General features: G+C 44.2%; 50 protein-coding genes and 1 pseudogene. 30 read left to right on the top strand and 21 right to left on the bottom strand.

What is annotated here, in order from left to right; all coding sequences use genetic code 11:
- Positions 1–85 precede the first annotated feature (85 nt).
- A complete protein-coding gene (locus LN893_RS14700; protein WP_229971340.1) occupies positions 86–583 on the top strand; it encodes an REP-associated tyrosine transposase in 498 nt (165 codons plus the stop codon).
- A gap of 173 nt (positions 584–756) precedes the next feature.
- Here the strand turns inward: LN893_RS14700 and LN893_RS14695 are convergent, their stop codons facing one another.
- From LN893_RS14695 to LN893_RS14685, 3 genes are all read right to left on the bottom strand, one after another.
- The gene (locus LN893_RS14695; RefSeq protein ID WP_229971339.1) at positions 757–1,308 is read right to left on the bottom strand and encodes a YceI family protein; all 552 of its coding nucleotides are present in this window, start codon (positions 1,306–1,308) and stop codon (positions 757–759) included.
- A 640-nt stretch (positions 1,309–1,948) separates the two neighbouring features.
- Positions 1,949–4,399 (bottom strand): ATP-dependent helicase HrpB, encoded by a 2,451-nt coding sequence (gene hrpB, locus LN893_RS14690; protein WP_229971337.1) that lies wholly within the window; start codon positions 4,397–4,399, stop codon positions 1,949–1,951.
- A 369-nt stretch (positions 4,400–4,768) separates the two neighbouring features.
- Positions 4,769–6,226: a hypothetical protein gene (locus tag LN893_RS14685; RefSeq protein ID WP_229971335.1), complete on the bottom strand. Its 1,458-nt coding sequence runs from the start codon at positions 6,224–6,226 to the stop codon at positions 4,769–4,771.
- Between the two features lie 452 nt (positions 6,227–6,678).
- On the opposite strand from LN893_RS14685, the gene LN893_RS20570 reads away from it, so the two are divergent.
- The 3 genes and pseudogenes from LN893_RS20570 (at position 6,679) to LN893_RS14675 (ending at position 7,248) form a co-directional block, all read left to right on the top strand.
- Positions 6,679–6,804 carry a hypothetical protein gene (locus tag LN893_RS20570; protein WP_255710071.1) on the top strand — a complete coding sequence of 42 codons (126 nt, stop codon included), beginning with the start codon at positions 6,679–6,681 and terminating at the stop codon, positions 6,802–6,804.
- 17 nt (positions 6,805–6,821) lie between these two features.
- A pseudogene (locus LN893_RS14680) lies at positions 6,822–6,914 on the top strand (transposase); the annotation flags it as partial.
- 106 nt (positions 6,915–7,020) lie between these two features.
- A complete protein-coding gene (locus tag LN893_RS14675) occupies positions 7,021–7,248 on the top strand; it encodes a hypothetical protein (protein WP_229971344.1) in 228 nt (75 codons plus the stop codon).
- 146 nt (positions 7,249–7,394) lie between these two features.
- Here the strand turns inward: LN893_RS14675 and LN893_RS14670 are convergent, their stop codons facing one another.
- From LN893_RS14670 to LN893_RS14655, 4 genes are all read right to left on the bottom strand, one after another.
- The gene (locus LN893_RS14670) at positions 7,395–8,000 is read right to left on the bottom strand and encodes a YceI family protein (protein ID WP_229971332.1); all 606 of its coding nucleotides are present in this window, start codon (positions 7,998–8,000) and stop codon (positions 7,395–7,397) included.
- A 178-nt stretch (positions 8,001–8,178) separates the two neighbouring features.
- On the bottom strand, positions 8,179–8,793 hold the full coding sequence (locus tag LN893_RS14665; RefSeq protein ID WP_229971330.1) for a DinB family protein: 615 nt from the start codon (positions 8,791–8,793) through the stop codon (positions 8,179–8,181).
- On the bottom strand, positions 8,794–9,213 hold the full coding sequence (locus tag LN893_RS14660; protein WP_229971328.1) for a DUF4345 domain-containing protein: 420 nt from the start codon (positions 9,211–9,213) through the stop codon (positions 8,794–8,796). It abuts the gene before it with no gap.
- Between the two features lie 144 nt (positions 9,214–9,357).
- Positions 9,358–9,873 (bottom strand): Crp/Fnr family transcriptional regulator, encoded by a 516-nt coding sequence (locus tag LN893_RS14655; protein ID WP_369427682.1) that lies wholly within the window; start codon positions 9,871–9,873, stop codon positions 9,358–9,360.
- A 386-nt stretch (positions 9,874–10,259) separates the two neighbouring features.
- Between LN893_RS14655 and LN893_RS14650 the strand changes: the two genes are divergently transcribed.
- Positions 10,260–10,436, top strand: a complete 177-nt coding sequence (locus tag LN893_RS14650) for a hypothetical protein (RefSeq protein ID WP_229971326.1) — start codon at positions 10,260–10,262, stop codon at positions 10,434–10,436.
- 61 nt (positions 10,437–10,497) lie between these two features.
- Here the strand turns inward: LN893_RS14650 and LN893_RS14645 are convergent, their stop codons facing one another.
- Together LN893_RS14645 and LN893_RS14640 are read right to left on the bottom strand one after the other, a co-directional pair.
- Positions 10,498–10,869, bottom strand: coding sequence for a hypothetical protein (locus LN893_RS14645; protein WP_229971324.1), 372 nt, complete (start codon positions 10,867–10,869; stop codon positions 10,498–10,500).
- Between the two features lie 175 nt (positions 10,870–11,044).
- A complete protein-coding gene (locus LN893_RS14640; RefSeq protein ID WP_229971322.1) occupies positions 11,045–11,461 on the bottom strand; it encodes a hypothetical protein in 417 nt (138 codons plus the stop codon).
- A gap of 357 nt (positions 11,462–11,818) precedes the next feature.
- Here LN893_RS14640 and LN893_RS14635 point away from each other — a divergent pair, with 357 nt between their 5' ends.
- From LN893_RS14635 to LN893_RS14620, 4 genes are all read left to right on the top strand, one after another.
- Positions 11,819–12,229, top strand: a complete 411-nt coding sequence (locus LN893_RS14635; RefSeq protein WP_229971319.1) for a spore germination protein GerW family protein — start codon at positions 11,819–11,821, stop codon at positions 12,227–12,229.
- Between the two features lie 237 nt (positions 12,230–12,466).
- Complete coding sequence (locus LN893_RS14630) at positions 12,467–12,643, top strand: hypothetical protein (RefSeq protein ID WP_229971317.1); 177 nt, start codon at positions 12,467–12,469, stop codon at positions 12,641–12,643.
- A gap of 543 nt (positions 12,644–13,186) precedes the next feature.
- Entirely contained in the window at positions 13,187–14,023 is an 837-nt protein-coding gene (locus LN893_RS14625) for an alpha/beta fold hydrolase (protein ID WP_229971314.1), read from the top strand.
- A 389-nt stretch (positions 14,024–14,412) separates the two neighbouring features.
- Positions 14,413–14,892, top strand: a complete 480-nt coding sequence (locus LN893_RS14620; RefSeq protein WP_229971312.1) for a hypothetical protein — start codon at positions 14,413–14,415, stop codon at positions 14,890–14,892.
- 123 nt (positions 14,893–15,015) lie between these two features.
- On the opposite strand, the gene LN893_RS14615 is transcribed toward LN893_RS14620, so the two are convergent.
- Entirely contained in the window at positions 15,016–15,213 is a 198-nt protein-coding gene (locus tag LN893_RS14615) for a hypothetical protein (RefSeq protein WP_229971310.1), read from the bottom strand.
- A 158-nt stretch (positions 15,214–15,371) separates the two neighbouring features.
- A complete protein-coding gene (locus tag LN893_RS14610) occupies positions 15,372–17,120 on the bottom strand; it encodes an ABC transporter ATP-binding protein (RefSeq protein WP_229971308.1) in 1,749 nt (582 codons plus the stop codon).
- A gap of 725 nt (positions 17,121–17,845) precedes the next feature.
- Between LN893_RS14610 and LN893_RS14605 the strand changes: the two genes are divergently transcribed.
- From LN893_RS14605 to LN893_RS14595, 3 genes are all read left to right on the top strand, one after another.
- Positions 17,846–18,376, top strand: a complete 531-nt coding sequence (locus LN893_RS14605; protein WP_229971305.1) for a tRNA pseudouridine synthase A — start codon at positions 17,846–17,848, stop codon at positions 18,374–18,376.
- Positions 18,261–18,650, top strand: coding sequence for a tRNA pseudouridine synthase A (locus LN893_RS14600; protein ID WP_369427683.1), 390 nt, complete (start codon positions 18,261–18,263; stop codon positions 18,648–18,650). The genes LN893_RS14605 and LN893_RS14600 overlap by 116 nt, the downstream gene beginning before the upstream one ends.
- A 251-nt stretch (positions 18,651–18,901) precedes the next feature.
- Entirely contained in the window at positions 18,902–19,960 is a 1,059-nt protein-coding gene (locus LN893_RS14595) for a proline iminopeptidase-family hydrolase (RefSeq protein WP_229971303.1), read from the top strand.
- A 156-nt stretch (positions 19,961–20,116) separates the two neighbouring features.
- Here LN893_RS14595 and LN893_RS14590 read toward each other — a convergent pair whose 3' ends face one another.
- The 3 genes from LN893_RS14590 to LN893_RS20565 form a co-directional block, all read right to left on the bottom strand.
- Positions 20,117–20,641 (bottom strand): hypothetical protein, encoded by a 525-nt coding sequence (locus tag LN893_RS14590; RefSeq protein ID WP_229971301.1) that lies wholly within the window; start codon positions 20,639–20,641, stop codon positions 20,117–20,119.
- 269 nt (positions 20,642–20,910) lie between these two features.
- Entirely contained in the window at positions 20,911–22,113 is a 1,203-nt protein-coding gene (locus LN893_RS14585) for a family 8 glycosyl hydrolase (protein WP_229971299.1), read from the bottom strand.
- A gap of 137 nt (positions 22,114–22,250) precedes the next feature.
- Complete coding sequence (locus tag LN893_RS20565; protein WP_255710070.1) at positions 22,251–22,379, bottom strand: hypothetical protein; 129 nt, start codon at positions 22,377–22,379, stop codon at positions 22,251–22,253.
- Between the two features lie 333 nt (positions 22,380–22,712).
- Between LN893_RS20565 and LN893_RS14580 the strand changes: the two genes are divergently transcribed.
- Positions 22,713–23,090 (top strand): hypothetical protein, encoded by a 378-nt coding sequence (locus LN893_RS14580; RefSeq protein WP_229971297.1) that lies wholly within the window; start codon positions 22,713–22,715, stop codon positions 23,088–23,090.
- A gap of 187 nt (positions 23,091–23,277) precedes the next feature.
- Positions 23,278–23,709, top strand: a complete 432-nt coding sequence (locus tag LN893_RS14575; RefSeq protein ID WP_229971295.1) for a hypothetical protein — start codon at positions 23,278–23,280, stop codon at positions 23,707–23,709.
- 95 nt (positions 23,710–23,804) lie between these two features.
- On the opposite strand, the gene LN893_RS14570 is transcribed toward LN893_RS14575, so the two are convergent.
- Positions 23,805–24,299 (bottom strand): hypothetical protein, encoded by a 495-nt coding sequence (locus tag LN893_RS14570; protein ID WP_229971293.1) that lies wholly within the window; start codon positions 24,297–24,299, stop codon positions 23,805–23,807.
- A gap of 12 nt (positions 24,300–24,311) precedes the next feature.
- On the bottom strand, positions 24,312–25,469 hold the full coding sequence (locus tag LN893_RS14565) for a zinc-dependent alcohol dehydrogenase (RefSeq protein ID WP_229971291.1): 1,158 nt from the start codon (positions 25,467–25,469) through the stop codon (positions 24,312–24,314).
- Between the two features lie 816 nt (positions 25,470–26,285).
- Here LN893_RS14565 and LN893_RS14560 point away from each other — a divergent pair.
- The 7 genes from LN893_RS14560 (at position 26,286) to LN893_RS14530 (ending at position 37,335) form a co-directional block, all read left to right on the top strand.
- Positions 26,286–27,428 (top strand): efflux RND transporter periplasmic adaptor subunit, encoded by a 1,143-nt coding sequence (locus LN893_RS14560; protein ID WP_229971289.1) that lies wholly within the window; start codon positions 26,286–26,288, stop codon positions 27,426–27,428.
- Between the two features lie 48 nt (positions 27,429–27,476).
- The gene (locus LN893_RS14555) at positions 27,477–30,650 is read left to right on the top strand and encodes an efflux RND transporter permease subunit (RefSeq protein ID WP_229971286.1); all 3,174 of its coding nucleotides are present in this window, start codon (positions 27,477–27,479) and stop codon (positions 30,648–30,650) included.
- A gap of 14 nt (positions 30,651–30,664) precedes the next feature.
- On the top strand, positions 30,665–32,101 hold the full coding sequence (locus LN893_RS14550) for a TolC family protein (RefSeq protein ID WP_229971285.1): 1,437 nt from the start codon (positions 30,665–30,667) through the stop codon (positions 32,099–32,101).
- 90 nt (positions 32,102–32,191) lie between these two features.
- Positions 32,192–32,875, top strand: coding sequence for an alpha/beta fold hydrolase (locus LN893_RS14545; RefSeq protein WP_229971282.1), 684 nt, complete (start codon positions 32,192–32,194; stop codon positions 32,873–32,875).
- Between the two features lie 125 nt (positions 32,876–33,000).
- Positions 33,001–34,386, top strand: a complete 1,386-nt coding sequence (locus LN893_RS14540; protein WP_229971281.1) for an erythromycin esterase family protein — start codon at positions 33,001–33,003, stop codon at positions 34,384–34,386.
- A gap of 141 nt (positions 34,387–34,527) precedes the next feature.
- Positions 34,528–35,643 carry an SGNH/GDSL hydrolase family protein gene (locus LN893_RS14535; RefSeq protein ID WP_229971279.1) on the top strand — a complete coding sequence of 372 codons (1,116 nt, stop codon included), beginning with the start codon at positions 34,528–34,530 and terminating at the stop codon, positions 35,641–35,643.
- A gap of 735 nt (positions 35,644–36,378) precedes the next feature.
- A complete protein-coding gene (locus LN893_RS14530; protein ID WP_229971277.1) occupies positions 36,379–37,335 on the top strand; it encodes a YihY/virulence factor BrkB family protein in 957 nt (318 codons plus the stop codon).
- Positions 37,336–37,383: 48 nt separating this feature from the next.
- Here the strand turns inward: LN893_RS14530 and LN893_RS14525 are convergent, their stop codons facing one another.
- Positions 37,384–39,147, bottom strand: a complete 1,764-nt coding sequence (locus LN893_RS14525) for an alpha-amylase family protein (protein WP_229971275.1) — start codon at positions 39,145–39,147, stop codon at positions 37,384–37,386.
- 147 nt (positions 39,148–39,294) lie between these two features.
- Between LN893_RS14525 and LN893_RS14520 the strand changes: the two genes are divergently transcribed.
- Positions 39,295–40,557 (top strand): FAD-binding protein, encoded by a 1,263-nt coding sequence (locus tag LN893_RS14520; RefSeq protein ID WP_229971273.1) that lies wholly within the window; start codon positions 39,295–39,297, stop codon positions 40,555–40,557.
- 169 nt (positions 40,558–40,726) lie between these two features.
- Here LN893_RS14520 and LN893_RS14515 read toward each other — a convergent pair whose 3' ends face one another.
- Positions 40,727–41,095, bottom strand: a complete 369-nt coding sequence (locus tag LN893_RS14515; protein ID WP_229971271.1) for a hypothetical protein — start codon at positions 41,093–41,095, stop codon at positions 40,727–40,729.
- Positions 41,096–41,352: 257 nt separating this feature from the next.
- Between LN893_RS14515 and LN893_RS14510 the strand changes: the two genes are divergently transcribed.
- Entirely contained in the window at positions 41,353–42,108 is a 756-nt protein-coding gene (locus tag LN893_RS14510) for an alpha/beta hydrolase (protein ID WP_229971269.1), read from the top strand.
- Between the two features lie 86 nt (positions 42,109–42,194).
- Positions 42,195–42,644, top strand: a complete 450-nt coding sequence (locus LN893_RS14505) for a tellurite resistance TerB family protein (RefSeq protein WP_229971267.1) — start codon at positions 42,195–42,197, stop codon at positions 42,642–42,644.
- Between the two features lie 142 nt (positions 42,645–42,786).
- Here the strand turns inward: LN893_RS14505 and tcmP are convergent, their stop codons facing one another.
- Entirely contained in the window at positions 42,787–43,911 is a 1,125-nt protein-coding gene (gene tcmP / locus LN893_RS14500; protein WP_229971265.1) for a three-Cys-motif partner protein TcmP, read from the bottom strand.
- Positions 43,912–44,392: 481 nt separating this feature from the next.
- Here tcmP and LN893_RS14495 point away from each other — a divergent pair, with 481 nt between their 5' ends.
- Together LN893_RS14495 and LN893_RS14490 are read left to right on the top strand one after the other, a co-directional pair.
- Positions 44,393–45,373 carry an IS110 family RNA-guided transposase gene (locus tag LN893_RS14495; RefSeq protein WP_229971263.1) on the top strand — a complete coding sequence of 327 codons (981 nt, stop codon included), beginning with the start codon at positions 44,393–44,395 and terminating at the stop codon, positions 45,371–45,373.
- A 258-nt stretch (positions 45,374–45,631) separates the two neighbouring features.
- Entirely contained in the window at positions 45,632–45,829 is a 198-nt protein-coding gene (locus LN893_RS14490; protein WP_229971261.1) for a hypothetical protein, read from the top strand.
- Between the two features lie 95 nt (positions 45,830–45,924).
- Here LN893_RS14490 and dacB read toward each other — a convergent pair whose 3' ends face one another.
- Positions 45,925–47,319: a D-alanyl-D-alanine carboxypeptidase/D-alanyl-D-alanine endopeptidase gene (dacB, locus tag LN893_RS14485; protein ID WP_229971259.1), complete on the bottom strand. Its 1,395-nt coding sequence runs from the start codon at positions 47,317–47,319 to the stop codon at positions 45,925–45,927.
- A gap of 204 nt (positions 47,320–47,523) precedes the next feature.
- Between dacB and LN893_RS14480 the strand changes: the two genes are divergently transcribed.
- Positions 47,524–49,083, top strand: a complete 1,560-nt coding sequence (locus tag LN893_RS14480) for a protein adenylyltransferase SelO (RefSeq protein ID WP_229971257.1) — start codon at positions 47,524–47,526, stop codon at positions 49,081–49,083.
- 541 nt (positions 49,084–49,624) lie between these two features.
- Positions 49,625–49,768: a hypothetical protein gene (locus LN893_RS14475; protein WP_229971255.1), complete on the top strand. Its 144-nt coding sequence runs from the start codon at positions 49,625–49,627 to the stop codon at positions 49,766–49,768.
- A gap of 210 nt (positions 49,769–49,978) precedes the next feature.
- Here LN893_RS14475 and LN893_RS14470 read toward each other — a convergent pair whose 3' ends face one another.
- Positions 49,979–50,338: a hypothetical protein gene (locus tag LN893_RS14470; RefSeq protein ID WP_229971253.1), complete on the bottom strand. Its 360-nt coding sequence runs from the start codon at positions 50,336–50,338 to the stop codon at positions 49,979–49,981.
- 391 nt (positions 50,339–50,729) lie between these two features.
- Here LN893_RS14470 and LN893_RS14465 point away from each other — a divergent pair, with 391 nt between their 5' ends.
- Both LN893_RS14465 and LN893_RS14460 read left to right on the top strand, forming a co-directional pair.
- Positions 50,730–50,960 (top strand): hypothetical protein, encoded by a 231-nt coding sequence (locus LN893_RS14465; protein WP_229971251.1) that lies wholly within the window; start codon positions 50,730–50,732, stop codon positions 50,958–50,960.
- A 172-nt stretch (positions 50,961–51,132) separates the two neighbouring features.
- Positions 51,133–51,462, top strand: coding sequence for a hypothetical protein (locus tag LN893_RS14460; protein ID WP_229971249.1), 330 nt, complete (start codon positions 51,133–51,135; stop codon positions 51,460–51,462).
- The last annotated feature ends 46 nt before the right edge of the window (positions 51,463–51,508 follow it).

Below are 51,508 nucleotides of genomic sequence, written 5' to 3'. Positions count from 1 at the left end.
CTTATAGCTATTTCTACGAAAGTTATGAAACAAGATAAGGCCTAGAGGCTCGCGCTATGTACAGACATAAAACAGTAAAACAAATATGTCAGAGAAGTATAAGATATACCAAGACGGATTGTTCTTTGTGACACTTACTGTAGTGGGATGGATTGACGTATTTACCAGACGAGAGTATGCAGAAGAAGTAACCAATAATCTTAATTATTGTAGTGAAAAGAAAGGCTTGAGAATATACAGCTTTTGCCTGATGCCAAGTCATCTGCACATGATTTACTCCACAGATGGAAACCTAAGCGATATCCTGCGTGACTTTAAAAGTTATACAGGAAAAAGAGTTATAAAACTGATAGAAAACAATCCGCAGGAGAGCAGAAAGGAATGGCTGCTACACCTTTTCAAGTACTTCGGCAGAAGGAACAGCCATAACAGCAATTTTCAGTTCTGGCAACAGCACAACCATCCTTTAGATCTTACAAATACAGATATGCTGCGGCAAAAGCAAGAATACATTCACATGAACCCTGTGAATGCTGGAATAGTAACGGAGCCTCAATATTACACCCTCAGTAGTGCCAACTAGGAGTGTGCCGTAAAACTAGAAGAACTTTAGAATACAAAAATTATTTTGTAGCGCTATAGCGCGAGCCTCCAGGCTCGTGCTGACTATCACAAGGCCTCTGGCCTTGAAAAACCTACAAAACAAAAAAACAGCAGACACAGGAAAACTCCCCACGACTGCTGTTCCATAAATCTCTACTGCTGTACAGGCTGTTCCTCTTCCTGCTTTAGCTGAATGTTAGCAGAAAGCTTTACCTCCTCGCCCAGCACTAAACCACCAGTTTTGTTTAGCGGATTGTAGGTTAAGCCAAACTCCCAACGGCTGAAGGTGCCGCTCACTTCAAACCCTGCCTTTCTGTTGCCGAATTCGTCTTCTGCAAAACCTCCAAACTCTGCAGTCAATTCCACAGGTTTGGTGATGTCTTTTATAGTAAGCATCCCTACCAGGGTGTACACGTTTTCATACTTTTTGGCAAAATAAGTAGACTGGAAATTAATATTCGGGTGGTTCTCCGCATCAAAAAACTCCGCTGAGCGCAGGTGATTGTCACGTGCCTCTACTTTTGTATAAATACTTTTCACATCGAGGGAAAAGTGAATCTCAGCGCCATCAAAATCATCTCCCTGCACCGTTGCGCCTCCCGTAAAATTGTTAAAAGAACCTGTTACCGTCGAAATAACCAGGTGCCGTACTTTAAACTGTACATCCGAATGATAAGGGTCTATTACCCATTTAGTTATTGCCATGTTTTTAATTTTAATGGTTGGTAAAAAGGGTGTCTTGCGGCTAAAAGTATACTTAAAGGTATATTATAATATACATGTTGAGACATCAATATGTTTGAATTTTAGCTATAAATCCAGTAAATCCTTCTTTGGCCAATATGTTAGAAATACTTAGTGTAAAGAAGCTACATTCCGTAAAAGGTTCTGTGCAACAGCTGTTGGCGCAGACACCCACAAGCCTGGAAGACGCTGCGAGGTCTTGCTGCTTTTGAGGAAGCATCCTGCTTTACGTGGTCTAACCACCCCCACCCCTCCTTGTCTAAGGCGGGGAGCTTTACTTACTGAAGCAACTGCTTATTTCTTGTAGTACGGCTTGTAGGCTGTTAAACATCTTTATACGAGAAGCGGTGACAATGAAAGAAAACGTTTATGAGTTGTAACCTCATTCTACATTCAGTTGCTGTGCCAAAAGAATTAATGCACTTACCAGCTAGTCTCATAGCTAGTTATTCAGAGGAACATTAAAAGTGGATTAAACGAAACAGAACAAGTAATAGCAGGCTCCCTGCCGTAGACAAGGAGGGGCAGGGGTGGTTAGACCAGGTACTGCCAAACCCCTTTCTAACTTTCTAACTCCCAAACCCTCTAACTCCTCAACTCTTCAACTCCCTTCCCCTTCCCACTTCACCTCCGGAAATACCACCTCCAGCTGCCGCTTAATCACTCTATAGTTTCCTTTCCAAAAAGAGGCCAGGTCGGATACGGTGGTGATCGGTTTCAGCTCCGGGGTAAGCAGGTGCAGTTCCACTTTCATTTCGCCTTCATCTACGGTCGGGCTTTCCTCCCAGGCCAGCACATCCTGCAAGCGTATTTCCAGCTTAGGCTGCTCACCGTTTGGCTCATACGCCAGTTCTATACCTGATCCATCTGGCAGGCTTATACTTGCAGGAGCCAATACCTTCAGCCTCGCGCGCTGCTCCTCATCCAGGTACTTCGCTTCCAGAATCGGCAGCAGTTCCAGTTCCATCAGCTCGTCGGGGTGCTCAATGTCGAAGAGGTAAGGCTTCAGCCAATCTGCATTTGTCATCAGTAGAGTAGCCGTGCTTACGTCTGGCCAACCTTCTGCTGGCCGCCATTTACGCAGGCTCTGTACACGGTTTTGCCATTGCGTTAGCTCCTCGTTAAAGTCTAGCAGGTGCTCCCCTTCCAGTTTTATAGCCTCGGAGATGGCGGGCACACGATGCTTGTCGTCGGGGGCAGGCAGTGGCTTGCTTTGCAGCACAATGCTGCCGATGCGGGTATCCATAGAGGCCGTAAGCTCACCGTCGTTCACATCCCAATGGTAGCTTTCCTGCTGTTTCACGAGCGGTGCCAGGTCGCGAGGATTAAGCGGTGAGGCCAGAAAAATGCGTCCTGGGTTATCTTCGTTGCCCGCATGCAGGTGCGCAATCGCCAGCCAGGGCTCGTCCGCCAGGTCGTCGCGGTGACCGGCAGAAGCATACTTGCCACTAGCCAGCTGAAACTGAGCGTTGTTGCCGGGGCGGGCGTAGGCGATACGCTCGGGGTAGCAATGCGCCAGCAGCACACCTGTTTCATAGTCGTCGAAGGTGCCGTTTTCAGGCTCCACGTTAAACAGCTGACGGTATGAGCGGGCAATCTTTCCTATTTTACTGAAACGCTTGCCCTGCTCTTTTCTGAAGCGGCGCAGCGCTTCTACTCTTAAATTAATGTCGATGCCGGCGTTGCGGTCCAGCGGGTCGCGCTCTTCCAGGATGGCGGCAATATCGCTTGCCAGCGGCACCTGGTCCGTTTCCTCGGCTTTGAGCAGCATGTGCGCGATGCGCGGATGGCAGGGCAGTGTGTGCATGCGCTTGCCATGCTCGGTGATGCGGCCATGCTCCAGCGCCTGCAACTGGTGCAGCGTTTCGGTGGCATATTGCAGGGCAGCACGCGGCGGCGGGTTCAGCCAGGTAAGGCCACGGATATCGCTAATGCCCCACTGCGCCATGTCCAGCACCAGCGACGACAGGTCTGCTTCCAGTATTTCGGGTGTGCGGTGCGGGGCCATGCGCTCCTGTGTGGTTTTGCTCCACATGCGGTAGGCAGTTCCTGGACCCAAACGTCCAGCGCGACCAGCACGTTGGTCGGCAGCGTCTTTGGAGATGCGCACCGTTTCGAGGCGCGATAAACCCGACTTCGCATCGAAGCGGGAGGTTTTGCTGAAACCCGTATCCACCACCACCGAAATACCTTCAATCGTTAAGCTTGTTTCGGCTATACTGGTGGCGAGCACCACTTTGCGCCTGCCCTGGCGGTCGGGTATAATGGCGGCGTACTGCTTACCGAAGGGCAGCATCCCAAACAGCGGGTGTATCTGGAAGTTGCGCAGCTGCCTACGCAGAATGGTTTCCACTTTGCGGATGTCGCCTTCGCCAGGTAGGAACACAAGAATATCCCCTTCCTGCTCCTGTGCAGCCTGCTGCACCACTTTAGCCGTCATTTCGGGCAGCATGCGGTCGTCAGCATCGCCGGTGTAAAAGGTTTCGATGGGGTATTGCCGCCCCATGCTTTGCGCTACTGGGGCTTTGAGCAAACTCGTGAGCTGCGGCATATCCAACGTGGCCGACATCACCATAATGCGCAGGTCCGGGCGCAGCGTACTTTGCGCCTCCCGGCTCAGGGCCATAGCTACATCGGCATGGATGCTGCGCTCATGAAACTCGTCGAAAATTACGATACCCACACCTGTCAGCGAGCGGTCGCTGTGGATCATGCGGGTAAGGATGCCTTCGGTCACTACCTCGATGCGGGTAGCAGCGGAAGTGCGGTTCTCGAAACGGATGCGGTAGCCGACGGTCTGGCCTACCTCTTCGCCCAGCAGCTGCGCCAGGCGTTCGGCAATGGTTTTGGCCGCCAAACGCCGTGGCTCCAGCATGATGATCTTCTGGCCCTCGAGCCAAGCCTCGTCCAGCAAAGCCAGCGGCAGCAAGGTGCTTTTACCCGCTCCAGGAGGGGCGTTTACGATCAGCGTGTTCTGCGCCGCCAGGTGCTCCCTAACAGCAGGTATGATTTCCCGAACGGGTAAGTCTATGGTAAATGGGTTGAATGGCAAGGGGGGAATGAATAAGTTATTATTAAAAGCTTATTTAAATTTAAATGTGGCAGCCTTTTCACTCGTTCTATAGCATCTTCTGCTTCAATTAGTCCTATGTCAATCTCAAGTATAGCAAAGTTATATTTATTTATTAGATGCTCCCTTGCTTGAAATGCAGTTCTTATGAATTGTTGCAGTTGTTTCTTTATTAATCCTATTTCATCAACTATATCTCACCTTTATGTTTCCTAGCGTAAAATAGAATGCTGCAATACCGAAAAGAATTATAATTGCTCCAAAAAGTTAAAGCCTCTTAACAATTTAAGAAAATTGTTTTATCGAAAAGCCTAAATATACGCCTAATTATTTATAACAAAGCTTCAGATATTATCTACTACTGTAATCCACGTTCAAAGAACTTATATCATTCATGTTACTATTTTCAAGTAGCATTTCCAGTTGGTATAAGTAGGTTTCATTATAAGGTATTCCTCTAGGCCCATAGGTATAAATTTTGCCATCTTTATTGATACTATGTTTTATTTCATTTTTTAGGATATCATCGATTGTTACTATATCTGAAATCAAAAAAGACTTTACTAACTTAGAGCAATAACCCGAACTCTGAGGTATAGAAGGGAAAACATAATTCTTATATAAGTTTAAATCTAAAACACTCTTCTTACTTAAATCTGGAATTCTTGAAGATAAATATGAAAGTCCATACAATGTTTTCTCTTGTTGATTCTTCTTAAATAGCCATTGCATTAAAAATTGACTTAAAATGTACTGTGGTTTGAAAGGATGGTCATAATTTTTAACTCTAAAGGAAACAGCCGATTTAAGGGGATGTAAAATTATATCATTCACCAATTTAGCTATCGCTGTTTGCAACATGCTCTTTGCTTTCTTCATACTTGCTAAGTATGCATCATTTTCACTAAAGTATGGATATATTTCTTCTTCAATATTGAAATAAAATAAATCTAAAAGCTTTTCATAGTTATAACCACCATTCTGGATAAGTATATCATTAATTATATAGGCATTTATTGGTGTTTCTTCTAGCTTATTGAACAAGTCCTCACGTGATTCTTTAAATGTAATTCCTGTATTTGTAGAAACACAATCAATGATACCCTTGATGTCCTCAGATGCATTTGTACCTTTTTCAGTTAAAAATTTACAGGCTTGAAAGACTACTACAAAAAAAAAGAATTCAAAATTGTGATAGTTAACGGAGGGAGGATCAGCGAGATTGATTATTTTATAATCAATCTCGCTGATCATGTACTTTGCAACTAGGAAATTTTCAAGCTGGGGACGATTTAACTCCTCCCAGCAAGCATGAATAGATTTACCCAAATATAAACAAGGCATTCCAGCTAAATTGAACCGTCCATGAGCAGCAACCTCTCTAAGTTGGAAAGGAATGTGAAATATAGCACCATAATCTTTTTTAGTAGTTTTAGAAGACACCCTACTTCTATAAAAACGTGGTTTTGCATTCACAATATTTGGAAATTCACTCAAATCTAAATTTTGTACATCATCCCAATAATACTTGTTTAACCACTCAGCAAGTGAATTAAATGTGCTTAGACTATCTATCAAATTGCCTGAATGATATAGTTTTAAAGTATTAAATATGCCTGTTTCTACAGTAGTGTAATCATGAGGTAACCTTTTTAAGATCTCAGCATACAATTTATTTTCAGGATTTAGTGTATGCAATTTAGATCTCACCTCAAAAAGGTACTCCTTTAAACTATCGGAATAATTTGTTCCTGAGTCTATGAAAGTGGTGTTTGCTATTTCTGTTTGAACAAAATCTATCAATTCCATTTCCTTTGATATTGTTAAATTGTATGAGCTAAATTTAATAAATAGAAAGCTCCCGCCGCTGGCGCGAGCTTCTAGCTCGTGCCTTTTATTTTCTACGCAGCTATACCTTCAGTTAAAGTAACAGTACGAGTTGCAAGTTCTCACTAGCGCAGAATTGCTTCTAGAACAGAACAACCACCAGCAAAACCTACTTCTAGCACAGAACTACTTCTTGTGTAGAGTAACTTCTAGCGCAATAAGTACTGTTAGTGGCTGATCAAACCCTGTAGCGTTAGTATTACATTACACCGCTGCTGGCGCGAGTTTGCAGCTCGTGCCTTTACCTTTCCACGCAGCTATACTTTTAGCTAAAGTAACAGTACGAGCTGCAAGCTCGCACTAGCGGAGAATTACTAGTAGCGAACTATATACAGCACTGAACCTGAACTAGTGACGTAGCAGTATAAGCTTTCATGAGCAGGAAGTACAAATTTCATAATCAGGAAGGGCTATACTTTGTCAGCTTTGCGGTGGTATACTGGATTGATGTGTTTACGCGGGAAGAGTACTTTGCTATTGTTACCGACAGCCTGGACTAAGCCGCAAGCACAAAGGCATGGAAATTTATGCCTGGTGCATCATGCCCAGCCACGTGCACCTTATCTTCCGGGCCAGAGACAACAACCCGAGCGTGCTGCTGAAGGAACTGAAAACCTATACTTCCAAACGGTTAACATCCCCCTACCCCCTTCAAAGGGGGACTAAGTATTGCCAAAAATCCGCAGGAGAGCCGGAAGGAATGGATGCTGTGGCTCATGGAGCGGGCGGGCCAGAAGAACAGCAACGTAAAGCACCGGCAATTCTGGCAACAGCACAACCAACCTATCGAATTGTGGAGCGCTGCGGTGATAGATCAGAAAATCGACTACATTCACAAGAACCCCGTAGAAGCTGGCTTTGTAGCGGAGGCACACCATTGGAAATACAGCAGCGCCAAAGACTACAGCGGCGGTAAAGGAGTATTAGAGATTAATACTGCCTGAATAGTGGAGGCACGAGCTGCAAGCTCGCGCCAGCACTACATTTATCCAACATAATACTTATTTTATACCTGATAAGCCTGAAGGGCATCTACAGAAAGTAGCCCCTTCAGGAAAATGGTGATGTGTACGTTGCCAAAACAGGCCTTCTACTTCTTCTGTGCTGTCAGGTCGAATTCTATGTCCACCTCGGGCAGGATGTGGTGTTCTTCCAGCGCAGGATCGGCTGCGTAGGTCATGCCCCACTTGGTTCTGTCCAGCTTAAAGCTTGCTTCCAGGTTCAGGTTACTTCCTTCTAGGTTAATCTTGGCCGGGAACGTGATCGGGTGCGTCTGCCCCAGCATGGTAAAGTCGCCGGTAACGGTGTAGTTAGTCCCTTCTGATGCGTTGGCCAACGGCTGCACCTTCGTGATCTTGAAGGAAGCCGTAGGGTGCAGTGCCAGGTTAAAGAAGTCCGGGCTCTTAAGATGCTCGAGCAACACTGGCTTCACCTCGTCAGGCAAATCGAAATTCTCAATAGTAGCAATCGGGATAGTAAAGGTGCCAGACACGACCACGCCATTTTCCACTTTAATGTCCTGGCTCTGCACGATAAACGAGCCATCGTGAAACAGAACTGGGCTGTAGCCTTTCCAGGTTACTTTGGAACTGCTCTTTTCCAGGGCATAGGTACTTTGGCTAACTTCTTCGTCTTCGCAGCTGGTAAAGCAAAGGGCACTAAAAAGAACACACGCGGATAAAAATACTTTTTTCATGGTTTTATTTTGTTTGGGTTATAAAATGATTTGATATTTTTTTGGATAAGCAACTACACTAGTGCTCGTCCAACTTCATTTTTAGAACTTCAAGTGGATGTATAAGCTATGAAAGTGACATTGAATACCACATTTCTAATTCTTAATTTCTAATCTTCAATTTGGCGCAGCACTAGCCTTATGCTTGAGCAACCGGAGATGTACAACTGGCTCTAAGGTGATTGCTGTTACAGACCTTTGTTTCAGAGAGATTTCTCCTGGCCTGTAGCAAATGCCTGTGGTTGTGGGCTATCAGAAACTGCAGGACGTCTCCCAGCTTCAGGTGCACCCAACTTAAAACAGAAGTCGGTATCTGGATGCTGTTTAGGTTAATGTCCTGGCAGCTCCGCAGGCATAAAAGAAGTTCCTCCTGCTGCCTAATAAACTCCCTGACTACGGCATAAGGGTTCAGGTCTGCAGGCGGCTGGTGCGCTGCAATGGCTTTATACTTTTTGGTTCCGGTGGCAGGGTCCATCATGCGTATGAATAACCGCCCAATCCAGCTGCTCCTGAATGTTGCCTCTACGGGCATCCCCTTCTGGCAGGCTACACCAGCCTTTATGCGTGGCAGGTAATAATCGCCGTAGCTGTTGAGGTGCGCCAGGCACGCGGCTATACTCCACCCTCCGTTGGCAGCAGGCTTTAAAAGGTCACTTTCCGGCAGGTTCTGGAAAACACGTATCGTTTCTCTAAGGTGCTGCTCCACCGTGTCTTCCAGGCGTTGCAGCAGTTGCACCTTGCTTACAGCTTTCATCTAAGCTGCCTTTTTGGTGGGTACCGTATTTCTGTTTGCAAGCGCCAGTGCCAAGGCAAGTACAAAAAACACCGACTCTGTCACCAGCCATTGATTCCCAAAGTCGCCCAGGGCTCCTTCATAGAAGATGGTGATGGTACGAGACAAGGCATAAAAACCCCAGAGCAGGCACAAAAACAGCAATCCGCTTTGAGTGTCGCGCAGCATCAGGTAAATCAGGCTTAGAAAGAGTGTCATCCCAACGCCACCATACACCCCTCTGATGGAACTGAGGGCATCTGTATTGTTTAGCTGCACATTTACCAGGTCCATCACGGACTGCGGGTTAGCGAAAGCCATTACGCTAACGGATAGCAGGCTTAGCGCCGAGAGGAGAATAAAGCCTTTGGAGGCCAGGGCAACAATTTTTTGCTTCTTCATAACATGCTTTGTTTAAGTTGATGTTACAAAGATGGCGTGCCCCAGAAAGACTATTCTTGGTAAATACCAAGATTTCAGATTTTCACTTTGTTGAGTAGTTTGCTGAAGTTTGTTGGGTCGATACCCAGGTAATTGGCAAGGTACTTATGCGGCACCAGTTGCAGAATGTGGGGGGCTGCGTTGCAGTAATTTTCTGAACCGCTCCTCCGACGAATAACACTGCAGCTCTACCAGGCGCTCCAGCAAACCCGACATGCTGTGAGACAGGCCTTTCCTTATCATGGATTCGATGGCGGATCTGCTCTGCATAAGCCGCTGCAGCTCCAGAAATGGCGCTCTTAAAAAAACGGATGGGGTTAAGGTTTCATAGAAGTAACGGGAAAGCTGCTGCAGCATAAAGGAATCCAGCACGCCGCCAAACGACGGCGGATAGGTAAAAACAAGCGTTGCTTCCCGGTCCTGTTCATCGAAGTAATAAACCCGCTGCACCCCCTCCGCTACAAAATACAGGTAATGCTCTACATCGCCAGCTAAAGTTATGGGTTCCTTTCTTTTAGCAGAATGGCTGCTCCAGACAGAAGTGAAAGCCTCCCAGTCTTCTTCGGACAAAGGATGGATACCCGTAACCACTTGCTTTAGCGTCTGAAGTTCTTCAACCATACTCAGGAATGTTTCTGTTGCAATTATCTGCAATTTAAGGCGAGTTGGGTGGTTTGCAAACTATGGTTTAATCATAACAGCCTTGTTTTTGAGCATTTGCAGCTTGTGACTTTCTTTTCCACCCGGCTGTACCTTCAGCTAAAGTAACAGGATGAGCTGTAAGCTCCCACTATCAGAGCACCTGATATCGCCCAGCGGCACCTTTTAATCAAGTATTGGGACACAAGTATCACGACACAAGACACAAGACTTTTTAAGTGTAATAATTTGATTATAAATCAACTGCAAGTGCTTTCGGATTCATATTTATATTAAACTAATTTTGTCTCTTTACTTATAATCTACTATAACCCGTTGCTATTCCCTTCAAAGCCGTACACTATAGTATGACAGAAAACAAATTTCCCATCGGGTCCGAAGTGTTTGCAAAAGTGAATCCAGATCTGATATTAACCATCCGCCAATACCTGAAACGTATCTATTACTGTACTGTAAAAGGTAATCCTTCGCAGAAGGACCTGGTATACTATGAGCGGGAATTAATACCTGTACCGATAAGTTAAACTATAAAGCCCCTGTTTTCGGCAGGGGCTTTTTTATGACAATCAAGCCATTACCAGGAGCTTAATCTTTGAAACCTTCGCGAAAGCCTTTCAAGTGGGCATAACATACGGGGCTGCTGTTTTCCTTCCGCGCTGCCTTTTCCTGCACCAGTTCCGCGTAGTTGTCGGGTGTAGCTATAATCCTGCATTTCGGGTAAAGGACTACGCCCCGCCTGACGATCTTGCTTTGCGCTTCTATCTCGTGTGCGTTTACCCCTTCCGCGCTATATACATGAATTGTGAAGAAATGGTAGTTCGTTTTCTTCGCATACCCTTCTGCTGTTATCCTGCCGGTTATCGTTCGCTCCCCGATAAAGTCTGATGTTTCTCCTTCTGTGTAAGGCGTATACACCGACTCTGTCCATGTTACTTTACATCCTACTGTCAGATTCATACTTCTGCTTTGTGCTTTAGCTGCTTTACGTTTACCGTGTATTCTACACATGCTGGTGCGAGCTTGCAGCTCGTGTACCTGTTTTGCCTACTAATATACCTCCAGCAAGAGTTCAAGGACTAACCAAGAGCAGGTTCACATTTGCAACTTACCAGCAGCTTTGTCCGCCTTTAGTTTACAGGCGGCCATTTTTCTTTGCTTTTAAATAGTCGCTTTTATCGAAGATTTTTATGCCATAGTAGTTTGGCTGCTTATACGTCATAAGTCGCATTATATATTGATCATCAGGGTAATCAGCATAAGCCGCCAGATACTGTACCCGCTCCAACTCTTGCCCTTCTTCCATGATGTTCACTTTACGTCGCTTTATTTTCTTCTGAATCTTTTGGATGGCATAACCGCCGTAGATGTTATAAAGAATACGAGAAGGGCTGGTTGTGTTGTAATAAAGAACACACCAGGCTGTGGCACCACCAACATTGGGTTCATAAGCCCAAACCGCTTGACCCATTATGTCGTCCGTTGGTTTGCTGTCCGACATAAATTTCCACCCCATCCTGGATAGCTGCTTATCTACTTTCGCATGCTCCATCTCTTTCAATTTGAGGAGTTTTCGCAACTAAATATTTTGGGCCAAGACAGGAACAGACAGAAGAAGCCAACTGAGGCAAAGGAACAGGAACTTCATGAGCGTATAAAGTTTGAAAGCTAAATATAAGCTTCTCTCAGAAGATTAAAAATGTATCTGACGAGTAAGCCTTGCTGGAGATAGCTTAAAGCTCGTGACTTCTTTACACGCAGCTATACCTTCAGCACGAGTAACAGTACAAGCTATTAGCATACCCTAGCTCAGTACCAGCAACAGTGGCTAAACAAGCTCTTACACCTAAACTTCAGCTAAAGGCAATCGTACTTAAATATTCCTTAAACTAAACTAAAGCGCCTGCATATGGAAAAAGATAACAAAACGGTTAGTGCTGCTGAACCTCACTTTGTAGAACGGCTGGCCGAAAAGCTGGGCGTAGCTGCTAACAGTTCTACTATTTATGGCGAGCCAGTAGAACGCGATGGAATAACAGTTATTCCTGTTTCTAAAGCTATGTATGGTTTTGGCGGCGGCGGCGGTGCCGGCACAAAAGTAGACGGAGAAGGTTCTGGCAGCGGCGGAGGCGGCGGTATGGTATTGGTACCTGTAGGCTTTATCGAAATGAAAGAAGGTAGTAGTCGATTCCGCACCATCCGGGATCCGCAGACGGTGGTAAAAATAGTAGCCATCGGAAGTCTGGCATTGTTGCTGACCACAAAAAGCATTGTAAGTATATTTAAGAACAAGCGTATCGTAAAGCTATTGAAAAAATAAGCTTTCTGCTGTTATGAATGCTAGGGCAGCAGGAACGCAAAGATCTGTTGGCAAGAGCTTGCAATTCAGGATTATTTCTATATTCTGGCAACTCCCTAAAGCCTCCCATTAGTAAATGCGCACCTGGCCCAGCAACCCATTTAAATTTTAAGGGACCTGATCTAGCTCAGTGGCACCTTTTTCAAAAAAAATTAGAATAACCCGTTGGTATTCAATCTAGATACGTACACATAAAGTATGACAGAAAATAAATTTCCTATAGGATCTGAAGTGTTTACGAAAGTGAATCCAGATATAACATTGATCATAAGCCAATACCTGAAAAGCGTCTATTACAACATTGTAAAAGATCATCCTTTATGGAGAGGACTGGTATACCATGAGCGCGAGTTAATACCAATACTGGCAAACTAAACCAAAAGGCCTCTGCTAACGCAGAGGCCTTTTTTATGGAAGCTGCTTTTCCTTTCCTCGCTAGCTCTAGCTTGCTGCTAGTGTCTCTTCTTTCCAGACAGCTACACATGTTCAGAGACGGGAGCACGATAGCATATTGGTTGACAACCTTGACTGTTGGTGCGAAGTAGTCCAACCACCCCCAATGCCGTCAACTAAAGGTTCTTAGTTCGTATAAACCTAGAAAAATCCTTAAGTTGACGGCATTGGGGGTTGGGGGTGGTTGGACCACACCAACTATAAAACACCATCCTCCAAAACAAATTCTAAGCAGGCTATACAAACCTTGAAAACCGCTAGGTCCATACCCGCCCTTTCTTTCCCAATAGTCTATCATGCTCTATCTGCTCAGCAGTATAGCTTTGTGCTAGCACTGGTATATGACTGTGGTAGTACTGCAGCACAAGCCTTTCTAAAAACATTTAGATTCATTAAGTAGTTAAAGTAATAGCCATTATTAGCTTTTATAACTATCACTATAAATCAACCAAAACAAACTTAATTATGCCATTTATCGAAACAGAAGACAGCCAGAGAGGCGAAAATGTTTACTTAAACTACCAGGACTATGGCCAAGGGCAGCCCGTAATCCTGATCCACGGTTGGCCTCTGAGCCATAAGATGTGGGAAAACCAGGTACAAGCCATTGTGGACGCGGGCTTCCGCTGCATTGCCTACGACCGCCGTGGTTTCGGCGACTCCGACCGACCTTACCTAAATTATGACTACAGCTCACTTGCACAGGACCTGCGTACCCTGATCGAACAGCTTAACCTATGGGATTGTGTGCTGGTAGGTTTCTCGATGGGTGGCGGTGAAGTGGTACGCTACCTGAGCATGTTCGGCGACGAGCGTGTCGCCAAAGCCGTACTGATCAGTTCGGTTATACCTATGGTGAAGAAGACTGACGATAACCCCGACGGAGTGCCAGAAGATAAGCTGAACGAGATAATGGAATCGCTCAAAACCAAGCGCGTTACGTTCCTGGCAGAATTCAGCAAGCAGTTCTACAACTATAGCGACAACAAAGATACTGTAAGCGAGCAGCAGTTGCATTACGATTGGAGTATCACTTCGGCTGCTTCGCCACGTGGTACTATCGAAACGGCTAAGGCCTGGGCAAACACCGACTTCCGTCCTGAGTTACGCAACGTTACGGTACCTACCCTTATCGTACACGGAGATGCCGACCAGATCGTACCTATTAAAACAAGCAGCGAACAGTCGACTAAAGAAATATGGAACAATAAGTACGTTAAAATAGAAGGTGCCCCGCATGGTTTGTTCCTCACACACAAGGAAAAACTGAACAGTGCGCTAATTGATTTCCTTCGCAAATAAGCAAGCGATACTTTTTTTATAACAGCAACAGCCGTGCGTTAACGTTACGGCTGTTGCTGTTATATCATGTTCTTATCCCGATCATGCTCAGATCAATAGTTGGCAATTAATTTATCCTTGCTTTCTCGAACTGCAAATTCTTCACGTCGTGTGCCAGTTGTCTCTAACAAACCATGCAGCACCTCAGCGATTTAAGACCACTATCACTTTTCTAACTTGATGTTCGAGTTTTGTTCATTTTCCTACTCCTGGTGCTATAAGAGCAGGTTCAAAAACCCCATCAAAAAAAGTGTCGTATTACGTAATCACATGTTTTTCAGGCTACGCATTTACCTTTAAAAAACAACATTTTTGATTTAAACACCTTTATTAACTTAAACCGAAGTTTTATGAAAAAGCTTATATTAATCCCACTGCTCGCAACTCTATTTTTAGCCTCTTGCAAAGAAGAAAACGAGGAGACTGTACCAATGCCAGTCTCAGCAATTGATGCTGACATGAGAGGCGACTGGACAAACACATCTGTTAAAAGAGTGTACTATGGTGATGGAGACAGAGTAATGTATTCCGACTCTTCGATACGTGAAGCTTACTTTAACTTTGATGGCCGACGTATGACTGTTACTTTACCAAACAGTTCGGAAAGAGATGTTTGGGAGTATAGTTTTCCTGATGCAAATGACTCTACCTACATACAATTAAAGCAAGGTAATGTTACCACCGACTATTTAATCAAGACGCTTTCTGACACCGTTATGGTTTGGGAGGACGAAGAGGCTTGGGCAGGCTTCCCTCATAATGTGCCAGACGACGAGAAAACCACATCCAGAGTAGGAGTATACACCTGGAAGTTCGTAAGAAGAAACTAAAGTTAGTCTATAAAAAACGTTGCTATCATTATCAGAAGTTGACAATGATAGCAACGTTTTTTTATTAATGTAAACAGCAAAACGACTTCGGCAGGCCAATTGGTCTGCCGAAGTCGTTTTAGATTAGTTTGCTTTGCTGCTGCCTAAGTAGATACCATATCCTACCAAACCTGCAGCAGCGGCGTACAGTAAATACTGCTTTTGCTTTACAGGAAGGTTCTGATAGAAGTTAATTCCTTTATTAGGGTCATTTACAATTTCTTTTACCTGAGAAGGCTCATCTACTAAATTCTTAAGTGTTGTTTTGCTATTGTCGTCCATAGTGTTATTTAGTTTAAAATTCTTTAAAAGTTCTATGTTAGATACGAACCTTAGCTCTAATAGATATGCCTTTTTGCGCCTTGGGTACGAAAAACGCGGGTTTTACTCCCACTACAAGGCACAAAACTAAGGGAACAGCCGTAGCTCCAGAACCTTATTTAAATCCTTGCCTGGTAAGTATATAATTGGTAGTATCTCCCTTGCTTTTCCAGTAGTTCTTCGTGCTTACCTTGCTCGGCAATGTTGCCCTGCTCTATCACCAATATCTGGTCGGCTTGGCGAATGGTGCTCAGGCGGTGGGCGATAACAAAAGTGGTGCGGCCCTGCATCAGGGTCTTCAGGCTAGCCTGAATCAGGCTCTCGCTTTCAGTGTCCAAATTAGAAGTCGCCTCATCCAGGATCAGGATGCGCGGATCGGCCAAAATAGCCCTGGCAATGGCAATGCGTTGTCTTTGCCCTCCCGAAAGTTTTACGCCCCGCTCTCCAATCAGCGTGTTCAGGCCATCAGGGAAGCGGTCGGTAAATTCCTGCACATGGGCTGCTTGCACGGCCTGCATCAGTTTTTCTTCGGAGGCACCAGGGCGTGGGAAAAGAATATTGTCCCTTATAGTGCCCTCAAACAAGAAATCATCTTGTAACACTACTCCCAGTTGACTTCTGTAGCTCTGCAGGCTAATGGCTTGCAGGTTGTGCCCGTCTACGGTAATAGTGCCGCTGTCGGGGTTTAAGAACGAAGCTGCCAACCCAGCAATGGTGGTTTTTCCTGAACCCGATGTCCCTACCAAAGCTGTAACAGACCCGGCAGGCGCTTTAAAACTGACAGCCTTTACCACGTCTTTTCCAGGTTCGTAGGCAAAAGATACATTTTCGAAAACAATGTCTCCTTCGATATGATCTAGCTGTAGAGTTCTCTGGCTGCCATCGTCCTCCAGAGGCATGTTCAGAATTTCTTCCGTACGGTCTAGCCCTGCAAAGGCCTCCGTAAACTGACTCCCGATGTTGCTCATCTGCAGGATGGGCGCGATCATAAAACCAAGGTATAGCGTAAAGGCCAGAAAATCACCGAAGGTTAATTCTCCGTTCATGATAAGGTAGCCGCCTATACCCATGATGCCAGCCGAAGCAAGGCCCAGCAATAGGGTAGCCGAGGAGGTAACCAAACTGGTCGTAATTAGGCTCTTTTTCACGTTTAGGAAAAGTCGCGTAACGCCATCTTCAAACGTTTTTATCTCCTGTTCCTCTGCATTGAAACCCTTTATCACGCGCACGCCTCCCAGCGTTTCGGTTAGCCTGCCTGTAACTTCGGCATTGATTACACCGCGTTCCCTAAAGATAGGCCTTATCTTACCGAAGGCTTTAAGTGAGATGACACCGAAAATAGCCACTGGAAATAAGACAAACAAAGTCATGAGCGGACTGATGACAATCAGCAACACCAGGCAGATCAGTGAGGTTAGCACCCCTCCAATCATTTGGGCAAAACCAGTTCCTACTAGGTTCCTGACGCCTTCCACATCAGTCATAATCCTAGACACCAGTTCGCCTGTTTTGGTATTGTCGAAGAAACGGATCGGCAGCTGAATAATATGCCGCTGCACCTTGGCCCGTAGCTGCGAAATAAGATGCTGGGCCTCTACGCTTAGTATTTGCGTCAGGGCAAAAGAAGTTATTGCCTGCACCACAATGGCTGCTACTACGGCCAATATCAACCACTTCAGCATGTCAAAGTCACTGTTCGGAATAACATCATCAATAAGATATTTGCTGGCACCAGGCAAAACTAAACCCGCCAAACGGCTGATCACGATCAGGACCAGCCCGATGGTAAGGTACTTCTTCCTGGGCCAGATAATGGTTTTGAAGACATGACCCAGCGTAACGTTATTTAACTTTTTTGATTTCGGCATCTGTATTTGTAGCTCTGATTATCTGATGAATGGTTTATGCTTTGTTTTTCCCTACAAGCTAAGCTCCGAAGAAAAAATATCATTCTGAACTTTTAAACTCACTGGCGCGAATCTCCAGATTATTGACTTTTTAAATGGTGGAATCTCTGACTCCACCATTTAAAAATCCCAACAAAGGCTGTTCCTTCTGCTAGGTCTCCTGCAAAAAAGATATCCCACCTTCTTGTTATCCTGGAGATCTACAAACACTCTGTAAGTAACGAGATAATTCTCGCATTAGCTGTAATCAGCCTTTTCAAGCCCGTCGAGTCACAGACTCAACCATGTTAGTAGGCAAGGGAATAATTCCCGCGCCAGGTCTAAAACAGTATGAAACAGTTCTTTAGTCCCATTTCATTATAGTAAATTCTCCCCTTGAGGGGAGCAAGAGGGGTGTTTACATGTACTGAGAAGCTTTAAACTGCCTGCCTCTAAAATGCTCAACCTTATTTAGCTTTACTTGCAACTCTAAAGCTTTCGCTTTAGGTTCTCCTCAAAGGGTTTAGAGACCAAAACCGCCAATACCCTAAAGGGCAAACATCTGCAGTTACTACCGTATTTTTATACATGCACAAAAGTATAACATTCATTTTCAGCAAAAGGAGTTTTATTTGATTCAGATTAGTACAAATGATTTATTTTGGATGCCTAACTTGTGATCAAATCTGACTCAGCGAAACAAACTATTGAGATACTTTTTCCATATCGGCTATAATGGCACCAACTATAGAGGTTGGCAGCGGCACCCATATGGGGTAAATGTGCAACAGGTAATTGAAGGTTATCTGCAAAAGATACTGAAAGCACCTGTCGGTATTGTGGGGTGTGGCAGAACCGATGCGCAGGTACATGCAAGCCAATTCTTTTTTCACCTGGATGTGGCGCAGCCATGGGAATTTGACATGCTTTACCGCCTGAATAAAGTTTTACCTCCCGACATTGCCGTGTTCGACATCATTCCGATGGAAGGAATGCCGCACGCCCGTTTCAATGCCTGCCAACGAAGCTACGACTATTTTATCCATACCTACAAAGATCCTTTTCTAAGCAGCATAAGCTCGCTGTACCTCCTACACAACCTGAACCTCTCTGCCATGCAGGCTGCTGCTGCCCCAATACCACGACTACAGGAACCTTTGCATTACGCCTGCCGAACACGAGAGTACCATCTGCCACATCTCCTCCGCCAGGTGGCTCACCGACAGCAACGGCGATAGACTACGCTTCCAGATTTCGGCGAATAGGTACCTGAGCAGGATGATTCGAATTATTGTAGGCAAGCTCCTGAAGGTTGGGACAGGTGCGCTGAGCGTAGATGAATTTGAAAGCTTTTTAGCAACCGAGAAAGCACCCAATGCTCTAACACCCGCTTACCCGCAAGGCCTCTATCTTTCAAAAGTTATTTATCCATTCCTGGACCTTCCACCCCGTAGTTCTTTTTCTGCTATTCTACAAAACCATTCTGACGCAGGCTGGCAACCTATTAAATAATAAGCTGCCATTCATTTCCTTTGTGTTTAGGTCCTTTTTATAGCGAATAAACGCGATGCAGCATCTTTGTTAAAGAATAGGTTTAAGCGCTCCTACCACACCATTAGACCTGCATGCGTTTTTGTGAATTACCAGATTTCACTGCTGTGCGATAACAAAGCGTACACCAGGCAAACTTCTGAAGATAGCATCAGAAAATTTTTTTACCTTAACAAGTCATTCATTCCTTAAACTGTAAAGACAACCTATAAATGAAACTGCTCTTTTCCTATTTGCTGGCTATCCTGCTTCTCTTACAAAGCTGTACCGTGCAATCAAATTCTGAAACAACCGAAATTAAAGAACTTACCTTACAAGAATATCATGATAGCGCTGGCAAAAAAGATCAGTTTAGCGGAGGCACCAGGTTAATTAAGATTACTACTCCCAAAGGTGACTTTAATGTTTGGACCAAACGCGTGGGTAATAATCCTACTATGAAAGTGCTGCTACTGCACGGTGGACCTGGCGGTACACACGAAGCCTTTGAAGCCTTCGACAGCTATCTGCCTAAGGAAGGCATAGAATACTATTACTACGACCAGTTGGGGTCTCATTATAGCGATCAGCCAAATGACACCAGCCTTTGGAACATACCTCGCTTTGTAGAGGAAGTGGAACAGGTTCGCCTGGCATTGGGCTTGAACCAGGATAACTTTTACCTGCTGGGGCACTCGTGGGGGGGCATATTGGCTTTAGAATATGCTATGAAGCACCAGACCAACCTGAAGGGCTTGATTATCTCGAACATGATGTCGAGCGTACCTGCCTATAACACCTATGCCGACGAAGTGCTGGGCCCGCAAATGGATCCACAGGTATTGGCTGAGGTAAAACAAATTGAGGCCAATAACGACTTCTCAAATCCACGATACATGGAGCTACTTTTGCCGCACTTTTACACCCAGCATGCCCTTCGCCTGCCCGTAGATCAGTGGCCAGACCCTGTAAATAGAATGTTTAACCACATGAACCAAACAGTATATGTGCAGATGCAAGGCCCTAGCGAATTTGGTATAAGAGGCAATGCTTCGCTCCTGCACTGGGACCGATCAGGGGATCTCCCTAAAATAAAAGTACCCACTTTAACCATAGGTGGTCAGCACGATACCATGGACCCCGAGCACATGAAGTGGATGGCCACGCAATTACCCAAAGGTCGCTACCTCCATTGCCCGACTGGTAGCCACATGGCTATGTACGACGACCAGAAAACCTACTTTAACGGCTTAACCAAATTTATTAAAGATGTAGATAAGGGTGAGTTGTAACAGTAAGCTTTGAAAACTTATTAAACGAGGCATGTTTCTAAAAAGCATGCCTTGTTCTTTATTTACAGTTTCAATAAGACTGATATGTTAAGTTTCAATTTAAATAAAATAAGATTAGCCTTACCGTAATACTGCCCTCCTACCTAAACCAGCTAATTACAGCAGGTCATTGTTCTCCTGTACTACGTAATAGTCTTTGTCAAATATCTGGATGGCGATATTGTTCGGCTCGTTTGGGTAAGTCAGCAGCCGAGAAATGTAATTAGAATCCGCATACGCTGTATACTTATACTTTACATCAATACCTTCTCTCCTCTCCCCCTCATCCAGCTTCTTCATTTTCCGCTGCTTTATCTTTTTTTGGAGTTTAGGCATTTTGCAACTGCAATTAGGATGATATTCTATGCCGTTCTGCCTATAATCTGTCATGCTGTAGTAAAGATATACCCAGGCATTATCGCTTTTACGTACTGATTCATAGCTCCACACTGCAACTCCCTGCTTGTCAAGTGTAGGTTCTGTCACTGACACTAATTTCCACCCCTTCCCTTCTAGCTTTTGGTGTATGTAGCTTGGCGTCCTCATTTGCCGCAACTTGATCAGTGTGTTCACAGAAAGGTTTTGAGCCAATACAGACACAGTCAAGAAAAAGGAGCGAAGGCAGAAGATAAACAGCTTCATGTGCGCTGCTATATAAATTAAAATTTTAAATATACCTAAAGCGCTGTTCAATAGCCTATTTAAGGGTAGCTACGACAATGACAGGTAAAATATACTTCGGATAGCTTCTTACTATTATAGTACGAGCTGCAGTAAAAAAGACTCTCAAATCTTACCCTTTATCAAAAGTTTAAAACAGAAGAGAGACCTGACAATATTGCCAGGCCTCTCTCTTAATGTAATTAACGTCAGTTTATTACGAAAAAGCTAACGCTTGCTGTTGTGGCAACCTATTTGTCGAGCGGGTTCCAGAAGTTACCTGTTAAGGTAAACAGGTATAGCACACGCGTATTTATGTTGAACCAATAGGTGTCACGAAGCTTGCTAAGTTCTGTTCCGAATCTGTCTACCTGCTCCTGGCTGTGGCTCATAGAAGCCACTGTAAAACCGCCGAGGAAAGCGCTGTTCAGGCCGTTGGTTCCTCTCGGAGTACCATCCAGGTTATAACCATCTACTATATTAGCAGGCCCGACCTGGTTAGCCCATCCAGAAACTTTCTTAGTCCATGCCTCTGCTTCAGTATTACCATTCCAAAGGAAGTCCAACGTAATTCTCCATGGAGCACGGCAGGCATCATAACCAAAGTAACCAGCTCTTCCACCAGGACCAGGCGTACCAGAAGCTGTTTGCCAGTCAGGTACGAGACCTGTGGTTGGGTGTGCACCAGCTTTTAAGAGGGTATAAGTGTCGTCAGCCAGCTCTTCCCAAATGTTGTCTCCTGTTACGCTTGCAAAAACTCTAAAGAACGTAGGGGTGTGGTACATCAAGTCTGTCATACCGCAGCCACCCCAAGCACCGTTCGAGTAACCAGGTGCCAGAATATAGATGCTCTCCCCGCCAACGTTACACTGCACAATCAGGCGTGTTTTTATTATCTGAAGAATGTCTTTGGCGGCGTCTAAGTAAGTGTTGCCCCAATGCTTGCTGGCTACAACAAGAGCAAAGGCAACATCAAGATCGCCGTCAGTGGCGCTGCCAGGATCTATTACGCCGCTGCAGGTAACAGACCAAGCCATCATGTTGGCCGCTCTAGCTGATCTTTTACTGTTATAAAACCTTAAAATACCATCAAATGTCGGTTTGTCTTTGGCATAGGCAGCCAACAAAAGTCCAAAGCCGATACCTTCTACTTTTGTTTCGCTGGCAGGGTCAGATATTACTCTCAAACCCTCATTACAAGCAACAACCTGAGTACGCTTCCAACGGTCATACTCACTCATAGCCAATGCGTGCGTAATGGTGGTTGGCATAAAACCGTGGTCGTAACTTGATACAGGTTCTGGTTCGCTGTTATCCTCCAGCACAAGATCTTTTGTGATTGTTTCCCCTTTCGTGTAATTAACCGCAAGCGTACCTAGCACCTCGTTTTGTGCACCTTCCAGCACAGTAAAATAAAGAGTACCTGTATTGGCAAGATCTGGAATGCCTTTCAAGTTAAACCTGGCAACTCCATTTGCATCTGTAGTAATATTCTTAAGTGCGTTTGCGGGAGTGCGTCCGCTTGCCTCGGTAGATGGGTTTTTAAATAAATATACTTTACTGTTGGCTTGTGCATTACCAGCAGCACTTTTTACAGTAACCCTATTCTAGTTTCTAATTCAACAGCTTCTTCTCCATCTTTACCACATCCCACCAGAATACATAATATCCACAAAAGGGATAAAGCGTAAAGCACCTCTTTTCTAATAAATTTCATCATTTTTATAATTTAGCATCTAAATATAACATCTGATGCCGAAGCTATAGTCATGAAATTGAAAAAAATCACTAAATTTTAGCATAGGCTACACAAATCTGTTACTTATGGCTTGCTGTATTAGACCAATACCATTTCTGGCATAGTAAAATTTGTAGAAGAACTAAAGTATCAGGAGAATCAATAGTTTCCTTTGACGATGAAATAGCTATGATTAACTGCTAACCCCAATAACGTAGATGAACTGAATTACAGCAAGTTTCATAGACAGTTCCAGAATAAATTTATCCTTAGCCCCTCTCTGCTTCGTATAGAATTAACAAATACTTATACTGTATGAAAACTCCCGTTCTGGCATTTATCGTCCTTACCTTTTTTGGCTTCGAAGTACATGCGCAACAAATTCAGGTTAATCCTGACGGTACACATACTATCATTCATAAACATGGAAACGTAGCAGTGCAAGTAAATCCTGATGGCACACACACCGTCATTCATCACCACAATAAAAAAACTTCTGTAAAGGTAAATCCAGACGGTAGCCACTCAACCCTCCACCAGCAAGACAATGTTACTGTGGATGTTAACCCTGATGGCACACATACAACATTACACCACCACGGAAATACTACCATTCAGGTTAACCCAAACGGTACGCATACAGTTATACTACAGCCAAATCAAAAGAAGAAGCGCAAGCAGAAAAAGGAATAGCGTTGCTTGCCATTTTGGGAAAGCAGTATCAGTCTACGTAATTAAGAGCATACCGCTGCAACACTAGACCTCAGTTGACGGTGCACAGCAGCAGGTGGGTTGTTGCCTAACAACGCTTTGTTTGCTACCGAACCGCTAATTGTTGTAAGTTTGCAGAAAGCGTTAGAAAAGCAAAATAGATTTGCACATGAAACTGATTGGAAACATCCTCGACATAAAGCAAAACCGCGAGAACGGGAATAAGGATATAGAAGTGCATATCAGCAGGGTGACCTACATCACAAACAAAAAAGACGGTCGCTTTTTCCAGCCCTTCGACTTTGAAGATGAACTAGAGACACCGCTCATACTTACGGGCGATCTATTAGCCCGTAAAAATTACAAACAGCAGGAAGAGGGGGAATTTGAATTTAAAGTATTTGACCTGGAGGATGGCGAATATGTACTGAATGAAAACAAAGAACTATCGCTTACGGTGGCATACGACCCTGACGCAGATCTGCGTATCGTGAACTCACTTTACTATGAGATTACCATCTCGAACGAGGAATTTGAGCAGCTAAAGAAAGAGCGGGCGCAGGCGCGCAAGGAGCAGAAGAAAAAGGGCAATAGGCGCTAAGCTGGATGTGGTTATTTCCTCGCTTTTCAGGAAATCAGTATAAAAAGTAAAGGCAGCTGTTGGTTCAGCTGCCTTTACTTTTGCTTTACAATTGTTTAATCTTCGTCGTCACTTTTGCCGCGTAGCAACATAACAGTAGCGGTGGTAATAGCAACTCCTACAGCTATTTTAAAAAACATGCCTTTTCGGTTGTACTTCCATTCTGCTTTGCCACCTCGCTCAGCAAAAATATTTGGTATATAACCGCGCTTCAAGTCATCTATAATACCTTCCACTACATCTACACGGTCTGCCATCAGCAGGGGCAGCCAATGGTTAAAACTTCCTTCGCCATAGGTAAAGGCAAAACGCCTCATCATGCCGCTCAAGCCGTGTGGTGGCTTAGAAGTACCGAAAACTGCTGTCACGTTCGGGCGCTCAATAGAATGAAGCACCTCTACATTGATTGGCTGCTGTGTTGGCCGCTCCCAATTATAACCTCCATGGTCATCGTTGCTTCGCTTTCTCATGGGGTAGGTAGGGTCATTTTTCGGATCTGCGTCTATGCCCCAACCTTTTATATGTGAGTAGTCTTTTTTTGTATCTTCCATAGTTGTATTTCTTTAAATTTTAGCTGATGGTGGAACAAGAACAGGTTTGATGCAATTATCCAGCTTATCTGAAAAAATTCGGTAGGCATCAGATACCTCTTCTAAAGGAAAGTGATGCGTAATAAGCGCCTTCGGATCAAGAACACCATTTTGTACGTGTTCAATCAATCTTGGCAGCAGACGCTTAACAGAAGCCTGGTTGCCACGTATTGTAACACCTTTGTTAAGTGCGTTACCAATAGGAATAAGGTTGCCTGTTGGCCCATACACTCCAACAACGGATACAATACCACCTTTTTTAACGGAGTTGATAGCCCACTGTAAAGCTGTGGCAGAACCTGCCTGTAGCAGCAGCTTTCTACCCGTAATGGTTTGCATCTTACTGCCTGCTGCCTCGGCACCAACCGCATCAATACAAACATCTGCACCCAACGAATCAGTCGTTTTCTTCATGAACACAACGGGGTCTTCTATCGAACGGAAATTGTAAGCTTCGCATTGCGCATATTTCCGCACAAAGTCAAGGCGATACTCTTCCTGATCAAAAACGATAACACGGCCTGCGCCAAACAACCAAGCACATTTTGCTGCCATAATGCCCACAGGTCCAGCACCAAAAACGACCACTGTATCTCCTTTTTGGATGCCTCCCATTTCAGCAGCCTGGTACCCTGTCGGCACTACGTCTGTTAGCATAACGGCATCATCTGGATGCATGCCGCTAGGTATTACCATCGGTCCCACGTTAGCGTAAGGCACACGCACATACTCTGCCTGTCCGCCGTTATAGCCACCTGCAATGTGTGAGTAACCGAAGATACCACCAACTGCCGTTGCCATTGGGTTAGCTTCGTGGCAGTTGCCGTACAGTTCCTGCTTACAGAAAGTACACTGTCCGCAGGCAATGTTAAACGGAACAATTACCTGGTCCCCTACTTTTAGTTTGTGAACTTCAGATCCAATTTCCTCAACTACTCCTATAAACTCGTGCCCGAAGGTTTCTCCTACACGGGTATCTGGTACGTTGCCATTATATAAGTGCAAATCTGAGCCACATATACAGGAGCGGGTAACCCGAACAATAGCATCCTGTGGATGCAGTATTTCAGGCATCGGTTTGTTGCGGTCGAGGCGGACCCGTTGAGGGCCTCGGTAGTTCATTGCCAGCATAAGATTTTGTTTTCAGTTAAGTTATTTTTTAGTTTCAGTAAGCGCTCTTCAGGAATACGCATCGTTTAGCTTTACCTGAAAAGTATTTTATCCACTTTTAGCAGATATAAATTTATACTCAAAGATTCCGCATGTGGTTTGATTATTATGACTAAAGTGTAGTTACACACACGTTTTTTGATTGCATCTGGCACATTACAGAAGACGTGTACCTAGCAAAACCTATTGCTACTACACTATAGCATAACCCTCTGGAACTGTGACTAAGACACTTGTCACCCTGTCTGATTAAACCACAGCTTTGAAATGACAAATTGTACTGTAACTATAACCTCAAATTCAACTTCACACAAACTTTAGCCTGCCATGCTAGCCGTACAACTGTACCACCTGCAACAGAAGAAGCTCCGTTCCCTTAGATTATTTATAACACTAAAACAAGAATACATTGCACGTATTCTTCATAAGCAGCTTCATCTTTCTTTGAAGAGTTTGTAACATGATGCTTCGTAAAGGCTTCTTAACATGATACAAAAAGCTTTTTTTAGTTCTTTTTGATAAACATTTCGGCCTTACTTGCCGTTTATTTTAATATCTCTTTAATATTTCTGGTATTTAGAGGTTGACTGTTCGTTGTAGTGATGTCAATCCAGACCTAAACAAAATTATATTCGGCCCGACAGGCCTTACCCTGTATAAATGGGTGCTTTTTTATAATTTTGCTTGTACCTCTCTGGTACTATTTGTCGCTTCTTGATTGACATCTTCTTGTGCTAACCAGCCTCTTGTTACCTTAAACAACAGCGTAGCATAACCATGAAGAACAAGATTAAGGCCCTACAAACACTATTTTTCACACTAGTTGGATTATCTATAGCAGGGTGTTCGGCCAATAATCAAGTGGTTAACGAAAACAAAGAAGTACAGCAACTACCTGTCACACAGATTATAGCAAAGGACACGGTGCTCCACCATGAATATGTAGCCAACATACAGGCCGTACAGAATGTGGAGTTGCGAGCCAGGGTACAAGGCTTTTTAGAAAAAGTTTATGTGGACGAGGGGCAGGAAGTAAAGAAAGGGCAACTACTCTTTAAGATTAACGATGAAGAGTATAAAGAGGAGTTAGCGAAAGCCCGTGCAAACCTGCAAAGTGCCTTGGCAGAAGCAAAGGGTATAAAACTAGAAATTGACAGGCTAAGACTGTTAGTAGAAAAAAATGTTATTTCTAAAACGGAAATTGATGTAGCCCAGGCCAAGCTCGATGCAGCAAACTCCCGAATTGGCGCCGCCCGATCCTCTGTCTCTAACGCAGGCATCAAACTTTCCTACACCAGCATCAGAGCCCCCTTCGATGGTATTATAGACCGCATTCCTTACAGAACTGGAAGCTTGATTGACCACGGCACTTTATTAACTACTGCTTCTAACATCAGCGCAATTTATGTTTACTTTAATGTGTCTGAGAACGAGTACCTGCAGTATATAAAGACAAAAAGGGACCACCCCGAAAAAAATAACAATAACGTTCGGTTAAGGCTTGCTGACGGAAGCTCCTACCCTTATGAGGGAAGTATAGAAACAGTAGAAAGTGAGTTCAAATCAGGAACAGGCTCTATTGCTTTCAGAGCTCGTTTCCCTAACCCAGACAAAACCTTAAAACACGGCGCTTCTGGTAATATCATTTTATCTAATGCGGTAGAAGATGCAATACTGGTGCCCCAACGGGCAGTTTTCGAAATACAGGACAAGAGCTATGTATTTTTGGTAGACGCCAATAATAAGGTAAAGATGAAAAGCTTTGTGCCCCGAACCCGCTTCTCCACTTTTTTCATAGTTGAATCGGGCTTAGCTCCTGGTGACAGAATTGTACTCGAGGGAATACAAAGTGTAGAGTCTGGCGCACAGATAGAGCCAAAACCTGTTAGTATGGATAGCCTTATTGCGGCAACGCTTTAAGAAGGAAGAGTGGAATTAAAGGATTGATTGATTTAAGATATACAGCTAATGTTTGATATTTTTATACGAAGACCAGTACTCTCCCTTGTAATCTCCTTATTTATAACACTACTAGGAGCGCTGGCTTTCTTTACCCTGCCAGTAGCCCTTTTCCCAGACATAGCTCCCCCATCTGTTTCCGTAAGAGCTAAATACCGCGGAGCCAACGCCATGGTAGTAGCCAACACCGTTACCACGCCCCTCGAAAAAGCCATCAACGGCGTACCTGGCATGACCTATATGTCGTCTGTTTCCAGCAACAGAGGTACTTCTAGCATAAAGGTTTATTTTGGTGCTGGCGTAGACCCAGACCAAGCGGCAGTGGAAGTGCAAAACCGTGTAACAACTGTTGTAAGCGACCTGCCAGAGGAAGTTATAAAAGCAGGAGTTACCACAGAGAAAGAGGTGGAAGGCCTGTTGCTCTACATTAACGTGATGAGCGAAGACACCGAACTTGGCGAAAAGTTTATCTACAACTTTGCCGACCTGAACATACTGCAGGAACTAAGAAGAGTAGACGGTGTGGGTTTTGCCGAGATAATGAGCACCAAAGACTACTCTATGCGCGTGTGGCTGAAACCAGACCGTATGACAGCCTATAAAGTATCTACAGATGAAATCATAAAAGCTATTAAGAACCAAAACATTGAGGCAGCTCCCGGACAAATAGGTATAAGTTCTGGTAAAACGCCTCAGATGTTGCAATACGTACTGCGCTACACAGGCAAGTTCTCCGAGCCAGACCAATATAACAAAATCGTTATCAGAGCAAACGATGATGGCTCTGTACTACGGCTGAGGGATGTGGCAGACGTGGAGTTGGGAAACCTGAACTACGGTCGAATTTCCAAAACAGATGGTCAACCTGCAGCTTCTATCATGATCATCCAGCGACCTGGTTCCAATGCCCGCGATGTGATTAAAAGAGTGAAGGAACGGATGGTAGAGCTGAAAGCAAATACCTTCCCCCCTGGCATGGACTACAAAATAACCTATGACGTCTCCCGCTTTCTCGATGCATCCATCAAAAACGTGTTAACCACACTCCTGGAAGCTTTCATACTGGTGTTTATTGTAGTGTTCATTTTCTTACAGGATTTCCGCTCTACTCTTATACCTGCCCTGGCTGTGCCTGTGGCCCTGATCGGTACACTGTTCTTTATGGAGCTACTAGGGTTCTCGCTTAACCTACTCACTTTATTTGCACTGGTGCTGGCCATTGGTATTGTAGTAGATAACGCCATTGTGGTGGTAGAGGCTGTCCACGCCAAAATGGAGGAAGAAGGTCTGTCGCCACGTGCTGCTACCTTTGCAGCTATGCACGAAATAAGCGGTGCCATTCTAGCCATAACATTAGTGATGTCAGCAGTGTTTGTCCCTGTTGCCTTTATGTCGGGGCCTGTAGGTATATTTTACCGCCAGTTCTCCCTTACGCTGGCTATTGCCATTGTTATTTCAGGTATAAACGCCCTAACCCTTACCCCTGCGTTATGTGCCATTATACTGCGAAACAACCACCACACAGAAAAGAAAAAGAACTTACTGCAGCGCTTCTTTGGCAAGTTTAACAACGGCTATAATGCCTTAGCCAACAAATACAGAGGCAGTGTTATGTTTTTGGCCAGCCGCCGATTGGTAACAGGTGCTTTGTTGCTTGTTTTCTGTGCCGCCACCTGGGGCATCAGCACTATACTCCCGACAGGTTTTATCCCGACAGAAGACCAAAGCGTGATTTACCTGAACGTAACCACACCAGCTGGCGCAACAGTGGAGCGAACCGAACGGGTATTGGATGAGATTAACCTGGCAACAAAAGGCCTGGCCGAAGTAGAATCTTTTACATCGCTGGCAGGCTACAGCCTCTCTACTGGTTTATCGGGTGCCTCTTTCGGTATGGGCATGGTTAACCTGAAATCGTGGGACGAACGTGACGAGCCTATTGGGGAGACCATTCGAAAACTGGAAGAAAGAACCAGGCATATCAAAGATGCCCAGCTTGATTTCTTCCTCCCTCCTACCGTACCTGGCTTTGGTAACTCCAGCGGTTTCCAGATGAAAGTGTTAGACCGTACGGGCAGCGGCAACCTTCAGAAAACAGATGAGATACTGGACGAGTTTGTTGCAAAACTGAAAGAAGCACCAGAAATCAGCACAGCCTTTTCAGAGTTCGATCCCAATTTCCCGCAGTACCTGATCCAGGTAGACCAGGATATGGCTGCCAAGAACGGTGTTACAATAAACCAAGCTATGAGCACATTGCAGACACTCATAGGCGGCTTGTATGTATCCGACTTTATCCGTTTTGAGCAAATGTATGATGTGATGGTGCAGGCAGACCCTAGTTACCGTGCAAGACCTGAAGACGTGCTTAAACTGCAGGTGAAGAACGATGACGGGGAAATGGTGCCTTATTCTACCTTTATCAGCATGGAAAGAGTATACGGGCCAGAGCAGCTTTCACGACACAACATGTATATTTCGGCCAAAGTAAAAGGAAGCCCAGCTCCTGGCTATAGTAGTGGTGATGCCATTGCGGCTATACAAAGAGTGGCTGCTGAGACATTACCTCGTGGCTATACCTACGACTGGTACGGCATGACGCGGCAGGAAATATCTTCAGGAAGCCAGGCGATTTATATCTTCATAATCTGCCTAATCTTCGTGTACCTGCTCCTAGCTGCACAGTACGAGAGCTTCCTGCTGCCGCTGCCCGTAATTCTGTCGCTGCCAGCTGGTGTGTTCGGAGCCTTCTTTGCCCTCCACCTGCTCGGCCTCCAGAACAACATATATGCGCAGGTAGCCCTGATCATGCTTATTGGTTTGCTAGGTAAAAATGCCATCCTTATTGTTGAGTTTGCGGTGCAAAGGCGCAACGAGGGGAAATCGGTACTGCAAGCTGCCATTGAAGGGTCTGTAGCAAGGCTGCGCCCAATCCTGATGACTTCCTTCGCCTTTATTGCTGGCTTGATACCACTATGTATGGCATCGGGTGCTGGTGCCCTGGGTAACCGATCTATAGGTACGGCTGCAGCAGGTGGTATGCTGATTGGTACCATTGTAGGCTTGTTTCTTATTCCTGGGCTTTATGTACTGTTTGCAAGCATGATCGGTAAAAAGAAAGCGAAGCAGCAGACAAAAGAACCTATAACAGAAGAGATAGAAGTATCTGTATCAAATAACTAAGATTAACCAGCTATATGTCGTTTCATAAACCTTTTACTAACTATTTATACTTCTCTTTCTTTTTGCTGCTGATAAGCAGTTGCAAGTTGTTATCGCCACCTGAAAAGCAACCCTTGCCTTCGCTGGCAAAAATGCCCGCCTCTTTTGACGGCAACACCGACAGCACCAGCCTGGGTGACATCGCCTGGAATAACTTTTTCAACGATGAGTACCTAGTTAACTTGATTGATATAGCCTTAAAAAACAACCTGGACCAGTTGGTAGCCATACAACGCATCGAAATGGCTCGGGCGAATTATGCTATTGCCCAGGGAGCTACACTTCCTTCGCTGGATGTCCGCTTCAGGGCCAGGTCAGGAAACATTTACAACAACCTGCTGAGCGGCACGATTTACGGCGACCGCAACACCGTTACGCAAACACAGAACCATTTTCTTGGCTTGCAAAGCACTTGGGAAATAGATTTATGGGGCAGGCTGAAGAACCGCAGAAAAGCAGCCTATGCCCGTTTTCTGGCTACCGAACGTGGGCAGCACCTGCTTACCACCACACTCGTAGCCGAAGTTGCACGGCTTTATTATGAGTTGCTGGGCCTAGACAACGAATTAGAAGCTATTGAAAAAAACATAGAACTGCAGGAAACGGCTCTGGAGATTATAAAGATACAGAAAATAGGCGGCAGAGCTACTGAATTGGCTGTACAGCAATTTCATGCGCAGCTACTGCGTACACAAAGCCTGGGGTATGAAAAGCGCCAACGAATTACAGAATTAGAAAACCAGTTGAACCTTTTGTTGGGAAGGTATCCTCAAACTATACCAAGAGGAGAGTCTATACTTTTGCAGCATTTACCAGAAATAGTTAACACAGGGGTTCCCGCCGATCTGCTGTTGCGGAGGCCCGATATACAGCAGCAGGAACTTGAATTGATAGCCGCCAAAGCAGATTTGGAAGCTGCACGTGCAGCCTTTTTACCATCTGTAACTATTACACCTTATGCGGGTCTCCACTCCCGAAGCATTCCTTCTCTTTTCAATACTCCAGAGTCGTTAGTACTAGGCTTTTTAGGAGGCATAACCGCTCCGATCTTCCAGAACAGAATCATCCGTTCGGAACATAGCAGATCAGCAGCCTTGAATAAAGAAGCTTTTTACGCCTACCAAAGAAGTATTCTGACAGCATACCAGGAGGTGATGACGAACCTGCAGAAGGTTGAAAATTACAAAAAAGCCTACGCCTTAAGAGAACAGGAAGCGGAAGTGCTTACCAGTGCAGTGAGTACCTCCAACGACTTGTTTATGGCTGGCTATGCCTCTTATCTGGAAGTAATAACAGCACAGGGTAGTGTGCTGGATGCAGAGCTAAACAAAGCCAATACCCGTAAAGAAATCTTTTTAGCCTTAATAGACCTTTACCGCTCCTTAGGCGGCGGCTGGACACAAACACCATAAGTGTAAAGCACCTGGCACAGAAAACTTCTGTGCAGCTAGAAAGGTAAAAAGAAGTGATTCCTAGTGAAAAATCTATTTAAATCTTAAGATATGCGTGTGTTTTTAGTGCCAGGCTTCGGTGAAGATGCATCTATTTTCGATAAGATTTACCCTCATTTGCCAGGAGAAAAGATCTTTCTGAACCCATGGGAGCTACTAGGAAACCAACCAAGGCCTGAGCTAAACGCACTGCAGTACGCAAAACAACTGGTAAACTGGCATGCCATAAAACAAGAAGACATTTTAATAGGCCACTCTACGGGTGGTTGGGTTGCCCTTTACATAAAGCACATCCTAAACTGCTCTATCATCCAGATTTCTTCCTGGACAGAAAAAGAGAAGGTAGTAAAGCCTAGTACCAATACAAAGCTAGTTTATTGGCTTACCAAAAAAGGGCTACTTTTTAATTCGCTCACAAAGCGCCTGCTTATCAAGAAGAACTATCAGGGAAAACCATCCGCACCAGTTTTCGCCTTCGTCTTTGATAAGCTGATAAAAGGAAACAAAAACAATGTTAACAACCAGCTACGACTCATTTTCAATGATGTTCCTGAGCCTGTGACGGTAGAACCCGATATAAGAATACATGCCAAGCCAGACAACATAGTAAAATACCCTGACCAGCCATTCCTGGAAGTTCCAGGAGATCATTTCTCCCTGTACACCCATCCAGAAGAAGTCTATGCACCTATTGTAGCATTTTTGGAGGTGCGCATGGCTGGCAGCAGTCAATAAATGTTCAACTACAACTCACCTACATCAACAACCAATTGTGCAAAGCTTAAATCAACCTCCCACACGAAACTCACACTTGGCTAAGGGAGTAAAACAAGTTTAAATTAAGGAGGTGCTGGATGAACTTGAAGAGAAGAATATGGAGCTTTGGAATGCTGCTGTGGCTGTGCTTTTTCCCCTTTGCCTGCAGGCAAACTCCGCAACAAAAAAGTGATAAATCAGATAAGGCTGTTACCTTAACCATACCAAATTATCCACTTCAGAACGAGCATGACCTTGATATATTGCTGCAGGAAATCGGTGACGCAAAAGTAGTTTTACTCGGAGAGGCTTCGCATGGCACATCGGAATATTATACCTGGCGGGCCGCCATCACCAAACGACTGATTCAGGAGAAAGGATTTGATTTTATTGCCGTAGAAGGAGAATGGGCAGACTCTTATCGGGTAAACCAATTTGTGAAAGGTGAGCCTCAAGACAGTGCCGCAGCAGTAGCACTTCTGGAGCAGTATAACAGGTGGCCTACCTGGATGTGGGGCAACTACGAAATCGCCTCACTGGTAAGCTGGCTCAACAGGTATAACCAGAACGTTCCTGCCGCATCTAAAGCAGGTTTATATGGGCTAGATGTTTATTGCCTGTGGGAATCGATGACTGAGCTGATGCCCTACATAAAAGAGCACCCTTCTTTAGTCAAATCAGCCAGTGAGGTGCACCAATGTTTTCAGCCATACAGTGCAGACGTGATGCAATATGCCCAAGCCGTAGCCAGTGCTTCCGCAAACTGCAGGGCAGAGACAAATAGGCTATGGAAGGAAGTGCAGAAGCTGGCGAAGGCTAAGGGAGCTGCCAAAAGCGAGGCTCAGTTTGTGGCGGAGCAGAACGCCTTGGTTGCTTTAAACGGGGAGCGCTACTACCGTACAGCCGCCACCAACAGTTCAGAATCCTGGAACATCCGCGACCGCCACATGATGCAAACCCTAAAGCGTTTACTCCAATTTCATGGACCGACATCTAAAGCTATTGTGTGGCAGCACAACACCCACGTTGGCGACGCCCGCTACACAGATATGGTTGATAATGGTGAGATAAATGTTGGCCAACTGGTACGCAAAGAATACGGCCAGGATAATGTTTTCATCGTTGGCTTCGGCTCCTACAGCGGCTCTGTGATAGCTGCAGGAGCCTGGGGCGCTCCTATCAAAAAAACAGAAATGCCTCCTGCTGTGCGAGGAAGCTGGGAACAGATTCTGCACCAGTTAAGCCCTAGAAACAAACTCATTTTATCGAGAGATCTTAAAGACAATAAGTTGCTGAATCGCCCTGTAGGGCATCGGGCAATTGGTGTGATTTATAACCCCGCTTTAGAGCATTTAGGCAACTATGTACCCTCTGTTATGCCTAAGCGATACGATGCCTTCATCTATCTGGACAGCACGAGCGCTTTACACCCTATCGAGACGATCATAGTCAGCAACGAACCGTCTGATTTGTTCCCTTGGGGTACTTAGCACTTCGGATATTAGGTGTTGGGCTGCTGTGCTTACTACTGCTAATATGCCTATAAGTTGAATATTGAAGTGCTTGTATTGCTCTAATCAAGAATGTTGCTCATCTTGTAGGCTTATTCAGTTCAAAGCTAAACCTCCCTTATGACATTCAAACATACATGCCTAGCAGCAGCTTTATGCCTACTGAGCTTCGGATGCTCTCATACAAAAAACACTCTTACTACAAATGAACTCACTGCCAAGGCTTTACAGCCTTATGGCAGGTACTTTCTAAACAATGCACAGCAGCTAGAGTTGGTAAGTTCGGCGGTACATTTTGGCTATAGCTTTGAAGGTAATGAAAGCCAGGTTATTGCTTCCATTCCTGATGCTAATGGCCACAATTACCTGCAGTATGAACTGGACGGCGTGTATCAGGAAAGAGTAAGAATTCCAGGAAACACAAAAGAACCTATCGTCATTAAAGCACCCACAGCTGGGAAACACACGGTTTGGATTTATAAGGCGACCGAAGCACACACAGGCCCTATTGCAATAGAAAGAGTTACAGGCAATAATATTCAACCGCTGCAAAAGCCTGAGGCTCCCATTATAGAATTTATCGGAAACAGTATTACTTGCGGTGCAGCAGCCGACCCATCTGAGGTGCCTTGCGGCACTGGCGATTACCACGACCAGCACAACGCTTACATGGCTTATGGGCCTAGAGTAGCAAGAGCTTTAAACTCGAAATTTGTATTAAGCAGCGTTAGCGGCATAGGTATTTACCGTAACTGGAACAGCAATGGGCCTACTATGCCAGAGATTTATGAGAAAGTGAACTTCCAGGCAAATAATCCGCAACTATGGAATTTCAGCACCTTTACGCCTCAGGTAGTAAGTATTGCCTTAGGCACAAACGACTTTAGCAATGGCGACGGTAAAAGCGAGCGACTGCCCTTTGATAGTGCCAGCTTTGTTAGCAACTATATAAACTTTGTTAAGCAGGTTAAGGCAAAATACCCAGCTGCACAAATTGCTTTGCTGAGCAGCCCGATGACAGGCGGAGACAGCAGAACAACTTTACAGAACTGCCTTACAGCGGTAAAGAGAGAGGTTGATCAACTTTATCCGTCAGACAAGCCTGTTGCTCTACACTTTTTCCAGCCCATGCAGGCCAGAGGTTGTACAGGCCATCCAAACGTAGAAGACCATGCTGTTCTGGCCGCTGAACTCACTCCTTTCTTTCAAAAGCTGTTGACAACTCCTAAAAACTAAGTATGAATGCAGTTCTGATAGTTTGCAGTTCTTGAGGCATTTGTCTCAAGAATTGCATTAGTTATACCATATAATATTTAGCTGCTTCCAAAACTTTGAAGAGTGAACTTTTCTATTCAAGCTTTAAGGCAATAAACTTTTGCCAAGTGCACAGATGACGATTTTCTGTTTGAGCGTTCAGCGAGTGGGGGTAGTGGCCCTTAGCCTGACGGCTATGGGCCACTACCCCCATCAAGGAGAAAAGTAAGGCCTAGCTGGCGAGGAGAAAAGCCTATTAGAAGCAATATGCTTCACAAATTGCAGAGGGGCTTGCAAGTCCTAATATAACTTGAACCCAATACAGCGGCTAGGCTTGTTATGGCAGCATATCAGGTCTAGTCGCTGTCCTTTTTACCCCTACCCCCACTCGCTGAATGCTGCAACAGTGAAACGTTCAAATTGTACCTCGCCAAAGCTTCATGCCTTTCTGATTTCTATTTTGTTCCTGCTGCACTTTAAAGTCATAAAAGAATAAAAGTTATGCAATTTTATAAATGCTTTATGCCTTCTGTAATTAAAAGCAAAACACAAAGCTACTGTAAATTTACATGCGTGAAAATACCCCTATATTATTGCTTATCAACCTTCAGTTACTGTATGTGTGCAATTGTTAAAGCTACATGAACTGGCAAAACAGCTAACCTATTCTAATTTGCTCCGTTTTTATAATTAGGATAAAGTACAAAATACAAACTAATGAGAAATTCAAAAGGCAAAGCAGCTGAAAAGCCTAGAAATATACCTGGATCAGGTTGGAAAGAGGTTATGTTAAGAGTAAAGGAGCAACTGAGCACCGACAACATTAGCATTGTGGCTGCGGGTGTGGCTTTCTATTTCTTCCTTGCCATTTTTCCAACGTTAGCTGCTATTATTTCCATTTATGGCCTTTTAACTGAACCTGCTCAGGTAGAGCAACAAATGGCGCAGTTAACATCTGTACTGCCACAAGAAACCCACCAAATGCTGACAGAAAGGCTACACAGTATTGCTCAGAAGTCTAGCTCCACGCTGGGATGGGGTGTTTTGCTGAGTATCTTACTGAGTTTGTGGAGTGCTAACGCTGGCACAAAATCCTTATTTGAGGGCATTAACATTGCTTATGATGAAAGGAACGACAGAAGTTTCATCAAACTGACAGGGGTTACCATGCTGTTTACCCTTGGCGGCATTATAGTAGGCGGTTTGGCTTTCACTCTGGTAGTTGCTTTCCCAGCTTTTATAGATCGACTAGGGCTGCCTGATAGCATTAAAACAATTTTGCAGTTGAGCAGGTGGCTTCTTTTAGGAGTTATAGTTATGCTATCGTTGGCTTTTTTATACAAAATTGCTCCATACCGTGATAATCCCAAGTTTAAGTGGGTTAGTTGGGGTTCTGGCATAGCTACCGTACTTTGGATCATCGGTTCGCTTCTTTTCTCATGGTATGTAAACAACTTCGGCAACTATAACGAGACCTATGGACCTGTTGCGGCAGTTGTTATCATGATGCTTTGGCTTAACCTAACTAGCTTTATTGTTCTTTTGGGAGCTGAAATCAACTCTGAACTAGAACACCAAACAATGAAAGACACTACCGTTGGCGAAGAAAAACCAATGGGCCAACGCAATGCCTACCATGCAGACCATGTGGCTGGAAGAGCAGACAAAAAGTAGAGCCTTCGCTGATCAGTGTTTGTCTTTACTAGCTATACCTGTATGCTGTTACTTTAAGTCATTTAAGCGTAGCAGCCCTCCTACTCTGTACCAACGGTAGCCGTAGCCTTCAATATTTATTTTATGGACCCCTGCCTTGTCTGGTTTAAGTGTCTCTTGCTGCAGTAGGTTTTCCAGGCGCACTTTGGCGGTCGCCCCCGAAGTAAAGCTTACCTGCTGCGGCTGTTCGCTAAAATTGTGAACCAACACTAAATGGCTGCCGTTCCACTCGTACTCCATAACCAAAACATCTGGAGAATTTGCCTCCAGAATCTGCCATGCTCCCCAACCAATTTCTGGGCACTGCTTCCGAAGATCAATTAGCTTTTTTGTCCAGTTCAGAAATGAATTCGGATCGCGTAGCTGCGCTTCTACATTTACCCGCTTATAACTATACTCTCCTTTATCAATCACAGGGTTGTCTAGCTTCTTGTTAGCAGAGGAGAAACCTGCGTTTTTATCGGCTGACCACTGCATGGGGGTGCGTACTGCCTCCCGCTCTTTTAAGCTCAAGTCGTCGCCCATGGCAATTTCGTCGCCGTAGCGTATAACTGGAGTACCAGGCAAAGAGAACATTAGGCTATAAACCATCTCCATTTGTTTACGATTTTGGAGCATGGGCGCCAGGCGGCGGCGTATGCCACGTTCGTAAAGCTGCATATTCTTCTTAGGCCCAAACTCCTCAAACACTTTATTACGTTGTGCTTCCGTAAGCCGCCCCAGGTCCAGTTCATCGTGGTTGCGCAGGAACTGTGCCCACTGCGAGGTAGGCGGAATATCGCGCGTGTCGCGTAAAGCTTTTTTCAGGGGTTGCAGATCTTTTGAGGCAAGCGAATAGAACATGTGCTGGTTCACATAAAAGTTAAACATCATATGGATTCCAGTTCCTTCATCGCCGAAGTAGCGCATGTTTTCATCTGGCAACACGTTTGCTTCTCCCAATATTATGGCTTCGCCTTTGCGCCACTGTGTTAATTTTCTAAAGCTGGTAATCTGCTCAAAATAATGTATCGGGTCTTCTCTGTCAGATCGGGGGTCTTCAATAATGAAGGGAACGGCATCCAGGCGATACCCATCCAGATCCTGCCTTAGCCAAAAGCTAATTATACGCTCCACCTCGGCCTGCACTTCAGGGTTCTTGTAGTTGAGGTCAGGCTGAAACTTGTAAAAACGGTGCGAGTAATAGGCTCCTGCTTCCTTGTCGTATGTCCAGGTTTCTTGCTGCACTCCAGGAAAAACCATGCCTTTGTTCCAATCATCAGGCCGCTCCTCCGACCACACATACCAGTCGCGGTAGCGGGAGTTTTTATTTCTGCGCGCCTCCTGGAACCAAGGGTGCTGAATGGAAGTATGATTCAGCACCAAATCATTGATCACCCGCATACCCCGCATATGTGCCTGATAAATAAATTCAGCAAAGTCGCCTTCCGTTCCTAAACTAGGGTCTACGCCATAGTAATCTGTAATATCGTAGCCGTTATCCTGCATGGGTGAGGGCTGAAACGGTGCCAGCCACAGTACATTTACTCCCAGCATCCGCAGGTAATCCAGCTGCTGCGTTAGTCCTTTTATATCACCAATTCCATCGCCGTCAGAATCCTTAAAAGCGTCCACATCAACATTATAAATGATACAGTTTTTGTACCATAGGCCTTTTGTTTGATGTGGTGAGCTAATTTTTTTTGGTGTGGGAGGATTGTCTTGAGCCCAGGCAGTTGGCAGCACCATAAACATCAGCAAGTTTACAGCTAAGCCAGAGACGAATTTGTTCATATCAGATGCGTAGGAGATACTCGCATCTAAACGAAGTTCCTCACCTGCAAGGTTACAAGCTACAGACTTCTAACAAACACATTACATCAAGCGCAGCAGTGCTCCGTACAAAAGCCTTATATTTACCATTATTAACAACGATGGAGCATGAAGATAAAAAACTGGGCTGGCAACATAGAATTCAGTACTGATCAGGTACATTATCCCAAATCTATAGAGGAAGTACAGCAGCTTGTAAAGAGGTTTGATAAACTAAAAGGGCAAGGCACCCGCCATTGCTTCAACACAATTGCGGATAGCAAGGATAATCTTGTATCGCTAATAGACTTAAATAAGGTTGTATCGCTGGATACGAATGCAAAAAAAGTTACAGTTGAAGGTGGAATCAAATATGGAGAGTTAAGCCCATACCTGCACGAGAATGGATATGCGTTGCACAACCTGGCATCGTTGCCGCATATTTCCGTGGCTGGTTCTGTCATCACAGCAACACATGGGTCAGGTAGCCAAAATGGAAATTTAGCAACGGCTGTAACTGCATTAGAGCTTGTTGCTGCAGACGGTAGCATGCATACCTTTTCTAAGGAAACCTCTCCTGAGCATTTTTACGGTGCTGTTGTTAATCTTGGTGCGCTGGGTATCGTTACAAAACTGACGCTCGACATTCAGCCATCCTTTACAATTCGGCAATATGTTTTCGAACAGCTACCGTTAGCCCAACTAAAAGATCATTTTCATAAAATAGTAGAGGCTGGCTATAGTGTTAGCCTTTTCACCACATGGGCAAGCGATAGCATAGATGAGGTTTGGATTAAGAGCCTTGCAGAGGAAAGTGCCATGTTTGAGAAGATGCAAGATTTTTATGGTGCAAAGGCAGCAACCAAGGATTTACATCCTATAGCAGAACTGTCTGCCGAAAACTGTACGGCCCAAATGGGTGTTCCTGGCCCTTGGCATGAGCGGTTGCCGCACTTTAAGATGGGCTTTATGCCCAGCAGTGGCACAGAATTACAATCTGAATACTTTGTTCAGAGCCAACATGCCGTAGAAGCCATACTTGCCATAGCGCGTTTAGGAGAAAAAATAAGCCCTTATCTTTTGACTTCTGAAATACGCACCATTGCCGCGGATGATTTTTGGCTGAGCCCTAGTTACAAACAAGTAAGTGTGGCCATACATTTTACTTGGAAGCAGAATTGGCCAGCCGTAAGCAAGTTGTTACCTATCATAGAAAAAGAGTTGGCTCCATTTAAGGCAAGGCCACATTGGGGAAAGTTATTTACAATGCCGCAGGCAGCGTTAGAGCCTCTTTATGAAAAGATGGATGATTTTAGAAAACTGGTTTCAGAATATGATCCACAGGGTAAGTTCCGTAACGAGTACCTAGAAAGCACCTTATACAGCAGTTAAAAATCGAGTAATCTTGTTTTATTCTCTGATGTTGTTCCTGCTTTAAGAAGTGATTTGAGCTGCTAATATAACCTATTGCAAGAATATGTCTGTGCGGGATGAATTAAACCTGCACTAGCCGATACCTTAAATAAAAAAAGGAGCATTTAGCTCCTTTTTTTATTCTTTATTAGATTCTATCTGTGTTATTGGCGTCTCCCACCTCCTGAAAGTGAGTGGCTTGTTTAATGGTTTTCTCTTTTCCATCGGCATCTTCATAAGAGCGCTCCTCCACTTCTACTGAAAGGCTCTTCCCCTTTAGTTCTTTAGAGTCTACTTCCCTTTTTTCTATACCGAGTGCTTTTAAGAAGGAAGCCAGTATCGGCTGCCCTGGCTCGCTCAGGTAGAAACGTTGGTTTACAAAACCATCCTCATTCTCCAAACGGCAGTTAATAAAAGGAACCTCTTTGTTTTCACTTTGCCCCTCTTCTACTTCTGTTACCTTTACCACATGCCTGCCTTCTGACAGAAAAGGTTTTTCATTTATGTTCAGTTTCATATTTCAAGCTCTTTGTTTTACTAAAATTATACGCATTATTGTTGCTCATGTTCTATCAAAGTCACTAAAAACTAATATTGTTAGCAACAATACCTTTATATTGAAAGAGTGATTAGTGTAAATGCAAAACAATCTTCATACAACATGCGCTGATTAGGCTTGATTTCGTAATACTTATTGCACCTTTAAATCAATAGCCCTTGCTTAAGATCATCTTATATATTGCTGCTATACTACTTATCTTTTACCTGCTACTTATGGCCTTAGCATTTTTCCAACAGGAACGGATAATTTTCTTTCCGCAGAAATTGCCCAAGAACTACCAGTTTAAATTTGACCAGGAGTTTGAGGAAATATTCATACCTACTAAAGATATAATCGAGCTACATGGTTTACTTTTCAAAGCCCCTGCTCCTAAGGGAGTGGTGTTTTACTTACACGGCAATGCTGGCTCCCTAGACACTTGGGGTGAAATAGCCAGTGTATACACAGACTTGAACTATGATATTTTCATCCTCGACTACCGTGGATTTGGCAAAAGCGAAGGAAACATAAGCAGCGAAGAACAACTTTTTGATGACGTACAGACAGCTTATGCAGTCATTACTCAGAGGTATTCTGAAAGCCAAACAGTAGTTATTGGTTATTCTATAGGAACGGGCGCAGCCGCCATGCTGGCTTCCGTCAAACAACCTAAGCAGTTGATTTTGCAAGCACCTTATTATAGTTTGGGCGATTTAATGCGGCAGTTATACCCTTTTATACCTGCTGTGCTACTAAAATATAAGTTTGATACCTATCGTTATATCCAAAACACAGAAGCTCCAATTGCCATTTTTCATGGTGGTATGGATAAAGTTATTTATCCTGGTTCAACGGAAAAATTAAGAGCACACTTAAAACCAACAGATCGGGTAATTTTACTTGAAGGGCAAGGGCACAACGGCATGAACGACAATCCTATTTATCGAAGAGAGTTAGCACAAATACTAAGCAGTGGCAAAGGAAGTTAGTATACCAAATAACAGAAAGGACCGCATAAAAAGAACAAAAGAGCACTTTATTAAGTAAGCAACATTTAAGTATAGCGATTATAACGATGGAAGGCATCTTCAATAAAACAGAAAAATCACCTCATACCAGTTATTCACCGCAAAACGAGCAGGAAGCCTGGATAGCTATTCTGCATGCCTGCATGGCGGTAGATGATGATGTTGCAGACGAAGAACTAGAGGAACTATCAAACACGTTAGCTTCTAAAACCTTGTTTGAAGGGCATGATGTACTGGCCTATAGCAAAAAAGTATTTTACGCGCACCACGATGTAGGCAGCAAACGACTGATTGATAATGCTGTAGATAAAGTTGCACCAGAAAATAAAGCAACTCTATTTTCACTTACCGTACAGTTGGTACTTGCTGATGGTGTTGTACAGGAGAAAGAAAAAGAGCTACTAAATTACATCCATTCAGCGCTAGAACTAGACATAGACTTGGCAACGAAAATTATAGAAGTTATCCTGATCTTAAACAGAGGCAATATTAAATAAACTCCAGCACCACACGTAAACTTATAATATACAAGACATAAAGTGTGCACTGTCTGCCTAAGTTTTAAAAGCACATTCAATATGATAGTGCTTTATGCTATGATACCTGTGTCGCTCTACTTATGCCCTTCGCGGAAGCCAATCATTTATAGGTGATAATCGAGGTAAAGGAAACCTTCTTCATGGGTTGTCTGGAAACTGGATTTATGGCCTCTACCACACCATCCTTCTTTAGTTGGTCAAAAGCATCTTTATAGTTCCCTCTTATGTAGCTGGTCCCGATGTTGTGGTGCTTGTATATACTCTCAATCGGAAGGTTATGGTAAAAGCTAGCTTTGGAGGCCAGATCTGCTATTAAGTTTTTAATGGAGTACCTGTACTGCTCCTGAAAAAGCGACAACTGGTGCTTTATGTTAGCTCCAAACAGAGGCACCCCGTCTTCCTGATAGTCGCTGTACATAAGCATGAGCTCTTTCATTTTCATGTAAGCAGCATCTGTTTTAGTTACAAAAAAGAGGTAGTGGCCCGTCTGGTTCTTTTTAGGGAGGCTAATTTTGAAACGAAAGGTCTTGTAATCTTTTTCTTTGAAGACCTCTTCAAAATTATCAACTATAAAATCTTCTCGCTGCGAGGCATCCTGGTACCGCTCACAAAAGTTCTTGATTTTCGCTATGCGCTCTGCACCAAAAACATCGAATAGAATGTCTCTTTCTGCTGTGGTTAGTATAGCTACTCGAATTTTAGCTGGATTGAACAACATGAAAAGGTCCAGGCCCCACCGTTTTATAGATTGCAACAGCAGCTGTTGTGCGAACTGGTAACCGAACGGATCGAGGTACATCAGCGTCGGGGTTTCGGTTCCGAGCAGTTTAGCCAGAAGGCTAAAGTTTACTTCCTCGTTTAAAATAACAGGCTTGTGAATCAGCTCCTCATAATAAGGCAGATTTTCCAAATTATTTTTCAGCTTAGTTACAACGTTCTGCTTTTCATCATTAAAAAAGGTGCGCACTGTCTTGTTCAGATTAAGCTTTCCTGTCGAGCCAAAAACACTATTGAGTATTTTAACTGGCGAGGCTGGCTTTCCATCCTCGTTTAAGCCCTCACCAGCAAACAGATCAATAAAAGCCAAGCTGTGTGTGGAGCGGTAACGCTGCTCCAGCAACATAGTATTGCTCCAGACCTTAAAGTACTCGTTCAGTATCTCCGATTTTATCTCAGGGGTTTTCCGTTGTGTCGCAAAAAAATCGCTTATATCGGCAGTAGACATTATCAATAGTTAAAATTTACAGTGACAGGAAATCTTTACACACCCCATCCTCTCCTGCTGTACTTGCTGTTTGTATAAGAGATGGTATATTATTACATAACCAAGGCAGATGCACAACCTGCCCTTCACAGCAAATTTAGCACGAATGGTTTAAATGCTTCTCACTAAATATCACTTCGTTATTTTCAGGAAGGTTAAAAAGTAGAGCAGTTAAACTGAGGACGAAGCACCAAATACTCAGTTACAATATTATCCTATGTTTGCCATTAAACATTATCTTGTGTAAAAGAGCAGAGAGGAAGGATAAAGATTCACTGTTTTATTAGGTCTTCGAACTTGTTTAACATGATAATCCCCTTCCTTTTATATGGTTACTTTGGACAGTTCCATTAAGCCTCTAGAGCTTGCATCAGGATAGAGAAAGCTACCATAATTTGCTCTTTTCAACTTATTTTTTTCCCTTAACTAAACGCTTGAAGTTATGGACAGCCCAGCAAGACTCAAAGTAGTTGGTATTGACGTAAGTAAGGATTCTCTGGCTGCGAGCCACCTGGCCCAAGGGACGGGGCAGCACATGGAGACGGAAAACAACCAGGCCGGCTTCAGGCAGTTGGTCAAGCAGTGCGGCGCGGATAGTCTGTACGTGATGGAGGCAACGGGTATCTATTACCTCCAGCTGGCCTATTACCTGCACGGACAGGGTGCGCAGGTGGTCGTGGTGAATCCACTAATCATCAAGCGCTACATCCAGATGCACCTGGGCAAGGGCAAGAGCGACAAGAAGGATGCCCAGTGGATCAGGCGCTACGGGGAGCAGAACCAAGTGCCATGCTGGCAACCAGACGAGAGGCTGATCGTGGAATGCAGGCAGCTGGAGCAGGTTATTGAGCAGCTCATCAAGCAGAAAACCATGGTGATCAACTCTTTGGAGGCCCTGAAACTGCAGCCGGTCACAAGTCAGTTGGCCACCAAAAGCCTTAGGCAGACGCTCAAGGTACTCGAAAAGCAGGTCAAGCAATTGGAGGCTCGGCTACTAGACAGCCGGGAGAAGGCCTTTGCCAGGGAGATAGAGCTGCTTTCCTCAATCCCGGGTATCGGCAAGAAGACAGCGGGCATGCTGCTGCTGTTTGCCGGCGGCTTCCGAGACGTGGACAATTACCGGCAGCTGATTGCCAAAGCCGGTCTGTATCCCCGGGAGTATACCTCCGGCTCCAGCGTCAGGGGGAAAGTCAGAATCACCAAGATGGGGGGCGGACTGATCAGGGGTAAGCTGTTCATGTGCAGCTTCTCGGCTAAGAGATCGAACGCGGCTTGCAAGGCGCTTTACGAGCGGCTGGTGGCCAAGGGGAAGAACGGAAAATTGGCTCTGATAGCCGTCTGTAACAAACTGCTCAAACAGGCATTTGCTATTGTAAAACCTAGTATTCCCTACCGCCCCGATTTTGCGACTGTTTCGACCTAAAAAACTTGACTTTTAACACAGTTCATGTTAATCTAAAACAGGTAAACATGCATCTCCCATAGAACTAACCCTATACTGCATTTCGTCCGTACAAGAATATACACTGGTATTAACCAGAAGTAAATTATTAATGTTGAACAAAAGAGAAAGAGAAGGAGGCATATTATGAGTAAAGATAGCAAAGGACAAGGTGTAAGCGGACAAGGCGCAGGAACACAGACAGGCCCTGTAGCAGGTGGAGCAGATAACACACGCTGAGTGAACAAGCCAAGCAGAGAAGGACACACAGCTGGTGCAAAGCCAGGTGGAGAAAACCCTGACAAGGACACGCAGCAAAATGCGACAACCACTACCCGTGGTGCAGATAGTACTGACAAGGAGTTCCGTAACAACCAGCCAAATGCCAGCACGCTAAAAGGAAATAAAAGCAACGAAGGATTGGGGAACGAAAAATAAAATCATCAGTTGCCTATGTTGTAGGCACATTTAATTTATATACAAAAGCCCCGAGAGCTATCTGCTCTCGGGGCTTTTGTATGTTCAGAAAGTAACTACTTCAATTCATTAAGTACCTTATACATCTTCTGCACTACACCTGAGGTGGAGCCATTGTAGTTATTCACCAGGAAAGCGAAAACATACTCTTTTCCGTCTTTGCTTCTATGGTAGCCACAAAAGCCTTTTACGCCACGTATGGTACCGCTCTTCATTTTCATGCCGTTGTAGAGCGGCAGCGAAGTATAAAACCCGTTAAACCAAGCTTGCTTTTGTGCATGCTGTAACACCTTTACCTGGGCATGGGTCGTAACGCGGTTCAATGGCGAAAGTCCTGACCCATCTACGATATTTAATTCTGATTCTGCAATGCCCCTTCCTTTCCAAAACTCCTTTACCAGCTTCACTCCCTTTGCCGTTGACCCATTTTCGGAGTTCTTGTAAGCTATCGTTTTTAACAAAGCCTCACCATACAGGTTAATGCTTTTCCTGTTAAACCAAAAGATAATGCTGTCCAGCGGAGGTGAGGTGACGGTATGGAAAGGCGTGAAATTTTGTCCTGATGCATTGACCCCGTTTTGAAGTGTAGCTGTTTTAGGCATTTGTATACCTAACTGTTTAAGGGTATCGGCCAGCGCACCTAAAAACTGCTGCGAAGCAGAAGGTACTGCACCTGATATTTTAAAGCTGCTTTCATTTATAGGAATAGTACCTCTTATAGCACCTGTAGCTGCATTTAAGGGGAAGTAGATGTAAGCATTGTCTCCAGTACCAGCGGCAGCTGAAGTTAACTCAGACCGCAGTGCAAAGCCGTGCAAACGAGGAACGGTTTTAACAATGGTGACAGGATCTCCTATACGGCTACCTGACTTTAGATGCACATCGTATTGGTTTTCGCGCCAGTTCAGTTTTGCTGGTCCAGCGCCGTAGTAGTTGCCTACATCTTGCCACATCCAGCCATCTGGTATGGTTTCTTCGTTCCAACCATTGTTGGCCAGCTGCACTTCGTTAAAAGATTTTATTCCTGTGTTTCGGATGGCACGAGCCAAACCTTTCATAACAGCCCCGTCCTGAGTTTCTGGCCAGCGCCAGCTACCGAAGGTAGGATCGCCAGAGGGCAGAATAATAAGGCTTGGCTGCTGCCCCCTCTGATAAGCAAAGGTGGTTTTATACCTAAAATCAGCACCTAAGAGTTCATAAGCGCTTGCACTGGTAATTATTTTTTGTGTGGAGGCAGGCGCTAATCCTACGCTGCTGTTTTTATCGAACACCACCTGCCCTGTTTTGGCATCTACCACGTACAAAGAGGCAATGCCGTTGCTTAGTTGCGGATCGTTCTGAAAAGTTTTGAAAGCGGCTGTAAGTTTTTCTGAAACAGACTGCGCCAAAACATTCGTATGAATAAAGGCACATACTACCAAAACAGAGGCTTTTACTATCGTTAATTTCATAAACCTAAAGTAAGGGATTTATCCACCAAAAAGGCAAAATAAATTAAATGCTCATAAACTCCAGCTCTTTCATGCTTCTTAGCCTATTTTAGGCCTTGGCTAAAATCAACTAATCTTGCAAAATTATTGTTAAAAGTTAAGGTGCAAGCGCCTATTCTTAGAAGTACTTAGCTTTTACCTAAAAAAATCATAAAACAGATACTTATGCAGCAATTAAGCTCAAAAGAATATAAAAACGAATTTGTAAACACCTTCGACGGCGACGATAGCGGCGAATTACATCCGCGCCAGACACCAGGTGTCTTATACAGCAAAGCCACTCCTACCCCCGTAAAAAAACCGACTTTGCTGGCATGGTCTGAAGACTTGGCAAAAGAGCTTGGAATAGAGAAGCCTTCTAGCCAAGAGGAAACAGACATATTAGGTGGCAACTTAGTTACTGACACCATGCAGCCTTACGCGGCTTGTTATGCGGGGCATCAGTTTGGCCATTGGGCAGGGCAGTTAGGCGATGGCCGTGCCATTACCTTAGGCGAATGGGAAGTAGCTACTGGTAAAACTTTCGAATTGCAGCTTAAGGGTGCAGGCCCTACCCCCTACTCGCGCAGAGCCGATGGCAGAGCAGTGTTGCGCTCGTCTGTTAGAGAATATCTTATGAGTGAGGCAATGCATTATTTGGGCGTGCCCACTACAAGAGCTCTAAGCTTGGTAGCAACAGGCGACGAAGTGCTGCGGGATATGTTCTACAACGGAAATGCGGCTTATGAACCAGGAGCCATCGTGATGCGTGTAGCCCCGAGCTTCCTGCGTTTCGGCAACTTTGAAATGCCCGCTGCCCGAAAAGAAATAGACAACCTTCGGAAACTGGTAGACTGGACCATTTCACGTTATTACCCGCACATACAGGGAGAGGATAAGGTACTGCGCTGGTTTAAAGAGGTGCTGGAACGCACAGCCGCCTTGATGGTAGACTGGATGCGCGTAGGCTTTGTGCATGGCGTGATGAACACCGATAACATGTCGATACTGGGGCTTACCATCGACTACGGCCCTTACTCCTTCTTAGATGACTACGATCCTAAATTTACTCCGAACACCACCGACTTGCCTGGCAGAAGGTATGCATTTGGAAGACAGCCAGCTATTGCGAAATGGAACCTGGGTTGCCTGGCTAGTGCTCTTGCGCCTTTATTTTCAGGTACAGAAGAACTAGTGGCTGCTCTGGAGGGGTATGATGCTATTTACTGGGAGAAGTATTATACCATGATGGCAAATAAGCTAGGCCTTGAGCAAGTTGACAAGGAGAACGTAAGTTTTATTGATGACTTTGAGAAAGCCTTGATAACGCTGAAACCAGATATGACTATCTTTTACCAGCTGCTGGCAGACCTTCCGCTTGAGTTACAGGATGAGCAACAAGTGGCAGATCATTTTAAAGAGAGTTTCTATGCAGCACCCGATAAAGCAGAGCGACAATTGCTTTATAATACGACGCAGGCATACGTGGAAAAGTTAGGCAAAAACACTGCTCCCCGTGAAGAGTCTCAAAAAAGAATGCGTGCAAATAACCCAAGGATTATACTTCGCAACTATCTCCTGTCGCAGGCTATTGAAGGGTTGGAAAGTGGGGACGATAGTTTATTTATAAAACTGCAGGAAGCGTTGAAAGATACTTACTCCAACAAATCTGATGAGTTCTTTGCAAAGCGACCTGAATGGGCAACCAAAAAAGCAGGATGCTCTATGCTTTCCTGTAGTTCTTAGTTTTGTTGAGGACGAGCAGTCAAATTAAAGGCAACCATTGGTAAGCATACATACTAATGGTTACCTTTATCTTCTTTTAAGCATAAGGGAATATAACAGAAGGTACATTTTTGCTCCAGCAGCTTTACATAGGTTCTAACTTTAGTGCATCTGTCGCGTATGGAGTGTCAGCGCGAGCTGAGGTTAAATACAACTTTGTATAACCTGCTATTTATACTGACCTCAGCTTCTTTAGCTATTTCGATGCTACGACACATACATAAGTAGCAGTAATATTAACACCATATATGGTCATTTTTGAGCGCCCTTACATCACAATTAAATACAATGAGCAGGAAAACTGTGTTTACACAGAATGGCATGGCTTTGCAAACAGTAAGGAATACAGGGAACCTTGAACACGTATACAACAATCGCTAGAGACTATAAGGTAACAAAATGGATTGGCAACACTAAAAATGCTAAAGCAATTCGGCCTGTAGATTAAGAGTGGACCCTAAAAGAGTGGGTATACGATTTTGCAAAGTATGATGTTAAAAGAATGGCAGTGATCGTCTCAGATGACATCTTTAACAAGATGGCTGTAGATAACATACTTCGTAAAGGGACTGACTTAGTGAAGTTTGACATAAAGTATTTTAGTAATGTGGAAGATGCGAGGAAGTGGGTATCTGAAATAGATTAAGCAGAAGCTCTCTTATGAAGTCTATATGATTATGAGTTACATAAACACTGAAGGCGGAACGAGAACCCACTGCCGAATAACATGATCCAATCTTGTTGCTGATTTCGGTTTCCGCCGAAACTTACGAAGTATAGGGTAAGCCTTTTAAAAGAAAAAGCAGCTCCCTTTCTATAAGAACTGCTTTTTCTGTTGATCAAGCATGCAAACTACCTACAGCCAAACCGCCTGTCGGCTTACAACATTAACATGCTTTGGAGCCAACACCATAATAAACTTAGCCTTTGCATTCAGCTTTTTCTCCAGCACTTCCAGGGCTGTTTGCAGGCTATCCGCCACTTCCTCTTTGGCATACTCTCCATTTTTATAATGGTAGTTCTGGTACAACCGTGTATCCGCAGCCTCAATGCTTTTGAGGTACGTAACTATTTCACATTCATTCACATGAGTTGCTTCATTTAAATAAGCAACCTTAAAGCCTTTTCCGCACCATTCTTCCGACGCTGCAAACGCTGACTCAAAGTCAGGAAAGCCTGTCAGCAAGAAACCTGTTCCTAAATCCACATATTTCATAGCTCTATAGTTTAATTTCTATTCAAGGCATCGCTTCTTGCCCATTTAAGTTTGTGTAGAAGCAATCTGTATCGATTATTGCTTCCAAGGGAGTTCTTTGTTCACTCTATACATTAGACATCTCAAATTTCTTTTTAGTGCCCAAAAGCATCATAAATAGTAACTAACTACGCAAAAACTGCATAAAATACTGATTATTAAACCTAAGCGAATTTATGCCTAGTACCAAGCTTACAGTTAGCTACACAGAAAGTAAAAAACCTGTAACATCATTTTTTATCAGAACCTTAGGTATATATACCTATTATAAAAACAGTATTTAACCTTGAATTATTTTACCTGAACTGCAGTTATTTTCGCCACGCATTCCTTAGCCTGAGAACGAAAATCTATGGATGAGAATTTACAAAGAGCTTTAGAAGAATTTGAGCAGCTGGTACGAGACGAGGATATAGACTCTTTCTACATCTACATAGATAAAAAAAGCCTTTTACTCAAAGCAAAAAATAAAGTAGTGGAACAGGAGGTATTCGTATCAAAAGATATGCTCCAGACACTCTACAATTTCTTTGGGAGCCTCAAGTGCATAGAGTGTTATTCGTATGATTATACCAGTTTATAAAGTCTGCTGAATGCCAGCATCTTACTCAAAAAATGCTGAGCGAGGGGGAATACAAAATATCAAGCACTGCATAAACATCCAATTTATTTTACAATTACAGCTGCGGCTTTTTATACTTAGGGCGTCTAATTTAGGAACTTTTAATTCTGAATAGCTGCTTACCTTTGCGACTATGGAGATAACAGGAAAATGGACAAAAGATGAAGAGGGCTTCATGGAGTTTGAAACATCGGAACTACAGCGTTATTATGAATCAGTAACTGATAAATACCACCAGGTATACAACCGCTACCTCAATGAGTTTGAAGATGATGAGGCTTACTATAAAGCAAAAGAAGATGGCTATGAAATGGTAACAGATTATAAAAACATAGATGTTCATGAACAGTTTGTTACTACCTATTCCACTCCTGCTTATGTGGTAGATGTGTGGTATGAGTTTGATGAAATATCACAGAAAAGAATCTACCAAAGGGGACACATCAGAATATGCAGTAAATAGTATTTGGGAGTGTAATTTAAACTGTGTCATTTCCATATTTCAATTT

This window comes from Pontibacter harenae (assembly GCF_020907245.1).
Lineage (GTDB): Bacteria > Bacteroidota > Bacteroidia > Cytophagales > Hymenobacteraceae > Pontibacter > Pontibacter harenae.
The sequence above is the reverse complement of the archived record's forward strand: the minus strand, read 5'-3'. Positions and strand labels throughout refer to the sequence as shown.

Bases quoted from the DNA above. Each gene is read 5' to 3' on its own strand.
- LN893_RS14700 (WP_229971340.1), top strand. From the start codon at position 86: ATGTCAGAGAAGTATAAGATATACCAAGACGGATTGTTCTTTGTGACA.
- LN893_RS14695 (WP_229971339.1), bottom strand. From the start codon at position 1,308: ATGGCAATAACTAAATGGGTAATAGACCCTTATCATTCGGATGTACAG.
- LN893_RS14685 (WP_229971335.1), bottom strand. From the start codon at position 6,226: ATGGAATTGATAGATTTTGTTCAAACAGAAATAGCAAACACCACTTTC.
- LN893_RS20570 (WP_255710071.1), top strand. From the start codon at position 6,679: ATGAGCAGGAAGTACAAATTTCATAATCAGGAAGGGCTATACTTTGTC.
- LN893_RS14675 (WP_229971344.1), top strand. From the start codon at position 7,021: ATGGAGCGGGCGGGCCAGAAGAACAGCAACGTAAAGCACCGGCAATTC.
- LN893_RS14670 (WP_229971332.1), bottom strand. From the start codon at position 8,000: ATGAAAAAAGTATTTTTATCCGCGTGTGTTCTTTTTAGTGCCCTTTGC.
- LN893_RS14665 (WP_229971330.1), bottom strand. From the start codon at position 8,793: ATGAAAGCTGTAAGCAAGGTGCAACTGCTGCAACGCCTGGAAGACACG.
- LN893_RS14660 (WP_229971328.1), bottom strand. From the start codon at position 9,213: ATGAAGAAGCAAAAAATTGTTGCCCTGGCCTCCAAAGGCTTTATTCTC.
- LN893_RS14655 (WP_369427682.1), bottom strand. From the start codon at position 9,873: ATGGTTGAAGAACTTCAGACGCTAAAGCAAGTGGTTACGGGTATCCAT.
- LN893_RS14650 (WP_229971326.1), top strand. From the start codon at position 10,260: ATGACAGAAAACAAATTTCCCATCGGGTCCGAAGTGTTTGCAAAAGTG.
- LN893_RS14645 (WP_229971324.1), bottom strand. From the start codon at position 10,869: ATGAATCTGACAGTAGGATGTAAAGTAACATGGACAGAGTCGGTGTAT.
- LN893_RS14640 (WP_229971322.1), bottom strand. From the start codon at position 11,461: ATGGAGCATGCGAAAGTAGATAAGCAGCTATCCAGGATGGGGTGGAAA.
- LN893_RS14635 (WP_229971319.1), top strand. From the start codon at position 11,819: ATGGAAAAAGATAACAAAACGGTTAGTGCTGCTGAACCTCACTTTGTA.
- LN893_RS14630 (WP_229971317.1), top strand. From the start codon at position 12,467: ATGACAGAAAATAAATTTCCTATAGGATCTGAAGTGTTTACGAAAGTG.
- LN893_RS14625 (WP_229971314.1), top strand. From the start codon at position 13,187: ATGCCATTTATCGAAACAGAAGACAGCCAGAGAGGCGAAAATGTTTAC.
- LN893_RS14620 (WP_229971312.1), top strand. From the start codon at position 14,413: ATGAAAAAGCTTATATTAATCCCACTGCTCGCAACTCTATTTTTAGCC.
- LN893_RS14615 (WP_229971310.1), bottom strand. From the start codon at position 15,213: ATGGACGACAATAGCAAAACAACACTTAAGAATTTAGTAGATGAGCCT.
- LN893_RS14610 (WP_229971308.1), bottom strand. From the start codon at position 17,120: ATGCCGAAATCAAAAAAGTTAAATAACGTTACGCTGGGTCATGTCTTC.
- LN893_RS14595 (WP_229971303.1), top strand. From the start codon at position 18,902: ATGAAACTGCTCTTTTCCTATTTGCTGGCTATCCTGCTTCTCTTACAA.
- LN893_RS14590 (WP_229971301.1), bottom strand. From the start codon at position 20,641: ATGAAGCTGTTTATCTTCTGCCTTCGCTCCTTTTTCTTGACTGTGTCT.
- LN893_RS20565 (WP_255710070.1), bottom strand. From the start codon at position 22,379: ATGATGAAATTTATTAGAAAAGAGGTGCTTTACGCTTTATCCCTTTTG.
- LN893_RS14580 (WP_229971297.1), top strand. From the start codon at position 22,713: ATGAAAACTCCCGTTCTGGCATTTATCGTCCTTACCTTTTTTGGCTTC.
- LN893_RS14575 (WP_229971295.1), top strand. From the start codon at position 23,278: ATGAAACTGATTGGAAACATCCTCGACATAAAGCAAAACCGCGAGAAC.
- LN893_RS14570 (WP_229971293.1), bottom strand. From the start codon at position 24,299: ATGGAAGATACAAAAAAAGACTACTCACATATAAAAGGTTGGGGCATA.
- LN893_RS14565 (WP_229971291.1), bottom strand. From the start codon at position 25,469: ATGCTGGCAATGAACTACCGAGGCCCTCAACGGGTCCGCCTCGACCGC.
- LN893_RS14560 (WP_229971289.1), top strand. From the start codon at position 26,286: ATGAAGAACAAGATTAAGGCCCTACAAACACTATTTTTCACACTAGTT.
- LN893_RS14555 (WP_229971286.1), top strand. From the start codon at position 27,477: ATGTTTGATATTTTTATACGAAGACCAGTACTCTCCCTTGTAATCTCC.
- LN893_RS14550 (WP_229971285.1), top strand. From the start codon at position 30,665: ATGTCGTTTCATAAACCTTTTACTAACTATTTATACTTCTCTTTCTTT.
- LN893_RS14545 (WP_229971282.1), top strand. From the start codon at position 32,192: ATGCGTGTGTTTTTAGTGCCAGGCTTCGGTGAAGATGCATCTATTTTC.
- LN893_RS14535 (WP_229971279.1), top strand. From the start codon at position 34,528: ATGACATTCAAACATACATGCCTAGCAGCAGCTTTATGCCTACTGAGC.
- LN893_RS14530 (WP_229971277.1), top strand. From the start codon at position 36,379: ATGAGAAATTCAAAAGGCAAAGCAGCTGAAAAGCCTAGAAATATACCT.
- LN893_RS14525 (WP_229971275.1), bottom strand. From the start codon at position 39,147: ATGAACAAATTCGTCTCTGGCTTAGCTGTAAACTTGCTGATGTTTATG.
- LN893_RS14520 (WP_229971273.1), top strand. From the start codon at position 39,295: ATGAAGATAAAAAACTGGGCTGGCAACATAGAATTCAGTACTGATCAG.
- LN893_RS14515 (WP_229971271.1), bottom strand. From the start codon at position 41,095: ATGAAACTGAACATAAATGAAAAACCTTTTCTGTCAGAAGGCAGGCAT.
- LN893_RS14510 (WP_229971269.1), top strand. From the start codon at position 41,353: ATGGCCTTAGCATTTTTCCAACAGGAACGGATAATTTTCTTTCCGCAG.
- LN893_RS14505 (WP_229971267.1), top strand. From the start codon at position 42,195: ATGGAAGGCATCTTCAATAAAACAGAAAAATCACCTCATACCAGTTAT.
- tcmP (WP_229971265.1), bottom strand. From the start codon at position 43,911: ATGTCTACTGCCGATATAAGCGATTTTTTTGCGACACAACGGAAAACC.
- LN893_RS14495 (WP_229971263.1), top strand. From the start codon at position 44,393: ATGGACAGCCCAGCAAGACTCAAAGTAGTTGGTATTGACGTAAGTAAG.
- dacB (WP_229971259.1), bottom strand. From the start codon at position 47,319: ATGAAATTAACGATAGTAAAAGCCTCTGTTTTGGTAGTATGTGCCTTT.
- LN893_RS14480 (WP_229971257.1), top strand. From the start codon at position 47,524: ATGCAGCAATTAAGCTCAAAAGAATATAAAAACGAATTTGTAAACACC.
- LN893_RS14475 (WP_229971255.1), top strand. From the start codon at position 49,625: ATGGCAGTGATCGTCTCAGATGACATCTTTAACAAGATGGCTGTAGAT.
- LN893_RS14470 (WP_229971253.1), bottom strand. From the start codon at position 50,338: ATGAAATATGTGGATTTAGGAACAGGTTTCTTGCTGACAGGCTTTCCT.
- LN893_RS14465 (WP_229971251.1), top strand. From the start codon at position 50,730: ATGGATGAGAATTTACAAAGAGCTTTAGAAGAATTTGAGCAGCTGGTA.
- LN893_RS14460 (WP_229971249.1), top strand. From the start codon at position 51,133: ATGGAGATAACAGGAAAATGGACAAAAGATGAAGAGGGCTTCATGGAG.